Source organism: Nocardiopsis tropica (genome assembly GCF_042660575.1).
Classification (GTDB): domain Bacteria; phylum Actinomycetota; class Actinomycetes; order Streptosporangiales; family Streptosporangiaceae; genus Nocardiopsis; species Nocardiopsis tropica.
The window spans coordinates 1-56,596 of record NZ_JBHSUF010000002.1; the positions used below are offsets into that span (position 1 = coordinate 1).

The window sequence follows — 56,596 nt, forward strand, 5'->3', positions numbered from 1 at the left end:
CCATGCACGACTGGAGGGCCAACTGGCAGCACAGGGCGCGCACACCGGAGGAGGAGGACCGCCTGCGGCAGGAGTGGAGGGCCCGGTGGTCGCTGCCTGCCACGACCAGACCGGGCGGGAGCGGACCCTCCCAGCACGGCACCGAACCGTTCGGCGGCCGTGCGGGGCAGGGTTCCCCCGACCGGGCACAGACCTCCAGCGCCTCCGAGAGCCGGCCCGTCCCCCCGACGGAGACCGCACGGGAGGAACCGCGCTCTCCCGTCCCGACCGGGACGGATCCGGGAGCCGACGGCCGATCGCAGGACCGGGCGACCGCGCAACCGGCCCGGTCGGAACCCGGGGGGACCCCCGCCGCCCCGTCCCGGCCCCACGCCGGGAACCTGGGTGGCGAGGGCTTCCCCGCCCTGTCCCGGGAGCAGACGGTCGTCCCCCAGCAGGAGGGGGCCGCGCCCCCGGCCGAACAGGCGCCCCTGATCTCCGGCCCGGCGGCCGACCTGTTCGCGTTCTTCGCCCAGGAGCTGAACGGCCCCGCGGGCAAGGGGGACGGCGACTCCGCGCAGGGCACCACGCGCACACCCTCCGACGAGGAGACGACCGCGGAGCCCGCCCCTGTCATCGACGACGACCGGGTCCCGGAGGTGGTGGAACCCGAGACGCCCCCTGCGGAGCCCGAGTCCGTCCCGACCCGGCAACAGCGCGAGAACGAGGACCAGGGTGCGTCCGAGAACAAGGACGGCAACGAGAACAGCGAGGAGGACGCCGAGGACGCCCCTGGGGACAGGAGCGGACCCGGGGACGACGGCAGGGACGGAGGCCGGGACGAGGACGGGCCGGGCAGCAGCGGTGACCTCTCCAGCGGCGACCGGGGCGGCGACGGCCGCAGTGACGGCGACCGGTCCGGCAGCAACGGCGACCGGTCCGACGACAGGGGCGACTCCGGCGCCGGGCACGACCTTGAAGACGAGGGCGGAAGTTCGAACGGGGACGGCGGCCGCTCCACGCGCGCAGACGGCAGGGGCAGCCGAGACACCCGTGACGGCCGGGACCCGGGCCGGCGAGACGCGGACACCGACCCGGCTCCGGACCTGGACTCGAACCCGGACTCGGACGACAGACACGACGGCATGTCCCTGTACGGCCATCCCGACACGCCGGCATAGGACCGGACCTTCGTCAACGGCGCCGAGGACGGCCCCACCCCGGCCTGGTCGCCCGCCACCGGCGAGCAGCGTCCCGCCCCCGGCTCTGAGAAGCGCACGACGGGATTTCCCCCGGAGCACGCCCTGCCCCCGGGCCCGCTCCGGTCGGCGGCTCTTGGAGCGGCCCGCCGGGGGGAAGGACCTACAGCGTCCCCGACCCCCCGGACGGTCCCCGTGCGTGCTCGCCCCCTCCCCACCTGGCTCATCGGAGCCCTCGACCTCCTCGTCGCCGCGGCGATTCCCTTCCTCGTCCTGGCCGTGCTCTGCGCGAGCGCGTGGCTGGACGCCCACGGCCGGGGCTGGCCGGGCGACCTCCTGAGCCTCGTACTCGGTCTCGCGGGGTTCTGCGGCGGGTTCTTCTCGCTGATGCTCTACATGCGCTTCGACTGGATGCCGGAGTTCTTCTTCGCGGGCGCGGTCAGCTTCCTGCTGCTCGGGAGCGCCTCCGCGATCGCGGACCGGATCACCGAGGAGGCCCTGCTCGACCGGGGGATCGAGGTCACCTGCGCACTGCTCGCCGTGGAGTCCCGCACGATCACGACCACCACCCACCACGCGGACGGCACCACCTCGACCAGCACCCGCACCGTGTACGACCACACCCTGGACTGCCCGCCGGGCGGACCCGCGGAGATGACCCTGGGGCACAGCGCGGGACCGGAGGGGGAGTCGGCGGAGATCACCTACGACCCGCGCGGCCGCCTCGACCCCCTGCCCTCGGACTCCCTCCAGGCCGGACCCCCGTCCCCGCTGCCCTGGTGGCTCCTGTCGGCCGCCGCGGCCCTGCGGGTCGGCCACGTGGCGGTCTTCCTCGCCGTGTACCGCCGGTACTGACCGGGCCCGCCCGGGGGCGGGGCCGCGGGAGCCGGAGCGGATCCGCGCGCGCACACGCGGGAGGCGCCCCCGTCCGCCCGGGACGGACGGGGACGCCCGTGGGTGGAAGCCGCCGCACCGCTCCCCGGTGGCCTCGACACGGGGGAGGGGCGGCGGCTTCCGTGGGACGGGGACCGGACGTCCTGCCGACCCCCGCCCCGGTCTGCGGGGCCGGTGCGCCCTACCGGGGCACCCTCCTCACGAACGCGGTCAGGATCTGCTTGGCCGCGGCGCCGGTGATCGAGTTCCCGGAGGTCGCGTTGGACCCCTCGCTCCTCCTGCAGCCGAGGACCGCGTCGGCGGTCCTGGTGCCGTAGACGCCGTCGATAGTGCCGGGAGGGAACCCGGCGAAGGTGAGCAGTTCCTGGAGGTACTTCACGCGCTCACCGGTGTCGTTCAGCTTGAGTCCGACCATGTCGCTCTCCGTCTGTGCGTGCGGGCCCGTGGAGCCCCGCGGTGTGTTGTCGTCGACGCCGTCCGCGGTCCGGTCGCGGCCGGCGCCCGCGGGCAGGAGGCGGGGGACCTGCCGGGGCGGTGCCGTGGCCGGTTCCGGGGGCACACGGTCCCTGAACCGTTCGGGGTGCCGTCGGGCTGCGCGGGCGGACCGTGGCCCGGTTCGGGTCGGAGCGGCCGTGTCCGACTCGTCACACGGCGCCTCCGACCGCGCGCGAGTCCGTGGGCCATGGGGGCCTCCAAGGGAGGGAGAGGGGTGAGGGCCACCTCGCGTCGGGGCCGGTGACCTGGTGTGTTACTACCCCGCGCGGCGAAACGGCGCACAAGCGGGCCACCCGGTGGGGCGCACCGGGTGGCCCGGTGCCGGCCGAGGGAGCGCGCCCCCGGACCGTTCTCCCGGGGACCTCCTCCCGGCTGGCCGGGTCTGCCCGGGGTCGGCGCCCCGCCACCGGTCCGCAACCCCGCGGGAAAGAACACGACAAGGAACGTCCAGGAATGCACACTCACGGCCTTCCCGTGCGTACCGGCACGAGTGCGGGGTACGCGCGTCCCAACGCATGACCAGCCGATCCGAGGAGGTTGTGGTGATGCACCCGCAGGATGGGTCCGGCGGACCCGACAGCGGTGGCGGCCAGAAGGCCGACACGGCTCGCGCGGCGGCGGGCGAGGTCGCGTCCACCGCGAAGGAGCAGGCGCGTTCCCTCGCCGGAGAGGCCCGCGCGGAGACGGGGCACGTCGTCGGCGACGTGCAGGACCGCCTCCGGGAGGAGGCCGACAACCAGACACGGAAGGCCTCGGGCAATCTGCGGCAGTGGTCGCAGGAGCTGGGGTCCATGGCCGAGCACGGGGACGACGGGTCGCCCGTGGGGGACGTGGTCCGACAGGTCGCCGACGGCGGCCGCGGCGCCGCGGACTTCCTGGACGAGCGGGGCGTCGACGGCCTGCTGGACGAGGCCCGTGACTTCGCCCGGCGAAGGCCGGTGGCGTTCCTCGTGGGGGCCGCCGTGGCCGGGTTCGCGCTCGGTCGCGTCCTCAAGGTGTCCTCCTCGGTCTCCGGCCAGGGGGGACCCGGCGGAGGCGACGCCTCCGGTCGGGGGACGCCCGCGGTCGAAGGGCGCGGGGGGACCTCACTGCCGCGGCAGGGGGACCCGGTGGCGGGCGAGGCGGTCCCGCCGGCCGCGGCCTCGGAGGGGCCGGGCCGGGACCGGGGAAGCGGGGGAGGCTGACATGGCGACGGTTCCCAGGCCCTCACCGAGCACACGGGACCGGATCCGGCCGGAGCCGGTCCAGGACGACAGGTCCCTGTCCGAACTCGTCGGCGAGGTGACCACCGACCTCCAGACGCTGTTCCGCCAGGAGCTCGCCCTGGCCAAGGCCGAACTCCGCGAGGAGGCCGCCAAGGCGGGCAAGGCCGCCGGGCTCTTGAGCGGGGCGGGCTTCGCGGGCTACATGACGGTGGTGCTGCTCAGCCTCGCGGCCGTGTTCGGCCTCGCCGAACTCATCGGCCTGGGCTGGTCGGCCCTGGTGGTGGCGGTGCTGTGGGCGATCGCGGGCGCGGTCATGTTCTTCATGGGGCGCAGCCGGATGCGCGAGGTCTCGCCCCGGCCCGACCGCACCATCGAGACGTTGAAGGAGGATGCCCGATGGGCGAAACATCCGACCGGATAAGGCAGGACATCGAACGGACGCGCGCGGAGCTGACCGAGGACACGGACCGTCTGGTGAGCCGCGCCAACCCCAAGAACGCGATCGACCGGCGCACCCACCGGATGCGCCGCAGGGCCCACGACATGAAGGAGCGCGTCATGGGGTCGATGCCGTCCCCGGGATCCGGCGGGGACTCCGCCGGGGGCTCGATCCGGCAGAACGCCGACCAGATGGCCGGCGCGGTCAGGTCGGCTCCCCAACAGGCCCTCCAGCAGACCCAGGGCAACCCGCTCGCCGCGGGCCTCATCGCCTTCGGCGCCGGACTGCTGGCCGCCTCCCTCCTCTCCGAGAGCAGGGCGGAGCGGCAGGCGGCCCAGCAGGTCCAGGACCGTGCGGGCGGGATGATCGAGCCGGTCCAACAGGCCGTCTCCGAGTCCGTGGACCGGGTCAGGGAACAGGCCACCGAGTCGGCCCGCGGCGCCGGGGAGCACCTGAAGGAGAGCGCCTCGGAGAAGGCGCACGCCACCGGTGAGCAGGCCCAGCACGAGGCCAAGAGCGCCTCGGAGGAGATCCGCGGTTCCTAGACCGCGGGCCGTGTCCTCGCCGCGCTCCCACCCGGCCGGCCTCGGTGGCGGGCCGGGAGGGCACGGCCTCGGCTCCGGCGGACCCGCCGGAGCGGGAGAGGAAGGAAGTGGCCGATGGCCCGTCAGCGCGACGAGAAACCCGGCGGCGGACACCCTTCGGCGGGAGAGGCCTCGGCGCCGACCCGCATGTCGAAGTCCTCGTGGTGGGGCTCCCTGCGAAGGACGTTCCGCGAGTTCAGCGCGGACAACGTGACCGACCTGGCCGCCGGGCTGACCTACTACGCGATCCTGTCGCTCTTCCCGGCACTGCTGGTGCTGGTGTCCCTGCTCGGCCTCGCGGGGCCGGGAGCCACGCGGACGCTGACCGAGAACGCCTCGGCCGTCCTGCCCCAGGACGTCTCCGGCCTGGTGACGACCGCCATCGAGAACCTCCAGGGCAGCGCCGGCGTCGCCGGGCTGGTCGGCGTCATCAGCCTGGCGGTCGCCCTGTGGTCGGCCTCGGGCTACATCGCCGCCTTCATGCGGGCGTCCAACATCGTCTACGACGTCCCGGAGGGGCGGCCCGTCTGGAAGACGCTGCCCATCCGCGTCGGCGTCACCCTGCTGCTCGTGGTCCTGATGACCCTCACCGTGCTGGCCGTCGCGGCCTCGGGCGGGATCGCCGAGCGCATCGGACAGCTGCTCGGCCTGGGCCCCACGGCGGTGACGGTCTGGGGCATCGCGAAGTGGCCGGTGCTGCTGGTCGTCGTGGCCTTCATGATCGCCCTGCTGTACTGGGCCTCGCCCAACGCCAGGCGCGGCTTCCGCTGGGTCAGCCCGGGGAGCCTGCTCGCGGTGGTGATCTGGCTCCTCGCCTCGCTGGCGTTCGCCTTCTACGTCGCCAACTTCGCCTCCTACAGCAAGACCTACGGGAGCATGGCGGCCGTGGTGATCTTCCTCGTGTGGCTCTGGATCAGCAACATCGCGATCCTGCTGGGCGAGGAGTTCAACGCCGAGATCGAGCGCGGCCGGGCGGAGGAGGCGGGGCAGCCCCCGGGCGAGGAGCCCTACGTGGAGATGCGCGACCGGCCCAAGGCCAAGGGCGGCAAGCGGTCCGGGCACCGCGCGTGAGCTCGGCGGGCGCGCGTGTGCGGCCCCGGCCCGGGGGCGGCCCGTCCGCCCGCCTTCCCCGGCCGGAGCCGCAGGTCCGGCTCTTCCGGGTGTCGGGGTGGCTCCTCCCCGGCTTCCGTCCGCCCTCATTCGGATGTTATTATCATCTGGATGTTGTGAGTATGGGAATTTCGGGGTGCCGGAGCTCCGCCCGACCCCGACGCGGCGCCCCGCGCCCCGGGGGACGCGCGGGGACCGCCGTACCCCGGACGCGAAACGGTGGGGAGCACGGTCCGACGATGGCGACTCGGCACTTGTACGTGGTGCGGCACGGCGAGGCGGACCCCTTCGGGGAGCTGACCGACGCCGGGCGGCGGCAGTCGGAACTGCTCGGGGAGCGCCTGGCCCCCCTGCCGGTCGACGCCGTGTGGCACTCGCCCCTCGCCCGCGCGGAGCGCTCCGCCCGGATCATCGGCGGGCGCCTGGGCGGGGCCGCCGTGCGGGAGGCGGACGAACTGGTCGACCACGTCCCGTACGTGCCGGACGAGCCGCCCCCCGGGTGGGCCGGGTTCTTCGACGGGTACGACGCCGCGGAGGCCGCCTCGGGCAGGGAGCTCGCGGACGCCCTCGTCCGCAGGTTCGCCCGTCCCGCCGACACCGTGACCCACGAGGTCCTGGTCACCCACGCCTACCCGGCGGCCTGGCTGGTGCGGCACGCCCTCGACGCGCCGCCCGCGCGCTGGATCGGGCTGAACTGCGCGAACACGGCGCTCACCGTGATCGAGTACCGCGACGGCGCGGGATCCACGGTGCTGACGTACAACGACATGGGCCACCTCCCGCCCGAACTGCGCTGGACGGGGTTCGGGCCCGGCGTACGGCCCTGAGGGCCCGCCGCGGACGGGCGGGACCGGGACCGAGGCGGATCCCGGCGCCGGCGGCCGACCGGCTACGACGAAAGGGGCCGCTCCCGGCCACGGGGGTCCGGCCCGTCGTGGCCCAGTGCCGTCCGGATCCGGCCGAGCCACTCCTCGCCCAGCCTGCGCCCGTCCGGGAACCGGTCCTCCCGGTCCCAGCGCCACGCCGTGACCATCGCCAGCACGAGGATCCGGCACCGGCGCAACAGCTCGTGGTCGACGCCGGGGTAGTGCTCGCCGACCTCTTCGGGCGCATGGGCGAGGTCGAAGACGACGGGTCCGCGGCAGCACGTCTCCAGGTCGACGAACACCGGCCCGCTCCGCGTGGCGAGCACGTTGCCCGGGTGCGGCTCCCCGTGCAGCAGCTGCGCGGCGCCGCCGCGCTCGCCCACCACCCGCCCCAGGCCCCGCAGCGTGTCGCCGAGCAGGTCCCGGTCGGCGTCGGCCAGCGCCGGGGTGCGGTCGCGGTCGGCCACGAGCCGCCGGGCCTCTTCGACCCGGTCCGTGAAGTGCGGAGCCGGGACGTCGAGCCCGCGCATGCCGGCGTGCAGCCGCCCGAGCGCGGCGGCATAGTCGGCCGGCGGGACCTCGCGGGGCGCCACGGGCTCGTAGTAGGTCCAGAGCGTGACCACGAAGCCGTCGCGCTCGTACACACGCGGCTCCACCCGGGGGTCGAGCGCTGCCACGGGGCACCCGGAGCCGACGAGGCGCAGGGAGAGGTCGACCTCGAACTGCGCGACGTGGTCCGCCGCAGGCGCCACCCGGGCCAGGACGTCGCAGGGCAGCAGCCGCAGGGTGAGCTTGTTCGAGTCGTGGAGGACGATCGCGTCGTCCGTGGCCAGGCCGAGTGACGAGGCGACCGACACGGCCGCGGCCATCGCGTGCGAGATCTTCGACGCCTGCATCCCCGCCGGGCCCCTCTCCCTCGAGCGGCGCCGCACCTCTTCGCGCGGTGCGACCAGCGCACCCTACCAAGTTCCCGGCCGGGGGGCGGGGCGGTGCGGCGGCCCCGGCGGACCGCCCCGTGGGCCTCCCGGCCGCCGGCCCCGCCGCCGGACGGCGCGGACGGCCTCAGCCGCGGCGCCGGCCGCGCCCGAGCACGGCACGGGCGGCTTCGAGGCGGTCGGCCTCCTCGCGTCCGGAGCGGTCCCCCGACACGTCGTCGGCCCACGCGAGCAGCCGGTGGAGGTGCTCGTCGGCGGCAGTGGCGACGACGCGGGGACGCCCGAGGGCGACCTCGCCGCCCGTGCCGTCGACGGTGACGAGGCCGCCCTCGCCCAGCGTGCGTCCGCCGACCTCTATCCGGTCGGCTCCCACGGACAGGCCGGCGACCCCCACGACGGCGGGCTTGCCCATGGCGCGCGCGACGACCGCGGCGTGGCTGGCCGGACCCCCGCGGGCGGTGACGACCCCCGCGGCGGCGGCCAGGCCGCGCATGTCGTGCGGGGAGGTCTCCGGACGCACGAGGACCACCGGTCCGTCCGCGGCCATGCGCACCGCCGCCTCGGAGGTGGTGGCCACCCCGCCGACGGCGATCCCGGGACACGCGCCCAGCCCCCGGGCCAGCACGTCGGCCTCCCCGGCCGGGTCCAGCCGGGGCGTGCGCACGTGCCGCAGGTCGTGCGGCGAGACCCTGAGCAGCGCCTCGCGGCGTCCGATCACGCCCTCGTCCGCGAGTTCGGTGGCCACGCGCACGGCCGCGGCCCCGACGAACCGGCCCGGCCGGACCTGCAGCAGCCACAGTTCGCCGGACTGGAAGGTGAACTCGACGTAGCACGCGTCCCGGTAGTGCTCCTCGATCCGGCCCAGGGCGTCGAGCAGGCCCGCCCACACGGCCGGCTCCCGGTCGGCGAGTTCGCGCAGGGGCCGGGTCGCCGCCCTGCCGGAGACGACGTCATCGCCCTGGCGGCCGAACAGGACCTCGCCGAAGGGGGCGTTCCCACCGGTGTCGGGGTCGCGGCTGAACGCGACCCCGCTGCCGCTGCGCCCGTCGCGGTTGCCGAACACCATCGCCTGCACGACCACGGCGGTGCCCAGGTCGTGCGGGATGTCGTGCAGGTCGCGGTAGGTGCGTGCGCGCGGGGACTCCCAGGAGGAGAACACGGCCCCCACCGCCAGCTCCAGCTGCGCGGCCGCCTCGTCGGGGACCGGTCGGCCCAGGCGCCGCCCGATACGCTCCTGGAGCTCCGCGATCGCACCGGCGGTGTCGGCCTCCCCGTCGTCGGTGTCCCCCTGCGCGGGGGCTCCGCCGGGGGCGGTGCCGGCGCCGTCCGCGTCCGTGAGCGCGGAGGCGAGGGTGGACAGGAACCGCAGCCGCGAGCCCAGCGCGAACCGGGGGTCGCCCGTCTCGGCGGCCAGCCCGGCGGCGGCCCCGTCCGTGAGGCCGAGGTTGAGGACCGTGTCCATCATGCCGGGCATCGACACGCCGGCCCCGGAGCGCACGGACACCGCCAACGGCAGCCGCTGCCCGCCGAAGCGGCGCCCCGTGGCGGCTTCGAGGCCGCCCACGGCGGCCGCGAGCTCCCCGTCCAGGCCCTCGGGGAGGCGCCCGTCGCGCAGAAAGGCGCGGCATGCCTGCGTGGTGACGACGAACGCCGGGGGCACCCGCAGGCCGAGGCGGTGCAGGAGCACCAGGCCGTGCGCCTTGGCGCCCAGCGTCCGCGCCGTCCCCCGGGTCCCCGCAGAGAGGGGGCGCACCCACCTCATCGGGGGATCCCCAGGGTGGCGAGCAGGTCCTCGTGGAGCTCGGCCCACACGGTGTGGTAGGACGCGGTGGTGTCGGTCACGTGCTCCAGGGCTCCGGCCCGGGCGCGTTCGAGGGCCCCGGCGAGGCGGGTCCGGTAGCGGCCGAACCGGGGCAGCGCGGCGGCCAGGTCGGCGCAGACGGCGGCGGCCCGCCGGTCCAACCCGGCGAACGCGGCCAGGACGCGGGCGTCGTAGGACGGGTCGCCGTGGTCGTTGACGGTCATGACGCCGTCGACGGACCGCAGCTGCCAGGCCGTGCAGAGGTCGAGCAGTTCGGGGTTGAGCACGAGGAAGTCCTCGTAGGCCGCCGTCACGGCGGTGCGGGCGCCGGCCGCCTCCAGCTCCCCGGTGATCCGCTCGGCGTCCGCCGCGCGGCCGGCCTCCGTCAGGCTCCACCCGCCGAAGTCGCCGGCCGTGCGGGTCACCAGGCCGGCGACCGCCAGGTCGATCAGCTCGGACTCGGCCTCGGATGCGGCCAGGCCCGTGGTCGCGGCCACGCGGGAGGGTCCGGAGTGGCCGCCGCAGCGCAGGGCGTGCAGCACCAGCAGGTCGGCGCCGGTCATCGCGGGGCCGCTCATGTGCGGGCCCCCCGGGGCCGTGCGCCGCCGCTCCTCCGGCCGTGTCCCGCGGGCCGCGCCTTCGCCGCGCTCGTGCGGGAGGGCCCCCGCCGCCGTGCCCGATCCTGTCGGACCATCACCACCCCTTCCTCCGTGCCAACACCATCAGGATACTCACATAATCTGGATGCTGAGAACATCTCGATGTGGAGGGGTCGGGCCGCGAACCCCGGGCCGGGGCGCACTGACCCTCGCCCCGGCCCGCCCGGGGCATCCGCGGGTCCCGCGGTGAAACCCCCGACGCGACTCTCACCCGAATCACACCCGGGCCTCGAAACCGCAGCCCGGCCGGGGCAGCGGCCCGCGCTCTCAGGGTTCTCTCAGGGAACTCTCCGCGACTTCGCACACTCCTCGGGTTGTGTCCTCTTCCGTCGTCACACCGAGACGGAAGGAGCCGACATGACACGGACCCATGCCCCGCACACCGCCCGGGACGCCCCGGACCCGGCAGGCGGGGACGCGGGCGACCGGCTGAGGGCTCCGAGCAGGCTGCACGCCTTCAACCGGTACGAACTGAAGTACCTGCTGCCCGTGTCCCGGGCCGCAGACGTCCGCGCCGAACTCACGGCGCGCATGCTGCCCGACCGCAACGCCGGCGCCGACGGCTACGGCGTCTGGAGCCTGTACTACGACACCCGCGGCCTGCGCTTCTACCACGAGAAGATCGAAGGGCTCCGGTTCCGCCGCAAGCTCCGCATCCGCCGCTACGGCGAGGTCGGACCCGCCGGGAACGACACGCCGGTCTCGGTCGAGATCAAGCAGCGCGTGAACCGCGTGACCCAGAAGCGCCGCGTCCTCCTGCCCTACCGCCTGGCCCGGGACCTGTGCGACCGCAGGATCCGCGTGGAGCACCCCGGGGCGGACCAGGCGTTCGTCGACGAGGTCCTGGACCTGGTCCACCGCCTGGACCTGCGCCCCACCGCCATGACCGGATACCGGCGCGAGCCCTACGTGGGAGCCGGCGCCGACCTGGGGCTCCGCGTCACCCTCGACCACCGGGTCCGCGGACGCGACCGCGACTTCGACCTGCGGGCCGAGGCGGAGAGCCGCTACATCATCAGCCCGGACCACGTGGTGATGGAGGTCAAGGCCGACGACCGCGCCCCCTACTGGGTGACCGACATGGCGGCGCGGTTCGGCCTCCAGGTGCGGCGCATCTCCAAGTACTGCCAGAGCGTGGAGGTCTTCGGCATGGCTCCGCGCTCGGTCTTCCACGTGCCCGAGGAGGACGTGGCGGCCGAGTCCCGGCCCCCGGCACCGGCGGCAGGGGAGCCGTCCCCGGGTCAGCCCTCCGGGCCTTCGCGCCCCTCGCACGGTCCCGTCCGCACCCAGCACTGAGAGCACACACCATGGAACTCGACCTCGGCTTCACCGACCTGTCCGGCACCTTCAGCGTGATGGACGTCGTCCTCGCCCTGTCGCTGGCACTCGCCACCAGCCTCGTGGTCGCCTGGACCTACCGGGCCACGCACCGCAACATCTCCTACAGCCAGAGCTACGTGCACACCCTCATCATCCTCGGCATGCTCGTCGCCCTGATCATGCTGGTGGTGGGGTCCAACATCGCCCGAGCCTTCGCCCTGGTCGGCGCCCTGTCGGTGGTCCGCTTTCGCAACGCCGTCAAGGAGACCCGCGACGTCGGGTTCATCTTCCTGGTCATGGGCGTGGGCATGGCCTGCGGCACGCGCTTCTACACCCTCGCGGTGCTGGCGACCCTGATCATCTGCGCGGTCATCCTGCTCCTGCACCGCTTCAACCTGTTCGCGCTCAACGTGCAGCGCCAGGTCGTCAAGGTGCAGGTACCCGCGGACGGCGACGACTACGGGCCGGTGATCGACGACGTGCTCATCCGCTCCACCGACGAGTACGAGCTGATCAGCACCGAGACCGTGCGCGGCGGCTCCCTCCTGGAGACGGCCTACACGGCCCGCCTGAAGAAGGGCGTCAAGCCGGGCGACGTGGTCGCCCGCCTGCGCGAGGTCAACGCCGGGCAGAAGGCGACCGTCCTGACCGGCTACGACCAGACGGACATGTGACATGCGCGGCCTGAACGACGAGGGCGGGGAGAACCCGCCGCAGGAGGCGCGCCGGGGGAGGGCCGGACGCCTGCGGCACCGCGTCCCCGTCCGGTTGCGCCACCACTGGAGGGCGGCGGCCGTGGTCTGCGCGGCGCTGCTGTCCGTGGTCCTGGTCCTCGGCGAGGCCCGGATCCGGCCCTACACCACCTCCGAACCGGTCTCCGAGGACACCGTGACCGAGAACGTCGAGGGCGCCGGAGACCTCTTCGACGACGGCGCCCACACGATCGAGCTGGACTTCGACGAGGCCGAGTACGCCGACATGATGAGCGTCTTCCGGGAGGAGGGGGAGAAGCAGTTCATCAGGGCCGACATCGTCATCGACGGCACCGCGGTCGACGACGTCGGACTCCGGCTCAAGGGCAACTCCACCCTGATGGGCCTGCGCGGCGGCGGGGAAGCCGGGGACGGCGCCCCCGCGGAGGGCGCCGCCGACGGGGGGACGGAGGCCGAGCAGGAGGCCGCCGCCGCCCGGGAGACGGGGCCCGGCGGGGGAGGAGGGGCCGGCGGCGCCGCGGTCGCGCTCTCCGAGGACGAGCCGGAGAAGCTGCCCTGGCTCATCAGCTTCGACGAGTTCGCCTCCGGCCGGGCCTACCAGGGCAGCACCGAGGTCACCCTGCGCCCGGCGACCTCCACCTCGGACACGGCGCTGAACGAGGCGCTCGCCCTGGACCTGACCGCCGCCGACGGGCAGACCACGCAGGACCACACGTTCACCTCCGTCTCCGTCAACGGCGGGGAGGCGGTGCCCCGGCTCCTGCTGGACTCGCCCGACGCGGCCTGGGCCGGCGAACTCGGCGACGGGGTGCTGTACAAGGGGCGCGCGGGCGGGTCCTTCGACTACCTGGGGGGCGACCCCACCGACTACGAGGAGGCCTTCAAGCAGGTCAACGCGGAAGGGGCCTACGACCTGCAGCCGGTCATGGACCTCCTGGAGTTCGTCGGCGGGGCCGACGACGGGGAGTTCGCCCGGGAACTGGAGGAGCACCTGGACACGGAGGCCTTCGCCCGCTACCTGGCGCTGCAGGCCCTGATGTCCAACGGCGACGGGATGGACGGCCCGGGGAACAACTACTACCTCTGGTACGACACGCGGGACGCGCGCTTCACCGTGCTCTCGTGGGACCTGAACCTCTCCTTCGGCGGGATGGGAGGCGCGCCCGGGGGGACGGCGCCGGAGGGCGAGACCCCGCCCGAGGGCACGGAGGCACCGGAGGGCGCCGGGGAGCTGGAGGGCGGGGTCGCGCCCGAGGGGGCGGAGGCGCCCGGGGGCGGAGCCCCGCCCGGGGGCGCTCAGGCGCCCGAGGGCATGGAGGCGCCCGGGGCCGGCGGCATGCCCGGTGGAGCCGGGGCGGGCGGCAGCGGGACGCTCAAGGACCGCTTCCTGGAGAACGAGGGCTTCCGGCAGATGTACGAGGAGGCCTACTCCGAGCTCCACGCCTCCCTCGTGGAGGACGGCACCGCCTCCGAGCTGATGGAGTCCGCCGTCACGCGGGCCGGGGCGGCAGGGGACACCAGAGCCGCCGGGGCGGGCGAGGCCCTGGCCGAGCGGATCTCCGCCATCGCGGACACCCCCGGTGAGGGCGACGGGACGCGGGACGGGGGAGGGCCGCCCGCCGGTTGAGCCGGCCCCCGGAGCCCTCCGGCCGGGCGCACGCCGCCCGGCCGGAGGGCTCCTTCCGTGCGCGCACGGCGCGTTCGCGGGTCCCCGACCGCCCGGGTCTCCGCCCCGCGCGCCCTCCACCGCTGCGGACAGCGGTCCGGGCCGTACTCAGCCCAGGGGGAGGACCACGGAGAAGGCCGAACCCCGGCCCGGGGAGGACTCCGCCGTCAGGTAGCCGCCGTGGGCCGCGACGAAGGCCGCGCTGATCGCCAGGCCCAGCCCCGTGCCCGCCCCCGCCCGCGCCCGGTCCCCCCGGTGGAAGCGGTCGAACACGTGCGGCAGCTCCTCGGCGGGGATCCCCGGCCCCCGGTCCTCGACCGTGATGACGGCGACCTCTGCGACCCCCGGCAGCAGTGTCCCCGCGTGCGCGGGTCCTGGCGGCGGCGGGTACGGGGTCCGTGTCACCGACACCCGGACCGGAGTGCCCGCCGGCGTGTGGGTGAGCGCGTTGCCCACCAGGTTCTCCAGGACCTGCCGGATGCGCTTGCCGTCGCCCACCGCGTGCACGGGGGCGGCCACCAGCTCCACCGGGGTGCCCGGCGCCCGCGCCCGGGCGCCGAGCACGACCTGCTCGGCCATGTTCTCCAACTCCATGTCGGAGTGCTCCAGGGCCGGCGCCTCGTCGAAGCGGGACAGCGTCAGCAGGTCGTCCACCAGGCCGCCCATCCGCTGCGCCTCGTCCTCGATGCGCGACATCCAGCGGTCGGTGCGTTCGTCCTCGCCGATCAGCCCGCGCTCCCTGCTCTGGCGGTACAGCTCGGCGAACCCGCGGATGGAGGACAGGGGCGTCCGCAGCTCGTGGGAGGCGTCGGCCACGAAGCGCCGGGTCGTCCCGGCCGCGCGGTCCCGCTCCCGCAGGGCCCGTGACAGGTCCGCGAGCATGGTGTTCAGGGCGGTGGCCAGGCGCCCCGTCTCCGTCGCCGGATCCTGCCGGGGGATACGGCGGTCGAGGTCGCCCTCCATGATCGCCCGGGCCGTCGACTCGATCTCGCGCAGCGGACGCAGCTGGAGGCGCACGGTCGCCGCCACCGCGAGCGCCAGCGCGCACAGGACGGCCGCTCCCAGCGCGGACTCGATCAGGACCAGGCGGCGCAGCGTGCCGTCGATCCCCGACATGGACTGCGCGACGAGGAAGACACCGCCGTCGTCCCCGGCGGAGGTGAGCACGCGCCAGTCGCTCCCACCGGCGGTGTCGGGCAGGACGAACGCCTCCCCCTCCCGGGCCCGCAGCTCCGCCACCCCCACCGCGGAGGCGTCCGGCAGGCTGTCGTCGGCGTCGCTCTGGCCCACACGCTCCAACACCTCCCCGTCGGGGCCGATCGCCAGGGTCCTCAGGTCCGTGGGGAACGGCGGGGCCTGCGGGCCCCCGGGCGGGGGAGAACCCTCCCCGGGACCGCCACCCGCGAGGGAGTGGAGCCGGTGGTCGACCTCCTCGGTCAGCGACCGCTGGAGCAGGAGCGTCCCCGCCGCACCGAACACCACCAGGCACACGGTGCTCAGGCACAGCACCGCCAGGGTGAGCCTGCCGCCCAGCGTCCTGGGCCACGGGCGCAGACCGCTCATCCGCCCGCCCCGGCGGGCAGGCGCAGGCTGTACCCGATGCCCCGCACCGTGTGGATGAGCGGATCGCGGTCGGCATCGACCTTGCGCCGCAGGTAGCTGATGTAGGCCTCCACCACGCGGCTGTCGCTGTTCTCGCCGCCCCAGACCCGGTCCAGGATCTGCGGTTTGGTGACGACCTTGCCGGAATTGACCATCAGGTAGCGCAGGAGCGAGAACTCGGTGGGCGAGAGCCGGATCGGCGCCCCCGCGCGGCGCACCAGGTGCGCCTCCTCGTCCAGCTCCAGGTCCGCGTAGCGCAGGATGCCCGGGTCCTCGTCCTCCCTGGCCCCGGTCCGGCGCAGGATCGCGTTCAGCCGCAGGACGACCTCCTCCAGGCTGAACGGCTTGGTCACGTAGTCGTCGGCCCCCACGCGCAGGCCCGCGATCCTGTCCTGGACCGTGTCCCGCGCGGTGAGGAAGAGGACGGGAAGCCCGGGAACGACCCCCCGCAGGTCGCCGACCAGCTCCAGGCCGCTGCGCCCGGGCAGCGTCACGTCCAGCACGGCGATGTCGGGGGTGAACCCGTCCAGCGCGGCCAGCGCGGACCCGGCGTCGGCCGCGCCGCGGGCGGTGAAACCGCTGAGCTCCAGCGACGCCGTGAGGAGTTCGAGGATGTTGGGGTCGTCCTCCACGATGAGGGCCTTGGCCGGCGCTTCGCCGCCGGTGCCGGTGCCGCCGGAGAGTCCTTCACGCATACGGTGATCCTGCCCGATGAGACGGTGATGACGCCGGAGGCTACGGGACGCGGGCAAGGATTCGGTGAGAAACGGGACCCCGTCCGGCGGGGACCCCGGCGCCCCGGCGGCGCACATCGCCCGTAACGCACGCGCCGGCCCCGGCGCCCGCCCCCGACGCGCGGGCACGGGAGGAGCCGCCCGGTCCCCGCCCCGCTTCACGCGGACACCCTCCGGCGCGGACCGCCCGGGGGGCGTCGTGGAGGACGCGCACGGCCCCGCCGCGTTAGTCTCCGGGCATGGCCGACATTCCTGCGCGTCTGACCGTGGTAACACTCGGCGCCCGCGACATGCCCGGGCTCCGCCGGTTCTACCGGGCCCTGGGATGGGAGGAGGTGGAGTCCAGCGGCGACGGCTGGTCGGGCTTCCTCCTGGGCGGGGTGCTGCTGTCCCTGTACCCACTGGAGGACCTGGCCGCCGAGGCGGCGGCCGGGGCCCCCGCCCCGGCCGGGTGGTCCGGGTTCACCCTCGCCTGCAACGTGGACGGCCCCGAGCAGGTGGACGAGTCGTTCGCGGCTGCGGTCCGGGCCGGCGCCGCGGTCGTGGCCGAACCGGTGGAGCGCCCCTGGGGAGGGCGGTCCGCCTACGTCGCGGACCCCGAGGGCAACCGCTGGGAGATCGCCTGGGCGCCGGGCGCGGGGTTCGACGACCGGGGGGCGCTGACCTCCTTCGGAGCCTGACACCGGCCCGGGCGTCCGTCCCGGGCGGTGGGGCCCGTGGGTGCGGCCCGGCCCCTGGCATGTTCCGGGAGGCCGCGTACGTCCGCCGGCGGACGCGACCGGGGGCGGCCGCCCCCGGGAGACGTCAAATGCGCCTGTGGCGGGGGTTTTGAGGGGGTAAGGGCGCGGTCATGGTACGGTTATGAAAATCATTTCCATACAGTCTGTGTCACAGGACCGGAGGACCGTGACGTGACCGGAGCAAGGGAGCTACGGCGCAGGACGCCGGGACCCGCGGGCGCGCCCCCCGCCGCGAGAAGCCCCCGGGCGGTCGGCTGAGATGCCCAGGGTGTCCCAGTACGACGACGTCGTCCTCGGTGCGCTGGACCGGAGCACGCACTTCCGCAGCTGCCAGGAGATCCACGCCGCCCTCGGCGGGAGGCGTTCGAGCGGCCCCGGGCCGCCCAGCCTGTCCACCGTCTACCGCACCCTCCACCGGCTGGCCCAGGAGGGCGTCCTCGACACCCTCCACTCACCCGGGGGAGAGCGCCTCTACCGCCTGTGCAGGACCTCCTTTCGCCACCACCACCTGCTGTGCCGCGTCTGCGGCCGGGTGGAGGACGTCGCGCAGGCGGACGAACTGGCGGCGGTCGCCGACCGCGTGCGGCGCGACAGCGGGTTCGCGTCCCTGGACTACTCCTTCGAGCTCTCGGGCGTGTGCCCGCGCTGCGCCTAGCACCGCAGCGACAGGTCGCGCTGTCATGAACTCGCGTACTGCGTCCGTTCCGCGGGCCAGGACACGCCCCGTGCGAAGAACCCGTGCGGGCGGCCGGGGCGCGGTGGGCGGCCGGGAAGTGCTTCCGGACCGCGCACGGTGGGGTCCTCAGGGCGCCGGTCCGGGCCCACGGCGGCGCACCGCCGTGGGCGGACACGGACTCAGTCCCCGGGGGTCGGCGCGGGCGGTCCCGGACACGTCTGCGTGGTGGCCTGCCCGGTGGTGAAGAAGTCGACGGCCGCCGCGGCGCAGTCCAGGTCGGAGAGGGTTCCGTGCCCGTCGTCCTCCACACTCATGACCTCTCCGCCGACGGCCCGCCCCATGTCCAGGGCCCAGACGTGCGGGGTGACCATCTCGTCGACGTGGCCCACCAGCTGCAGGGGGCTGTCCCCGCGGCGCAGATCCGGTTTCACACCCTCCTCGGGCCACCCGACACAGGAGTGCTCGTAGAAGCCCAGGGTGCCCATGACGGGGTACCGCTCGGCCCGTTCCAACCGGTTCTGCCACACCTGGTCGAAGTCACGCGGGCTGTCGGAGTCGTTGCACAGCAGCGACACCTGCGCGAAGGCGTCGAAACCGCTGGGTTCGGCGTCCCAACCGGCGCCGGGGACGGGCCCGTTGCGAACCCCCCACTCGGGCACGCCTCCGTCGAGGAGCGTGGCGAGGGAGCGGGCGTTGGCGGGCCATTCACGTTCGGGGGTGGCCAGCAGGGCGGTCACGGTGCCGCCGTCGGCGACCGTCCCGTCGGGGCCGGTGCGGGGCTCTTCGGTCAGTTCTTCCCGTAGTCCGTACACCTCGTCCCGGATGCGGTCGGCCTCCGTGCCGAGGCCGTAGTGGCCGTCGTGCTCGGCCACCCAGTCGGTGAAGCGGTGGAACGCGGCCTGGGCCGCCATGGCCTGCCCCTCGTCCAACACGGTGACACTGGCCTCGGGCGACATCACCGAGTCCAGGAGCATGGCCTCGACCCGGTCGTCGTACATCGACCTGTAGGCGGCGCCGAGCAGGGTTCCCCAGGACACCCCGTAGTAACCGATCGTCTCCGCTCCCAGTGCCTCACGGATCAGATCCATGTCCCGGGCCACGTTCTCCGCGGTCAGCGAGGCCACCAGGTCGGGGTCGTGGGCATGACATTCGCGGTTGATCCGGCTCTGCTCCTCGGCGACGCGCCGTGCACTCTCCTCGTCACTCAGGCCGGGGTCGGGGTCGGCTCCCCCCATATCGCACTCCACGGCGTTGCTGTAGCCCACGCCGCGCGGATCGAAGCCCACGAGGTCGTGGCCCAGCGCCAGGTCCGCGGCCTCGCTGTCGAGGATGCGCCCGGGCATGGTCACGCCCTGATGCCCCGGGCCGCCGGGGTTGAACAGGATGGGATAGGCGTTCTCCCCGGTGGCGGGCACACGGGTCACCGCTATGTCGATCGTGCGCCCGTCGGGATCCCCGTGGTCCAGGGGCACCGGAACGGTGGCGCACAGGGTGCGGTCGTCGCTCTCGTCCCACCCCCGGGCGACCTCGGAGCACAGCCGCCACTCCGGTCCCGGGCCGGGGGCGGCCGAGGCGGGGGCGGCCGAGGCGGGGGCGGCCGAGGCGGTGAGCAACAGTCCGGAGGCTGCGGCCAGCGCGGCGCTTCGGGCAAGGGGCACGGGGGTTCTCCACTCACATGGCTCTGTACGGGGCCCGCCGTCCGCGGTCGAACGGCGGGAGTCCTCCGCAGGCTACTGTCGGCCGCTCCGTGTGCGCCTCCCCCCGTCGGAGGAGCCGACGGGCCTTCGAACCGACTTTCGTCGGGGGCGCCCCGGTCGGACACGCGCCGCCCGGCCGCCCGGACCCCGGTCAGGCCGGTCTCCCGCGCCGGGGCCACCACGGCCGCGACGCCCACACGCCCAGGGCGGCTCCGGCCAGGATCATCCCCGCCGTGAACAGCCACTCGCGCGACCCCTCGGGGCCGTACACGCGGGTGTCCGAGCCGACGTCGAAGGAGGGGGTGGCGGCGCCGGCGACACAGGAGGCCCGGTCGGCGCCGTGCAGGTAGACGTCCTCGCGCGCCGCCCCGCCGTCGCCGGGCAGGTGTGTGCCGTAGCAGGTGCAGGACTCGTGGCCGAGGTGGCTCACGCACTCCACCCGGGACGCGGTGAACGTGCCCGGCTCGCCGTCTGCCGAGGCAGCCCGCGCGACCCGCTCCACGCTGGTGGCCCCCAGCCAGACCAGGAGCACCGCGAGGAGGAGGATCACCACATCGAAGGGGCCCGGCCCCCTCCCGACCCGCCGCGTCACCGGACCGGGTCCCCCTCCCGCGCCGCGGCGCAGCCGCACGACATCGCCGCCGCCTCGTCCGGGCGCGGATGCGTGTGCAGGTACATCGCCACGACCATCGGCGCGAACACCAGGGCGTTGTACAGCAGGTGGAGCTCCACCCGGGGCACCACGAACTGGATGAGGCTCATCGGCGCGGCCCCTCCGCCCAGGTGCGACCCCGACAGGGCCTGGAGCAGCAGGAGCAGGTGTTCCAGGTGGTGCCACACCTGGATCCAGAGGGAGGCGAGCCACCAGGAGCGGGAGCGCCCGGAGAACCCCGGCAGGAGCAGGAACAGCCCGACCAGCATGATCAGGGCGTAGCCGTAGTGCATCCACTCGGAGGTGACCAGCCACGGAAAGGGGATGCCCAGCACGCCCCGCGCCTCCGGCACGGGCCAGTCCAGGACGTAGATCTGCGCGGCCTGGACCAGGTGTTCGGCCCAGTGGGCGACCACGACCGCCATGAACACCCACAGTGCCGTCCTGTGGCGGTCGCTGTTCACGGTGGCCAGCAGGCCGCCGCGGTGGCGCGTGGTCGGGTCCGGTCGGGCTGCCATGGGGACTCCTCGGGTGCGTGGTCGGACGGGGTGCGGGGCGGTCGCGGACGGTATGCCCGCGGGGCCGGGGGCGGGGTGCACCGCCCCCGGCGGGTGTCAGGCTCCCGGGGCCTCCGGCGGGGCGGTTCCCCGCGGGACCCGGTCGCGAGCGAAGGACAGCACGGCCGCGGTGAACGCGCGGGTGTCGCACAGGTCGGCCAGGACGGCGTCCGCCCCCGCGCGGGCCAGGGCGCCGGCGTCGGCCCGGCCGGTCGCCACGCCGAGCACGCGCGCGTGGCCGGCCGCCGCCACCGCGGCGTCGGCCGGGGAGTCCCCGACCAGGAGGGTCTCCCCGGCAGGGAACTCCCGCCCGGCGCGGAGCCCGGCCGCGTGCCGCGCCCGGAGGACCACCCCGGCCTTGGTCGCGGCGGTGTCGCCGTAGCCTCCGCACCCCCACTCCACGTGCCGGTCGAGGCCGAAGGCTGCCAGTTTGGCGCGGGCGACGGAGCGCAGGTTGCCGGTGGCGACCCCGACCCGGACCCCGGGCAGGGCCGCCGCCGCGGCCATGGCCTCCCGGGCCCCGGGCAGGACGCGCCCCTGGGCGCGAAGGCCCCCGGGGTCGCCCGCCACCAGGTCCCCGAACAGCTCCAGCGCGCGCCCGACCAGGGGGCCTCCGGGGTCGGCCCCGTTGAGCCGCAGGGTCTCGGCCATCGTGTGCGGTTCGGTTCTGCCCGCTCCCGACGGCGGCAGGACGGGGTCGGCCGTCCCCAGCAGCCGGGTCGCGACGGCCAGGTACGCGCGCCGGTCGAACCGGGTGGTCGTGACGAGCGTGTGGTCGATGTCCCAGAGGAGGAGCAGAGGCAAGGAAGGACCTCCAGTCGTCGTGCGGGCCGGTTCCCGGCCGGCGGGCGCCGCCTCAGACGAAGCCCTTCGTCTCGTCGGCGGGCGCCCACCCCGAGGCGAGGGCCTCCAGGGCCCCGTCGAACGCCGCGAGCAGTTCGTCGACGTCGCCGTCCCCGAAGACCAGCGGGGGGATGACCATGAGGGCAGGGACGGCGTTGAGCACCGACACCAGCACGCCCCGCTCCTCCAGCGCCAGGCGCGCCTTGTTGACGAACCACGGGTCCTGGGCCGCGGCGCCGGCGAACTCCACCACGTACATCAGCCCGGTGCCCCGGACGGCGGACACCGCCGGGCGGCGGCGTGCCAGGTCCAGCAGTCCGGTGCGGAGCCGGTCGCCCTGGGCGGCCACGTTCGCGAACACCTTGCCGTCCTCCAGCGCCCGCAGGACGGCCAGGGCCGCGCTCAGCGCGACGGGGTGCCCGTCGTGGGTGGAGCCCGTGGCGAAGAACCTCTCCACCGGGGCGGCGAGCAGGGCGCGGTGGACCCGCTCCCCCAGGCAGACGGCGGAGAGCCCGGCGTATCCGCTGGTGAGGCCCTTGCCGAGGAGGAGGATGTCCGGGTCCAGACCCAGTTGGGCGCTGCGGGTGTAGTCGCCGGTCCGCCCCATGCCGGTGGTCACCTCGTCGACCACCAGGTGGATCCCGTGGGCGCGGCAGAAGGCCGACAGCTCCGCGGCCTGGCCGCGGGTCAGGACGTGGCCCCCCTCGCCGATGACGGGTTCCACGATGATCGCGCTCACGCGGTCGGGGCCGTGGTCCTCCAGGAGCTCCAGCGCGCGCGCCATGTCCGCCGGCGCGGCGTCCTCGCCGTGGGGCGCCCGCGTGTGGATGACGTCGGGGAGCAGGGGGCCGGCGTGGTGGTGGAGGTAGGACAGCCCGGTGACGGCGCTGGCGCCCGGTCCGAAGCCGTGGAAGCCCCCCCACAGGCCCACCACCGCCGTGCGGTGCGGCTCGCCCTCCAGCAGGCGCAGGTGGCGGGAGAGCAGGACCGCGGTCTCCACGGCCTGGGCGCCGTTGCTCTGGAAGCGGACGTGGTCGATTCCCTCCGGAAGGACCCGGACGAGGGCCTCGGCGCACTCCACGGCGATCTGCGCCGGGCGGCCGTATCCCCACATGTTGCCGTAGGGGAGGCGGCCGACCTGTTCGCGCACGGCCTCGACCAGGCCGGGGTGCCCGTAGCCGAGGGTCACGTTCCAGAACCCGGACCTGGCGTCGAGGTACCAGCGGCCCGCGGCGTCGCGCACCCGTACCCCGTCGCCCTCCACGATCATCTCGTCGGGCTCCAGGTAGGACAGGAACGCCTCCATGGAGGTGCTGTTCCACAGCGGGAACGCGTCAGGGGAGGTCAACGTGGTCCTCGATTCGCTCGTAGACGGACACGTTGTGCACGCTCTGGGAGGTGAAGGCCGCGCCGTCCCAGCCGCTCCACCGGTGGCGCAGGCGCAGGCCGGCGATCTGTGCCATGAGGTCGAGCTCGGCCGGCCAGGCGTAGCGGACCGGGACCGGGAGCAGGCGCACGCTCCCGTTCTCGAAGGAGATCTGCTGCATGAACATGCGCTGCCCGGCGCGGTCGTGCTCCACGACCCACAGGCCGACCCGCTCGGCGCCGACGTGTTCGACGAACACGCCCTGCTGCTCGTCCTCGTCCATCCGGGGGACGCGGGCAGGCACCTCCACCACGAAGACGCCGCCCGGGCGCAGGTGGCGCGCGACGTTGGTGAAGCAGCGCACCTGCTCGGCCTGGGACTCCAGGAGGAACAGGGTGTTGTCGACGCACGTCACCAGGGAGAACTCGCCGTCCACGGGGACGTCGGCCAGGTCGCCCTCGACGACGGCGACCCGCTCGGCGCCCGGCTTGCCGGCCAGGCGGTCGATCATCTCCCGCGAGGACTCCACCCCCGTGACCGCCAGCCCCGACGCGGCGAGGGGCACCGCCACCCGGCCCGTTCCGACGCCCAGTTCGAGGACGGGGCCGCCGTCGGCGAGTTTGCTCAGGGCGGACAGGCAGTCGGAGTCGCTTTCCTCGCCATACCAGGTGTCGAATACGTCGGCTATTCCATCGCCGTAATCGGCCTTTTCGTTCCGGCCGGTCCGCTTATCGCTCATACCGTGACACTAGGGTGGCGGGACGCCCTCCTCCATAGGGAATAGGTACCACAACCGCCCCGTATCCGGGACCGGCCCCGGAGCCCTCCGCGACCGGTCCCCGAACGCCGACGGGGGCGGTCCGGGCTCGGACCGCCCCCGCCGGGGACCTGTGACCGCCGGGTCAGCCCAGCATCTGCACCAGGCTCAGGCGGTGGTCCTCGGGGCTCTTGAAGTCGAACCAGGCCAGGGCGTCCGGGATCTCCTGGCGCTCGCCGCACTCGACGTTCACCGAGGCCAGGCGCTTCTTCTCGGCGTCCAGGTCCTCGACCCCGAACAGGACCTTGGCCCCGGCCGCCTCGGCCTCCTCGTCGCCCGTGGTCAGGAGCAGGCTCACGCCCTCGCGCAGGTCGAACTCCACGTCGGTGGGGGAGGGCTCCCCGGAGGGGCCGTGGCCCAGCACCTTCGTGTACCACGCGGTCGCCGCCTCCAGGTCCTTGACCGGGAGGTTGATGATGACGAGGGTCGGGCTGAATTCTTCGCTCATGTTCTCCTCTTTCCCTGTTTCTCCCGTGCGCGCGGCATCGGGGCCGAACGCCGGGCCGGCACCGGCCAGACATTATCCAATCCGGCCCTGGAAAGTCCATTCGGCACTTCTGGTACCTAGGTGGTACCCATGATCTCTTGTGCCGCGCGGACTCCGCTTGATATTGCTCCGTTCATGCCGCTGTCGTGTGGACTGGTATGCTCTCCGGCGAAATGGCAGTCGCCTTCCGGAAGTGCTTCGATACCGGCCAGGGAGGCGAACTGGCCCGGTCGGTAGAACGCGTACGAACCGAGCGACCACGGATGCGCCGACCAGTCCCAGGTAACGGCGCGTCCGGTCCATGACGAGGCCACGCCCGGAACCAGCGAATCGAACTCGGCCAGGAACCGGTCCGCGATCGCCGCGGGGTCGGCGGCGGGGACCCGCCCGGTGCGCAGGTTGACCAGCACGGCCGGCCCCCCGTCCCCCGGAAGGCCCAGGGTCTCGTCCCAGCACGACTGGAAGCCGCCGTCGGAGACGGCCGCCCCGTTGCAGCCGACCGAGGTCCACGGCCTCCCCATGAACTCCAGGTGCGTGCGCACCGCCGAGCCCATCCCCAGCTCCCGGACGGCGCGCATGCGGTCCGGTCCGAACTCCGCCCCGGACAGGTCCACGCGCGCCGCGAGGACGGAGAAGGGGACGGTCAGGACGGTGCGGTCCGGCCGGACCTCGAAGACCCCCCCGTCCCGGTCCAGGACCAGGACGGTGCGGCCGGCCCCGTCCCTGCGCAGGGCGACCAGTTCGTGGCCGAGCCTGACCCGGCCGGACAGCCGGTCCGCGAGCAGCTCGGCCACGCGCCCGGTCCCGCCCCGCACGGCGTACCGGGCGTCGGCCGGACCGAAGAGCCCGAACTCGCCGGGAGGGTTGGCGCCGAGCAGGGTGACCAGGTGGAGCGCGCTCAGCTCGGCGGCGTCGGCCCCCAGCTCCCAGGCGTAGGCGGTCCCGAGGAGGCGGGCCAGGCGGGTGCCGGGGACCGTGCGTCCGAGGTAGTCCTCCACGGACATGGCGTCCAGTTCCAGGGCACGGGGGGTCATGCGGCCGCGGCCCGGCGCGGGGCCCGCCGCCTGCCGGTCGGCGCGCACGACCGGGTCCAGCTCGCGGTACTCCGCGTCGGCCTCCTCCAACGGGTAGGGCGCCCCGCCGATCCACAGCAGGGGCCCGGCCCCCGCGTCCCCCGAGGCGTGCAGGTCGACCGTGTCCAGGCCGAGGCGGTCCAGGAGCCGCAGCAGCCGGGTGTCCCCCGAGTCGATCAGCTGGGCGCCGCGCTCGACGGTGCGGCCCCCGAAGGCGTCGACCGTCCAGCAGCGGCCGCCGACCCGGTCGGAGGCCTCGTACACCGTCACCTCGTGCCCGGCCCGTGTCAGCTCGTCGGCGCAGGCGAGTCCCGCCAGCCCCGCTCCCACAATGGCGATCATCCGTTTTTTATAGCTGTTCTTCGGTATGCGTTGTGCGACCAGATTTTGCGGACGGTACCTTTCTGGTACCGGTTGTATTCGATTCGGTACCTCCTTCCTATTGGGACGAATTGCGAAGGACCGTAGATTCGTCGGGTGCGATACAACCAGGGGCGGTGGTCATGTACCTAGGCCGGGCGAGAACGAACTTCCGATCCGTGCTGCAATTCCCCCTCGAGGAGACGACATTCGCCTCCCGCGGGTTCGACCGGGGGGAGGCGGGGACGGTGGCCCGCCTGGAGGCCGCCGGCGCGGCGTTCCACCGGGGCTACGGCACGGCGCTCGACGACCCTGCCCGGGCCCCGGAGACCTTCCCCGAGCAGCACGGCCCCGACGCGGGCTTCGTCTACGAGGGGGCGGCCATGGCCCTGTGCCTGACCGACGCGCTCAGCCTCCCGCGCCGCACCGACTTCTCCCGCATGCTCCACGGGCGCGCCCGCCGCAGCCCCTACACGGCGCACGTCGGCGCGGGCTGGGCCCTGGCCCGCCTGCCGCGCGTGCTCTGGAGGCCGGTCCTGCGCCAGCTCGACCCCCTCCTGGGCTGGCTCGCCTGGGACGGATACGGCTTCCACCAGGTGTTCTTCGGCGGCGCCGACCGGCGGCTGAGCGCGCCGCTGCCCGGATACGTCCGCCACGCCACCGCGCAGGGGGCGGGCCGCGCCCTGTGGTTCGCGCGCTGCGCCGAACCGGAGCGGATCGCCCGCTCCGTCGGCCGGGCCCCACACGGGTTCCACGGCGACCTGTGGAGCGGTGTCGCCCTGGCGGCCGCCTTCACCGGGGCCGCACCGGACCGGGTCCGCCGGCTCCTCGACGCCGCCGGGGTCCACGCACCCGCCCTGGCCCAGGGAGCCGCGTTCGCGGCCAAGGCCCTGGTGACCCTCGGACCGGTCGCGCCGGACTCCGAGTCGGCGGTGCGGACCCTGGCGGGCCTCGGCTCCCGGGACGCGGCGGAGGTGACCGACGAGGAACGGGCCGCACTCCCGCCGTGGGGCCGTGACGCGCCCCGGACCGGGACGCCCGCCTACGCGGTGTGGCGGTCGCGGGTGGCCGCCCGGCTGACGGAGGGGGTCCCCAGTGCCCTCTGAGCGGACGCGGTCCCCCCGCCGGTCCCTGCGCGCACACGCGGCCAAGGGCGTCGCCCTGCTCCTGGTCGCCGCCGCCTTCCTCGTCGCACGGGTGCCCGAACCCGGCGCGGACGAGGTGGACGCCCTGGCCTCCGCCTTCTCCTTCACCCCCCTGGAACTCGAACCGCCCCCCGGGCTCCCCATGAGGGAGGACCGCGACCTGCACCCCGACTACGAGGGCATCCAGGCGTGGATGTCCAGCGTGGGCGCGGGCGTGGCCGTCACCGACCTGGACGGCGACGGGCTCATGAACGACCTGTGCTACGTGGACCCCCGCGTGGACCGGGCCTTGGTCGCCCCCGCCCCCACCGGCCCCTCCCGCTACGCACCCTTCGCCCTCGACACGGGCGACCTGCCCTACGACGACACCATGGCCCCGATGGGCTGCCAGCCCGTCGACGCCGACGCCGACGGCCGCATGGACCTGCTCGTCTACTACTGGGGCCGCAGCCCCTCGCTGCACATGGCGGGCGGGGACGCCCCCTCCGCGGACGCCTACGAGGCCGTCGAACTCCTGGACGGCGGCTACGAGACCTGGCACTCCAACGCGGCCCTCACCGCCGACGTGGACGGCGACGGCACGCTCGACCTCGTCATCGGCAACTACTTCCCCGACGACGCGGCGGTCCTGGACACCTCCGGCGGGGGGCGGCCCACCATGCAGCACTCCATGTCCCGGGCCGCCAACGCGGGGGAGAACCGCCTGCTGCTCGGCTCCACCGACCCCGACGGCCCCCTCTTCACCGAAGCCGGCGGGGTCCTGGAGGGCAGGGCGTCCACGGGCTGGACCCTCGCCCTGGGCGCGGCCGACCTCGACGGGGACATGCTCCCCGAGCTGTACGTCTCCAACGACTTCGGCCCCGACGTCCTGCTGCGCAACGACTCCGTGCCGGGCGACCCCTCGTTCACGGCGCTCGGAGGGACCTGGACGCCGACCACCGCCGGTTCCAAGGTCCTGGGGGAGGACTCCTTCAAGGGCATGGGCATCGACTTCGGCGACCTCGACGGCGACGGGCGCCTCGACATGGCCGTCAGCAACATCACCGAGGAGTTCGCCCTCTTCGAGAGCAACTTCATCTGGATGAACACCGACGACGACGGCCTGATCGCCGAGGGCAGGGCGCCCTTCCGCGACCGCAGCGAGCAGCTCGGCCTCGCCCGCTCCGGATGGGGGTGGGACATCCGCTTCACCGACCTCGACAACGACGGCCACAAGGAGGTCGTCCAGGCGACCGGCTTCGTCGCCGGGGAGGTCAACCGGTGGCCGGAGATCCAGGAGGTCGCCCTCGTCAACGACGAACTCCTCGCCGACCCCCGGGTCTGGCCCGACCTCGGCCCCGAGACCGACCTGTCCGGCGACGGGGGCCTGAGCTTCTTCGCCCGGGAAGGGGGGCAGGGCCGCTTCGCCGAGATCGGCGACCACGTGGGCGTCGGCCGGAGCACGGTCAGCCGCGGCGTGGCCATGGCCGACACCGACGGCGACGGGCTCCTGGACATCGCGGTCGCCAACCAGTGGGACACCTCGGTGCTCTACCGCAACGACTCGCCCGACCCCGGCGCCTCCGTCTCGCTCAACCTCGTGCGGCCCGCCGAGCACGGCACCACGCCCGCCGTCGGCACCGCCGTCCGCGTGACCGCGCCCGACGGAAGGGTCCACGTCGCCCAGGTCGATGGCGGCAACGGGCACTCCGGCAAGCACGCGCCCGAACTCGTCATCGGCCTCGGCGAAGCCGCGGACGAGGACCCCGTCCCGGTCGAACTGACCTGGCGCGACGACCGGGGGCGCGTCCACACTGCCGAGGTCGTCCTGACCCCCGGCCGCCACACCGTCGTCCTGACCGACGGCGCCGAGGCCTCCGAGACCGGCAGCGGGAGCGGATCATGACCGAACTCCGAGTACGAGCGACCGACCACGAGGACGGCGGCCCCGCCCCCTCGCCGCCGCCCGCACGCGACGTGCGCCTCACCGCTCTGCGCCGCTTCGCCGTCGCCATCACGGTCCTCAACATCCTCGGCTACGCCTACCTGGGCTTCGAGCCGATGGTCGCCGTCCCCCTCGCGGCCCTGGCCACCGCCTACACGATGGAACTGGGACTGGAGTACCTGGACGCGCGGCTCAACGGCCGCCGCCCCAAGTTCCTCGGGGGCGCGCGGACCCTCGTCGACTTCCTGCTGCCCGCCCACATCACCGCCCTCGCCGTCGGGATGCTCCTCTACTCGGGGGAGCGGGTGTGGCCGGTCGTCTTCGGCGTCGTCGTCGCCCTGGCCTCCAAGACCGTGCTCAGGGTCGACACGGGCAAGGGGGTCCGGCACTTCCTCAACCCCTCCAACTTCGGCATTGCCGCGACCCTGGTCACCTTCACCTGGGTCGGCATCGCCCCGCCGTACCACTTCACGGAGAACGTGTCCGGGGCCTGGGACTGGATCCTGCCGGCCATCATCCTCACCACCGGCAGCCTGCTCAACTTCAAACTCACCAAGCGCGGATGGCTGGTCGTCGCGTGGCTGGGCGGCTTCGCCCTCCAGGGCATCGTGCGGACCGTGTTCCTCGACGCCTCCCTCGCCGCCGTCCTGGGACCCGTCACCGGACTGGCCTTCGTGCTCTTCACCTTCTACATGGTCACCGACCCCGCCACCACGCCCTCCAGCCCCCGGAACCAGGTGTTCTTCGGGCTCTCGGTCGCGGGGCTCTACGGGGTGCTCACCGCGGCACACGTCGTCTTCGGGCTGTTCTTCGCCCTCGTGGCCGTGTGCGCGGTCCGTGGCCTGTACCTGTACGGACTCTCGAAGTGGGGGAAGGACCGATGAACGGCGTCGCGATCGTGGGCATGGCGTGCACCTACGGAGGGGCCTCCACCCCCGCCGAACTGTGGGACAACGCGCTCTCCGGGCGGCGCGCCTTCCGGCGCATCCCGGCCGAGCGGCTGGACCTCGCCGACTACCTCGGGGAGTCGGGGACCGACCCCGACCGGATCTCGGTCACCCACGCCGCCGTCCTGGAGGGCTACGAGTTCGACCGCGCCGCCTTCGGGGTGGCCGGTCCCACCTACCGCGCCACCGATCTCACCCACTGGCTGGCCCTGGACACCGCGTCCCGGGCGCTCTCCGACGCCGGCCTGGACGCGACCGCGGGCGCGGCGGACACGTCGGTCTTCGTGGGCAACACCCTGACCGGCGAGTTCACCCGGTCGCACGTGCTCCGGACCCGCTGGCCCTACGTCCGCCGCGTGGTCGCCGGCCTGCTGGCCGAGCGCGGGGAGACCGACCCCTGCCTCCTGGACGACCTGCGCGACCGCTTCCTGGAGCCCTTCCCCGAGCCGGACGGCGACACGCTCGCCGGCAGCCTGTCCAACACCATCGCGGGGCGCATCTGCTCGCACTTCGGCTTCGGCGGCGGCGGTTACACCGTGGACGGGGCCTGCGCCTCCTCCCTCCTGGCGGTCATCCACGGGTGCCGGGAGATCACCGAGGGCCGGGCCCGTACCGTCGTCGCCGGCGGGGTGGACCTGAGCATCGACCCCTTCGAGCTCGTGGGCTTCTCCCGGGCGGGCGCCCTGGCCCGCGACCGCATGCGCGTCTTCGACCGCGGCTCCTCGGGGTTCCTGCCGGGCGAGGGCTGCGGCATGGTGGTCCTGACCCGGCTGGAGGACGCCCAGGCCCTGGGGCTGCGCCCCTACGCGGTCCTGCGGGGCTGGGGGGTGTCCTCGGACGGCACCGGCGGCATCACCAGGCCCGAGAGCGAGGGGCAGCGCCTCGCCCTGGACCGCGCCTACCGCGAGGCCGGCTTCCACGCGCGGACCGTGTCCTACTTCGAGGCGCACGGCACCGGCACCGTCATCGGGGACCGGGCCGAGCTGAAGGCCCTCTCGGGCCTGGTCGGGGAACCCGGCGACGGGCCGCTGCCCGCCGTGGGCTCGGTCAAGGCGCTCATCGGCCACACGAAGGCCGCCGCGGGCGCGGCCGGCCTCATCAAGGCCGTCATGGCGGTCCACACCCAGGTCGTCCCGCCCACCACCGGGTGCGAGGACCCCGTCGAGGAGCTCTCCGGGGACCGCGCCCGCCTGCGCACGGTCCGCGAACCCGAGACCTGGCCGCAGGGCCGGCCCCTGCGGGCCGGGGTCAGCTCCATGGGCTTCGGCGGCATCAACGCCCACGTCGTGGTCGAGGGGCTGGCCGCCCACCGGCGCACCGGCCTGGACGCGCGCACCGCCACCCTGGGACGCACCCCCCAGGAGAGCGAGCTCCTCGTGTTCTCCGCGGACTCCGCCGAGGAGCTCCGGGAGAGGATCCAGGACGCCGCCCGCACGGCCGACACGCTGTCCTACGCCCAGTACACCGACCTGGCGGCCGAACTCTCCCGCACCCGCGGCGGCGGAGCGCACCGGGCCGCGGTCACCGCCGCGCCGGACGCCGGGCTCCCCGGCCTCCTGCGGCGGGCCGCGGACGCGGTCGCCGCCGGCCGCCGCACCCTCGGCCCCGACGTCTTCACCGCACCGCCCGGAGGGGACGGGGCGCGGATCGGCCTGCTGATGTCGGGACAGGCGGCCTCGGCCGGCCGCACCGGCGGCGCGCTGGCGCGGCGGCTGCCCGCCGTCGCCGACCTCTACGAGGGGGCGGACCTGCCCGAGGGCGATCCGGCCGCCGACACCTCCGTCGCCCAGCCCCGCATCGTCGCCGCGTCCCTGGCCTCGATCGCGGCGCTGGAGGCCCTGGGCATCCGCGCCGACCTGGCGGTCGGCCACAGCCTGGGCGAACTCACTGCCCTGGCGTGGGCGGGCGCCCTCTCCGAGGCCGACCTGGCGGCCGTCGTGCGCGAACGGGGCCGGGCGATGGCCGCCCTGCCCGGGGACCACGGGGCCATGGCCGCCCTGGCGATGCCCGAGGAACGGGTGCGGCCGCTCCTGCCCGACGGCGTCGGTGTCGCCTGCCTCAACGCCCCCGGGGCCACGGTGGTCTCCGGCGGCACCGCAGCGGTCGACCGGGTGGTCCGCGAACTGGACGGCCTGCGCCTGCCGGTCGCCCACGCCTTCCACTCGCCGCTCGTGGCCGGGGCCGTCGCCGACCTGCGCAAGGCACTGGACGCCGCCGAGGTGACGGCCCCGCGCCGACCCGTCTACTCCACCGTCACCGGGGAACTCCTCGCCCCCGGGACCGACCTTCGCGAACACCTGGTCCGCCAGACCACCGCCCCCGTCCTCTTCGACCGGGCCATGGAGGCCGCCGCCGGGACCGACCTGTGGATCGAGGCCGGACCCGACACCGTCCTCACCCACCTGGCCCGGGGGAGGGGCGTCCCGGCCTTCGCCGTCGAGGCCGGCTCCGACGGGATCGGCGGGCTGCTGCGCTGCGCCGCCGCGGCCTGGGCCCTGGGACGGGACGTACGCGTCGAGGCACTGTACGAGCACCGCTTCCTGCGCCCGATCGACCCCGGCCGGCCCCAGCGCTTCCTCGCCAACCCCTGCGAACGGGCCGCGCCCGCCGCGGCGCCCGAGCCCGAGCGCCGGCCCGCCCCCGTCCCCGCCCCCGGCGCCACCGTCGAGGAGGCCGCCGGGGCGGCCCCGGCCGACGTCATCCGGGCCGTGGTCGCCGAACGCGCCGAACTCCCCCTCGCCTCGGTCACCGTGGACACCCGGCTGCGCGCCGACCTGCACCTGAACTCCATCACCGTCGCCCAGCTCATCGCCGAGGCGGCCAGGAGGCTCTCGCTGCCCGTCCCCGCGCACCTCACCGAGCACTCCGGGGCCACCATCGCGCAGATCGCCGAACTCCTGGCGGAGGGCCCGGCCACCGGGACGGACGCCGCGAAGGCCGACACCGTCGCGGGCGTCGCCCCCTGGGTGCGCGTGTTCACCGTCGACCACGTCGAGGTGCGCCCCCTCCGCCCGGGGACCGGGGGACCGCGCACGGCGCCGGCCGACGGCGGGGCGGGGGGCGCCCACGTCGTCGCCCGCGACGACGACGCCCTGGGCGCCGCACTGGCCCTGCGCAACCTGGGGGAGGGCACCCTCGTACTGCGCCCGGCCCGCGACGACGACCCCCTCGCCTGCCTCGACCTGGTCGCCGAGGCGGCCAAGGCCCTCACCGGGGCCCGGCGCCTCCTCGTCGTCCAGGACGACGACGGCCCCGCGCACGCCACGGCTGCGGGGTTCGCCCGCAGCGCCCACCTCGAACTCGGCGTGCCCGCCGCCGTGGTCACCGTTCCCGCGCGGTCCCCGGGGGCCGCCGACCTGGTGGAGGCCGAGGCCGCTTCCCTGGCCGAGCACGGCGGCTACGCCGAGTGCCGCCACCACCCGGACGGGACGCGCACCGAGCCGCGACTGCGCCACCGCCCCCTGTCGGAGCCCCCCGCCGGACACCGCTTCCCCGGCCCCGGCGACGTCCTCCTCGTCACCGGCGGGGGCAAGGGCATCGGAGCCGAGTGCGCGCGCACCCTCGCCGTGCGCACCGGGGCGCGGATCGCCGTCCTGGGGCGCTCCGACCCCGCGGACGACCCCGAACTGGCGCGCAACCTCGCCCGGTTCGAGGAGGACGGCGTGGACCACACCTACCAGCGGGCCGACGTGCGCGACCCCGACTCGGTGAGGCGGGCGGTGCACGCCGCCGTCGACGCGCTCGGCCCGGTCACCGGCGTCCTGCACGGCGCGGGGGCCAACGAGCCCGCGGCCCTGGCCGACCTGGACCCGGGTGCACTCGAACACGCCGTCGCCCCCAAGGTCTCCGGCCTGCTCAACCTCCTCGACGCCCTCGACCCGGGCCCCCTGCGCCTCTTCGTCTCCTTCGGCTCCCTCATCGCCCGCACCGGCCTGCCCGGCGAGGCCCACTACGCCCTGGCCAACGAATGGCTCGGCGCTCTCACCGAGGAGGTCGCCTCCCGCGTGGAGGGCTGCCGCGCCCTCGCCGTGGACTGGTCGGTGTGGTCGGGAGCCGGGATGGGCGAACGCCTGGGGACCCTGGACGCGCTGGCCCGGCGCGGCATCGACCCCATCCCGCTCGACACCGGACTCGACCTGCTCCACCGGCTCATCGCCTCGCCGGACGTCTCGGGCGGCGTCGTCGTGACCGGACGCTACGGCGACGCGCCCACCCTGCGGGCGGAGGAGGCGGAACTGCCCATGCTCCGCTTCCTCGAACGCCCCCGCAGGGTCGTCCCGGGGGTCGAGGCCGTCGCCGACACCGTCCTGCGCGCCGACACCGACCCCTACCTGGAACACCACGAGTTCGAGGGGGACAGGCTCCTGCCCGCGGTGCTGGGCATGGAGGCCATGGCGCAGGCGGCCTCCGTCCTGACCGGCACGCGCGAGCACCCCGTCCTGGAGGACCTGAGGCTCACCGCGCCGGTGGTCGTCGGACGGGGGGAGGAGGTCACCCTCCGGGCGGCCGCGCTCGCCCTGCCCGACGGCACCGTCCGCACGGTCCTGCGCAGCTCCGCCACCGGCTTCGCCGTGGACCACTTCACCGCGGTCCTGCCGCCCCCGGGCACGCCGGACACGGGCCGCCGGGTCGTGCTCCCCGTGGTCCCGGACGCCCCGGTGCCGGTCCGTCCCGACGAGCACCTGTACGGGCGCCTCCTCTTCCAGGACGGCCCCCTGCGCCGCGTCGGCGCCTACCGGCGGCTCACCGGCTACGACTGCGTCGCGGACCTGGAGGAGGGCCCCGGCGGCGCCTGGTTCGCCCACCACCTTCCCGGCCGCCTGCTCCTGGGCGACCCGGGGCGCCGCGACGCGGCCCTGCACGCGCTCCAGGCGTGCCTGCCCGGCACCCGCCTGCTCCCGGTGGGCGCCGAGCGCGTCACGATCCTGGACACCGCGTCCGCCCCGGCGCTGCTCCACGCCAGGGAGCGCCACGCGGAGGGCGGCCGGCACGTCTTCGACCTGGAGCTGGCCGGTGCCGACGGCGCCGTGCTCGAACGCTGGGAGGGGCTGGCCCTCAACGTCATGGGCCCCGGGCCGCTCCCGGTCGGCGTCGAACTCCTCGGCCCGCACCTGGACCGCCGGGCGGCCGAGGTTACCGGGGTCGCGGGGGTGCGGGTGGCCGTCGAGCGGGGGGACACCCAGGTGCGCAGGCGCGCCCGTGCCGTCCACCGCCTCCTCGGCACCGGCGTCACGGTCCGCGGACGGCCCGACGGCCGCCCCGAGCTGTCCACCGGCGACCAGGTGTCGGTCACCCACTGTGGTGCGGTCACCATGGTCGCCACCGCCCCCGTTCCCGTGGGGGTGGACCTGGTGTGGATGCCCGACACGGTCGAGGCGCGCGTGCGCTGGGACGACGTCCTCGGCCCCGAGGCGCTCGCCCTGCGCGACGCCCTCGCCGACCGCGACCCCGGGCGCGGGCGCGACGAGCACGCGGCCGTGGTCTGGGCCGCTTCGGAGGCCCTGCGCAAGTGCGCCGGCCGCCCCGGCGGCCCCATGACCCTGAGGAGCCTGGACGGGCCGTGGATCCTCCTGGACGGCGGCGGGGTCACCGTCGCCGTTCACCACGACGGCGACGACGTCGCCGCCGTCGCGGTCCGGGGAGGCGACGGTGCCTGAGAGCTTCGAGTACCGGCACGTCGTCACCCTCGACGAGACCAACCAGCTGGGCAACGTGTACTTCGCCCACTTCCTGCGCTGGCAGGGGCACTGCCGGGAGCTCTTCCTGCGCAGGACCGCCCCCGAGGTCGTCTCCTCGCTGGACCACGAGCACGCCCTCGTCACCGTCCGGGCCGAGTGCTCCTACCTGGACGAGCTCTACGCCTTCGACGAGGTCAGCGTGCGGATGCGGGTCGGCGAGGTCGTCCAGAACCGCATGACCCTCTCCTTCGAGTACTGGCGGGCCTCCGGTCGACAGGACCTGGTCGCCCGCGGAGAGCAGCAGCTCGCCTGGTTGAAGAGGTCCGGGGACGGCTTCGAGCCCGTCCCCGTCCCGGAGGTGCTGCTCCGTGCAATCGACGCCTACCTGGCCGAACCGGTCCGGACGGGGTGGCGCGCATGATCCAGACCGGAGTTGATGCTGATTCGTCACCGACGAGGAGCGTGAGATGACCACCACCGACACGTTGAAGGACCGCTTGCGGGCCGCCGATCCGGCGCTCGCGGCCGAACTGCTGCACTCCAAGACCAGCCACCTGGTCGACGTCATGATCCCCCGCCGCGAGCTCAGCGACGGCAGCCTGGGGTTCAAGGCGAGGGTCCGGACCACCATCACCCTCAAGTTCGGGGGGGACGCCTCCGCGGACACCCCCGAGGAGGTCATCACCCTGGTGGCCGAGGAGTCCGAGATCAGGCTGCACGACCCCGTGCTGACCCTGGACGGCGCCCTGCGGCTGGACCTGGAGACCATCACCTATGACGCCGTCGGCACCAGCGAGGTGCTGTGGCCGGGCGAGCGGGTCCGGCTGCGCGTGGGCCGCGGGCTCGACCCGATGATGCGCCCCACCTTCGGGCGCCTGGAGATCGACCCCCTGGTCAACTTCGGCACCGACCCGGTGCGCAGCGTCCAGGAGGTGTACGTCGAGGCGGACACCCCCCTGGGCACCCTGCACAACCGCCTGCCGGCTGTCATGCACTGCGACCTGACCTCCATCCCGCCGATCGGCCAGCCCTACGTCCAGCAGGGCCAGGTCGCGCTGTACGACGCCGACGGACAGGTCGTCTGCATGAAGACCACGACCGAGAGCGAGCTCACCGCACTGGTGGACTAGGGCCCTTCCCCTGAACCGGCCCCGGCCCCGCCCGGCGGCCCGCACCGGGCGACCGCCCGGACGCGCGGGCGCCGCCGGGCGGGCGTCCGGCCCGCCGGGCCCTTCCCACACCGGACCCGTCCCCGACCGCGGGGAGGGCCCGGCACACCGGTCCCTGTACCGGGGCCGGGGGTCCCGCACAGGACCCCCGGCCCGTCGTCCCCACGGAGAGGCGCCATGCGGATCCTGTTCACCACCCTGCCGGTCGAGACCCACCTGCGACCGCTCGTCGCGGTCGCGGAGACCGCCCTGGCCCGGGGGCACGACGTGGCCGTCTGCGCCCCCGAGTCCTTCCGGGACGAGGTCGACCACTACGGCCTGCCCTTCCTCCCCGCCGGGAAGGACTGGATCACCGGCATGCTCGCCCCCCTCTTCGACTCCGAACGCATCCCCCCGGAACAGGTCGACGCCCTGATGCGCCGGCTCGTCTCCGAGGGGCTGCCCGGCGACGGCGCCCTCGCCACGGCCCGCGACGTGCTCGGCCACATCCGCGAGGGCGGCGCCGACGCGGTGGTGCGCGAGGCCTACGACATGGGCGGCTACCTCGCGGCCGAGGCCGCCGGGATCGCCCACGCCTCCGTCGGCGTGGTCGGCCGGGTCACCGAGTTCCTGGCCCCTGACCTCCTCGCACAGCCCCTGGACGAGCACCGCGCGCAGCTCGGACTGCCGCCCGACCCCCGGGCGGAGCGCCTCTACGCCCACCTGCACGCCCACCTCATGCCGCCCGGCTACGACCCGGCCGAGACGGCCATCCCCACGCTGCGCTGCTACCGGCACCGCACGGTGGACCGCCCCGGTGACCGGCTGCCGCCCCTGCTCGGCGGGCTCGACCACTCCCTCCCGCTGGTCTACGCCAGCCTCGGCACCGTGGCACCCCTGTTCAGGGCCGCGGACACACGGCTGCGGTCCATCGTCGACGGACTCGGCGAGGTCGCCTGCGAGGCCGTCGTCGCCGTCGGCCGCGGCCGGGCGCAGGACCTCGGCCGCTCGGCCCCGCCCAACGTCCGCGTCGTGGACTTCGTCGCCCAGCCCCTTCTCCTGGACACGGCCGACCTGCTGGTCACCCACGCCGGATTCACCAGCGTCAGGGAGGCGCTGCGCGCGGGCCTGCCCATGGTCGCGATCCCCTGGATCGCCGAGAACCACCTGGTCGCCACCAGGTGCGAGGAGCTCGGACTGGCCCGGCGCCTGGACTGGGAGCACCTCGACGCCGGGCGCGTGGCGGACGCCTGCCGCGAGGTGCTGGGCGACCCCTCCTTCCGGGCGCGGGCCAGGGGGGTGCAGCGCGACATGCTCGCCCTGCCCTCCCTGGACACGCTCGTCACCGACATCGAGGAACTGGCCGCCGGGGCGGCGCGGTGACCGCCTTCCACGTCGTCGGCGGGACCTACACCGACGACGTCTACTGGGTCGGCTCCGAACTCGACTTCGACGTCAGCCTCACCGCCTCCGGCCACGAGCGCACCCCCGGCGGCCCGGGGGCCTGCCTCGCCCTCGCGCTGCGCCGCCTCGGCGCCGACGTGGAGCTCACCACCGCCCTCGGGGACCAGGAGGACAGCACCCGGGCGCTGTCGCTGCTGGAGTCGGAGGGCGTCCGCGTCGGCCCTCTCCGGGGCACCGGACCGCTGGACCACACGGTCACCCTGGTCACGCCCAGCCTGGAGTCCGTCACCGTCACCCGCAGGGAGCAGCCTCCCCTGGAAGCGGTGCACGACCCGGCCGCCGCACCGCGGCCGGACACCGTCCTCGTCGTCTGCTCACCGAGCCGGCTCTCCACCCTCGCCGCCCGGGCACGCGGGCGCCGCCTCGTGCTCGTCCCCCACCTCACCCAGTGCCGCGAACTCGCGGCCATGCCCTCCGGCCGGCGCGCCGACCTCCTCGGGGCGGTCGACCTCCTGGTCGCCAACCGGCGCGAGTTCGACCTCCTCGCACCGCTGCCCGAGATCTCCCTCGTCGGCGCCGTCGCGGTCACCAGCGGTGCGGGCGGGAGCGTCCTGCGCACCGGGGACCGGCGCCTGCGACAGCCCGCCCTGTCCCGCGGCGGGACGCCCCGCAACCCCAACGGCGCGGGGGAGGCGTTCACCGCCGCGCTGCTGGTGGCCAGGGCCTCCGGCGCCGACTGGGAACCCTCGCTCAGGGCCGCGGCGATCCACGCCGGACGCCACGTCTGCCGCCGGGCCTCGCTCTCCTTCCCCCGCAGCAGCCCCCGTGAACTGGTCGCGTCCGGACTGACCCCCACAGAGACGGAGCCCGCGTATGGTTGACCGCCCCCACGTACTGGTCGTGGACGAGTTCCTCGCCAGAGGACTCAGCCTGGCCGAGGAGCTCTCCCGGGCCGGGCTCGACAGCTCGGCGGCTGCCGACCCCCCGCAGAGCTGCGACGGCGTCGACGTCGTCCTGGTCGAGGCAGCCCACCCCCGCCGCGTCGAGGTCATCCGCCGGTTCGCGGGCGGGGACGGCCCCGCCGCCCTGGTGATCGGCTCCGGCGTCTGCCATGAGGCCGTCCTGCACTGCCTGGAGGCGGGCGCGGTCGGCTTCGTGTCGGCGCAGGAGAGCACCGAGAGCCTGGTCGGCGCCCTGCGCGACGTCGTGCGCAGGGGAGCCCTGGGGGGCAGGCGCCTCACACGGCGCCAGACCCAGGTGCTGGCCCTCGTCGCGGTCGGCCTCCCCAACAGGGAGATCGCCACCCGGCTGGGGATACGCCACCACACCGTCAAGAACCACGTGCAGAGCATCCTGGGCAAGCTCGGCGTCGGCAGCCGCACAGCCGCCGTGGTGGCCCTGACCGGGGGCGGACGGGGGAGCGTGGGCCATGGGCACGCCTAGACCGGACAAGGCCGAGGACCTCGACGGCCTGCGGCGGCTGGGGGAGCGGGCGCGCTCCTCCGGACTGCGCACCGCCCTGTGCCACGGCTGCTTCGACCTGCTCCACGTCGGCCACGTCCACCACTTCCACGAGGCCGCGGCCCTGGCCGACCTGCTGGTCGTCAGCGTCAGCGCAGACGCCGCGTGCGTGAAGGGACCGGGGCGCCCCCTGTACGGTGTCGCCGACCGGACCGGCCTGATCGCGGCGCTGGAGGCCGTCGACCACGTCCACGCCGCCGAGGACAGCAGCCCGATGCGCGTCATCGAGGCACTGCGCCCCGACGTGTACGTCAAGGGACCGGACTACGCGCGCAACCCCTGTGTGCGCCTGCGAGCCGAATCGGCACTGGTCGAACGGCTGGGGGGCCGCACGGTCTTCACCGACGAGGCCGTCACCGCGTCCTCGACCGCACTCCTGAGGAGGCTCCATGCCTAGCGCCCCGCACCCGGTCGCCGGACGACGCGTGCTGGTCACGGGCGGCGCCGGATTCATCGGCAGCCACGTCGTGCGACGCCTGGCGGAGGCGGGCGCGGAGGTGACGGTGCTCGACTCCCTGGACGCCTACGCCTTCGACCAGGCGGAGAGGTTCGGCGTCGGCGCGCTGGCGAAGGTCGTCAGGGGGGACGTCACCGACGCCGCGACCACGGGACCGCTGGTCGCGCGCAGCGACGCGGTGGTCCACGCCGCGGCCCTGGCCGACGTCGCCGCGTGCACGGCGGAGCCCGACCGCGACTTCGCCAGCATGAGGGCCACCCAGGTGGTCCTGGAGGCGGCCCGGCGGCACGGCACGGGGCGTGTCGTCCTGACCTCCTCCGCCCAGGTGTACGGCGACGTCCCGGCGCGGGGCGACCGGTTCCACGAGGACGACCCCCTGGGGGAGCCCGGCATGCTCTACGCCAACTCCAAGAGCTGGTCGGAGCGCCAGGCGCGGCTCTACGGGACCCGGTTCGGGGTGCCGGTCACCGTCCTGCGCTACTTCAGCGTCTACGGGCCGCACCAGGTGCCCAAGGCGGGCAGCCACAGCTGGTGCGCGGCGATCTTCTGCGTGCGGGCGCTGCGCGGTCTGCCCCTGGTGGTCCACGGGGACGGCGCGCAGGTGCGCGACATGGTCTCGGTGACCGACGTGGCCGCCGCGACGGCGGAGGCGGTGACCGCGCCCCGAGCGGCCGGGTGCACCGTCAACGTCGGAACCGGGCGGGCCACCCCGATCGCGGAGCTCGCCCGGACCGTGGCGGACCTGGTGCCGGGGGTCCGGGTGACCCGCGGCCCCCGCCCGGCCGGGGACCCGGACGGCGGAGCGGCCGACACCGCCCGCCTGCGCGACCTCCTGGGGTTCGAGGCGCGCACGACGCTGGCCGACGGCCTGCGGCACTACCTCGACTGGACACGGGCCAACCCGGACCTGTTCGGGGAGCGCCCGTGAGCGGGGCCGGCCTCCGGCCGCGCCGGCACGGCGACGACGCGGCCCCGCACGAGCACTCGATTCCCCCGTCCTACTTCGACGGCCGCTACACCGAGTCCCCCGACCCGTGGAACCTGTCGGTGCGCTGGTACGAGCGCAGGAAGTACGACCTGACCCTCGCCAGCCTGCCTCGGAGGCGCTACGCCTCCGGATACGAGCCCGCCTGCTCGATCGGGGTGCTGACACGGGGGCTGGCCGGACGCTGCGACCGTCTGCTGGCCGTGGACAGCGCGCCCGCGGCGGTCGAGGCCGCCACGGCCGCGCTGGCCGACTCCCCGCACGTGAGCGTGCGCCGGTCGGTGCTCCCCCGGGACCTGCCCGACGCCTCCTTCGACCTCGTGGTCCTCTCCGAGTTCCTGTACTACTTCACCCCCGACGACCTCGAGCTCCTCGCGAAGGGCCTCCGGGACCGCCTGCGGCTCGGCGGCCACGTCGTCTGCGTGCACCGGCGGAGCACGGCGCCGGGGCAGGGGTGGGACGGCTACAACGCGCACCGGGCGGTGGAGGGGCGCATGGGGCTGGACACGGTCATGAGCCTCGACGACCCAGGTTTCGAGATCGTCGTCCTTGAGCGTCGGAAGGGGTGACCGCCGACCAGCCGACGAGCTCGTGGGCCCGCGCGGCGGCCTCTCCCCGCCGCTTCGCCCCGAGCTTGCGCAGGATGTTGTGCACGTGGTTCTTGACGGTGCGCAGTTCGATGAAGAGCTCGCGTGAGATCTGCTGGTTCGACGCCCCCAGGGAGATCAGGGACAGGACCTCCTGCTCCCTCCGGGTCAGGTGGACGGCGGGTTTCTGCTCCGGCGCCTGGGAAGCCATGAGGCCGATGTGCCGCCACAGCTGGAAGGCGATGTCCGGTGAGCAGTGCATCTCCCTGCGGACGGCGGCCCTCGTGCTCCTGACGACGTCGTCGATGTCGCCGCTGAGCGGTACGTAGCCCGCCGCACCGGACTCGGCGAGCCCGATGACCTGTTTCTCGGTCTCCTCGACCCCCAGGGCGATGACGGCCAGGGGGACCTTGGACAGGGAGGAGATCACCTGCTCGACGTTGGGGGCGCTCGCGTTGATCAGGGCGGCGTCGTATCTGAGCGCCTCCGCATGCGTGTGGTCATTGATTTCTCTTAATGAGCACAACGTGACTTCGTTGATGTCCACATGTCCCCGAAGACGTCGGGCTAGGGGCTCCGCGTAGAGTCGGGCATTGTCGATCAGTAACAGGTGCATGCGGCGTCTGCTTTCCAACGTGGCGGGTACCAGGCGGTGACCGTATCCTCGAACCGGAGTGGGTAACAGAGTAGGAAGTCCGGCATTCACTTGTCCATTGACAGTTTTCGTGTCCGTGTAAAGGCGCTGTCTGCCGGAAGAAGGCGCGACCCCCGGCCAAAAGAGCTCGGCCGGGGGTCAAGGGGCAGGTCAGGGGGTTATGGCAGGGTGTAGGTCAAGGTCACGTGGGCTTCCGGGGTGCCGTCGGTGAGGATCTGCCCGCAGCCGCTGAGTCCTGCCAGGTCGCCGCTCGCGGACCCGTCCACGACGCACCACTCGGCGCTGATGGCGCCCCCCGCGTCGGCGGTGCCCCACGCGTCCATCGCGAAGGTGCCCTCGACGCCGTTCAGGGAGCCGACGAACCTCCCCGCGCCCTCGCTGGTCGCGCCGCCGGAGGCGTCCACGAGGTCCAGATAGACGTGGTACCCCTTGCCGTCGAGGTCGCCGACGAAGTCGGTCTGGAAGACGGTGTTGAGGATCTGGGTCCCGCTGGGGTCGCCGGGGGGCCCGATCTCCTCGACGGTCTGGTCGAGGAGGTGGACGACGGCGGTGGCGGTGCGCTCCTGGGAGGGGCTGGGGCTGGGTTCGGGGGTGGGGCCGGTGCTGGGCTGGGCGCTCGGGTCCGGGGTCGCGCCGGGGCCGGGGCCGGGGCCCTGCGTCGGGGAGGCGGTGCCGCCGTCGGGCGGGGGCGGGCCGTCTCCCGGGTCGGCCCACACGGGTGAGCAGGCCGACAGGAGCGTCGCCGCGGCTCCGGCGGCCAACAGGGGGGTTGCTCTCGCGAAATCTCTGCCGCAGATTCTCATGCCTACTCCTCTGCACCGGGGGTGGATCGTCATTCACCCTGGAAATGAACATAGGGAACATTTCGGACGGTCGCATGAGTCGTTGGATACGGCAGGGGCCTAGATCTCGGTTCCTCACCTTCTGTTTCCGATCCATTACTTTAAATAGTGGCCGCCTTTTTTCTCCGGTGCTTTTCCTTGGAAATCCCCAGGGAAGGGAGAGGGAATCCCCTGTGGGGAGGGAATGGAATTACGGTTCGCGGTCCACCGGTTGCGGAGGAAGCGTTTTCCGGAGCCCGGAGCCCGGAGCCCGGAGCCCGGAGCCCGGAGCCCGGAGCCCGGAGCCCGGAGCCCGGAGCCCGGAGCCCGGAGCCCGGTGCGGGGGCGGGGGTGGGGGCGGCGGTCCTGTGGCGGCGCACGGGCCCCGGCCGCGCGGGGCGGCCGGGGCCCCGGCGTCAGGAGGGGTTGCGGGCCAGGACGAGGTCGGTCAGCTCCTGGCTGGGGAAGTCCATGACGACGACGCCCGTCCGGGGCGCCCGCGAGGAGCGCAGGTGGTCCACGGCGTAGGCGTTGACGCCCCGCTGTCCCAGGGCGCCCCACGCGACGTCGCGCGGGTTGGCCCACGGGGCGCCGCTGCCGCTCAGGTGGTTGACGTACAGCAGGTCCGCGGGGCCGTCGGCCGCCGCGTCGAAGTGCGCCCGGGCGCTGTCCCACTTCGCGGGGATGTCGAAGAGCGTGGGCACGCGGTAGTCGTCCTGGACGCTGAGCGCGGGCCCGTTCCAGTGGACGCCGTAGGCGCGGGAGGCGGCGAAGTCCTGCACGATGACGATCCGGCCCCGGACCTCGCCCAGGTCGGGCACCCGGTTCCCGTCCCCGTCCGGAACCCACAGGTGCTCCGCCAGCACATCGCGGGTGTCCGGGTTCTGCTCGATGTAGTGGTCCAGCGTCTCCTCGTAGCTGCGGGTGTTCTCCTCCTCGGTGTGCTCCTTCTTGAGCCGCATGAGCACGGTCTCGCCCGGGTTCCGTTCGAGGAAGGCGCCCACGTCGGTGACCACGTCGGTGAAGTTGAGGTGCAGGTACTCGGCCCCGTGGTGGATGGGGAACGCGTCGCGGTAGTGGCGCGTGCGCACGTCGAGGAAGCGCACGCCGGAGTCGAGCTGCTGGGCGATGGTCAGGTCCTGGGTGCGGGACCACACGGATCCGCGCCAGGCGCCGCTGTCGTGCGTGCCGGGCACCGACAGCGCTGACAGGCTCGCGCCGTCGGGCAGCGCCGCCATCCAGGAGGAGTGCTCGACCAGAGGGGCCGGGGCCGCGGAGGCGGGGGCAGCCGGGGCCAGCAGGGCGGGGAGGACGAGGAGGGCGGACAGGGCCGCGGCCAGCAGGGACGCGGGCCCGGTCGGAGAGGCGGGGCCGGGGGAGGGGAGCATGGGGGCTTCCTTCGGTCACGGGGCGGGCGCGCCACCGGGGCACGTCCGGAACGCCGTCCACACTGCCACGGCGCGACCGTCCTGACACCCCCTGTGCGCGGCCGTCGTCCGCTCCCGCCGCAGGCGACGGCCGCCCCGGACCCCAGTGAGAATCTACATCGTAAAGGTGAGACTGAGGATGGTCCGCCCACCCCACGAGTTATGGCAAACAGGGTCCGAGAAGGCACCGGATTCCGTAGGCTGGCCCCTGCGTGTCCGCGCGCACGCCGGTGCGGGGCAGCGTGGACGGATGCCCCGCACCGGCCTCTCCCGTCTCCCACCCGGCCACCGCGTGAGGACGCCGCAGCCTGCGGCCCCGACCGGCCGGGAGGGGCGCCTGCGAAGCCTCATCCCCACCGGCGGGTACGGGGCAGGAGGGCCTGCGGCGCGATCTCCAGCATCCAGTGCTGCCGTTCCGACCAGCCCAGGAAGCGCCGGGCACCGTCACTTCCACCCTCCACCAGGGGCCCGCCGTCGACGACCCGGCGCAGGCCGGCCACCACCGGAGCCATCCGCTCACGGGTGTGGCGGGGGCGCGCGAGAAGGGACTCCTCCATCCGCGCCACCGCCCCGCGCTGCTCCGGGGCCGGGCACAGGGACAGGAAGAACACCGCCTGGCGCCAGGAGAACGCCGCGCTCCGGACGTGCCCGCGGGGAGTGCCGACGCGCGGCAGGCGCTCGACCGCCGCGACGGCCAGGGCGTGGGCGCGCCATGCCAGGTCCGCCCACCCCGCCGCCGGTGCGGCCCCGGCCCCCACCAGCGTGGCGAGGTTGTGGGTCGTGAGGATCTGCGCCTGTTCGATCACCGTGCCGCTGGAGGCGACCCCGGACCTCCGCAGCCCCGCGCGCTCCGCGCACAGCAGGGCGAAGGGGGAGGTCCGGTCGGCGGACCCGGCGGGCGGCGCCTCCTCCAGGGCGAGCACCTCCGCGCAGTCGATTCCGTAGTAGCGGGCGTAGGCGGTGCCCTCCACCAGCGAGGCGGCGGCCTTGGCGGCACGGAGGAACTTCGGCGCGAACTCGCCCGTGAAGATGTCGGCGGCCAGCTCCTCCAGCCACGGCAGGTCCAGCCCCGCGGACCGGGACACGGCGTTGAACTCGCGCACCAGCGGGTTGGGCAGGACCGTGCCGGGGAAATGGGTCAGCGCCGACGCGCCGAGCTCGGGGACCAGCCGCGAGACGGCCTCCCGGCGGGTCCCCGTGTCGGAGAGGTGGGGCCGCAGCGCCCGCACCCACGGCAGCCGGTCCGCCCGGACCTGGCTCTCCAGGTTCAGCAGCATCAGGGAGCGCCGGCGGCTGAACGCCCGGTGGTGGGCGGCGACCAGCCGGGAGAGCGCGGGGTCGGGCGCGGCGGCGGCCTCCGCGGACGCGGTGAGGGCCGGGACCAGCTCCGCCATCACCTCGGCGGAGGGGACCACCCCCAGTGCGACCAGGTCGTCCAGGGGTGCGGCGGCGGCCCGCAGGGCGATGCGGCGCAGGGGGCCGGGAACGGGCCAGCCCACGGGGACACGGAGACCGTCGGCCTCCTCGCGCGTGGCGGGGGCGAGCGCCTCCTCGATCCGGGGCACACCGGAGTTCTGCGGCAGCCCGGCCAGGCGGGCGGACACGAGTCCGGCGAGCACGTCGTGGGTGGGCCGTGCGGCGTGCGCGGCCTGCGCGGTGCGCAGGGCGGTGTGCGCGGGGGAGCCGGGCAGGCCGCGCTTGCGCACCATGGAGTCCACGGCGTGCTGGAGCAGGCCGCGGCTGCGGGCGGTGGGCCCGTCCGACTCCACGGCCTCGCGCAGCGCGGTCAGCATGACCGCCAGGTTCTCCTTGGGCCTGCGGTGCTTGGTGCACAGTGTGTGCTCCGCCGCCAGCCGTGCGTACTCGGCGAGCAGGTCCGCGCCCCGGGCCCGCCAGCCCTCGGGGCGGCGGCCGTCCACGCGGTCCCCCGCGCGGGTCTGCCACCAGTGGGCGAGGACGCGGTCGGCGAACGGGTTCCACACCGCCAGGGCCTCCTGCTGGACCAGGGGGCGGTTCTCGGCGGGGGACCTGCGCCGCGTGCGCCGGTCCAGGTCCGCGCGCACCTCCCCGGCGGAGGCCCGGTGGACCACGCGGCCGGGCAGTTCGTGGAACGGAGCAGGCCGGGGCGTGAAGCACAGGGTGTCGGCGAAGGGCTCGACCGCGGCGAGCAGCCGCAGCGCGCCGGCGGTGTCCCCGGCGCGCACCAGCCACGCCACGCCGAGCAGGGCGGCCTGTTCGGGCACGTCGATCTCGTAGGCGCCGCTGTCCAGCAGGCCGGACAGTTCGGCCAGGCCGTCCTGGGTGAGGTGGTGGGCGTACAGGGCCGAGCGCGTGGCGGGCAGGCCGTGCCGCCGGGCCAGGGCCTCCTCGTGCGGCCGGAGGAGGCCGCCCGCCGCCGCCCTCCCGGTGGCGAAGCCGCCGGGGGCGATCTCCAGGGTGACCCAGGGGGGCAGGTGGCGGACCGGGGCGCCGGAGCCGATGTCGAGGGTGCCGTCGGCCATGCCCGCGACGACGAGCCGCCAGGCGTCGGCGCGCCTCTCGGCGGCCTCGCGGACACGGGGGTCCTCGTGGGTGAGCGCGGCCGTGAACGCCTCGGCGAGGCGGCCGACGGCGTAACCGGGGTCGGCCTGTGCGGGTGCGGTGTTCTCGTCCATGCCGACATGGCGGGTCCTGCCCCCGCGTCCTCCCGGACCGGAGCCGGGTGCTCTGCTGCTGAGCTACACGTCGTGGTGGCCCGGTGTCCCGGACCGCCCGGTCCCCGCAACCCTCGGGGGTCGGGCCCGGGTCGCCGGCACGGCGGGTTCCGCCCCCGCGTCCTCCCGGTCCCGAGCCGGGTGCTCTGCTGCTGAGCTACGTGCCGTGGCCGCGGCCACGGCCCCGCCGGCGCCCTTCCGGGTGGTCCGGGGGCCACGGCGTCGGGCCGTACTGCGTCGCGCGCCTCACCGTAGCCGTCCCGGGCTCCGGGGGGAAAGGGGTTTTCGCGGGCGGGGCTCCGGGCCCGTCGGCGCCCTCCCGGGCACCCGGGCCGCGGGGAGCTCTCGCCCCGGGGGGTGCGCTCGGGGCGGGGGCCGAACCGGTGGGGGCCGCCGGGCGCGGCCGGGTTCAGGCCGTGGGGTCGAGGCCGTGGGAACCGGCGAAGCGGGTCGCCAGGGAGAAGACCGCGCAGGGGGCGGGGAGCGGCCCCCGGCGCAGGAGGGTGTCCAGGCAGGGGCACCACGGGGCGCGTCCCTGGGACAGGCACGCCAGGACGCCGAGCAGGCGCAGGGACAGGGCGATGTCCTCCAGGTGCGGGCCGGGGTGCTCGACGCGGGCCCGGTTGAAGGAGCGGGTGCTGACCTGGCTCTCCTTGGCGTGGGCCAGGGTGCGCGCGATCCGGTGCTCGTGTGTGCAGGGCAGGTCGGCGAAGCCGTGCTCCGCGACGCGGTGCAGGGCGCCGACCGCGACGGCGCGCGGGGACTCGCAGGCGCGGGCGAGGGCTTCGAGGGCGGGGCAGTCGGCGCGCGAGCGCGAGGAGGCGACCCTGTTCCACTGGGCGGCGGGGACCAGGGAGGCGAAGCAGTCCAGGGCGGCGCGGGTGCGCGGGGTCAGCCAGCGCCGGGCCTGCTCGGCGCCGGCGGCGGAGTGGGCGGGGGCGGGCCAGGGGGAGGCCAGCAGCGGCAGGAGGGGGACGCCCCGGGGGCGGGGCGTGCGCAGCACGGTGGGAGGCGCGGGCCAGGGCGGCGCGGCCCTGCGGCGGGAGAGGGCGTGGGGGGTGTGGTCCCGGCAGGGCGGGACCAGGCGTCGGCGGCGGCAGCGTCCGTGGTCCAGGGTGGGGCCGCCGCAGGGGAGCGCGCGGCCGGTTGTCCTCGCCATGACCACGAGGTTCCAGGATCGGGCCGTTCGCGGCCATGCCCCGGGGGGTGAGGTTGTCCGGTCCGCGTGGTAAGGGCGAGGGGTGCGGGGGAGTCCGCCGCGGTCGGCGGGCCCCGTCGCCGACCGGGGGAGCGGTCCTGCCGCGGGCGGCGGCGTCCGGCACGGGAGTGTCGGCGGCCGGGACCCGGTGACCGCCGTGCGGCGGCCGGCCGGGGAGCCGGGTGGGCGGGTGCGCCCGAGGGGCGGCACCCGCCGCCGGTCAGCGGGTCTTGATGAACGCGGGGATGATGCCGGCGATGAGCATCATCGACAGGCTCACGACCATGAGCACAAAGGCGATGGTTCCGACCATGGTGTTTCCTCACGTTTGTTGTTCCCGGACACCGCGCGCGGTGTCCGCCGCGCGGTCGACGCCCGGTGGGCCGGGCGCGCCGCGTGCCTCTTCGGTGGCTCACCCTATCTCGACCCGGCGCCGGTTCCCCGGCGGGTGCCCGTACTGGTCGGCGGGGTCGCGGGGAGTGGCGGCGGGGTCCTCAGCGGGCGTCCCAGGACCTCCGGTAGGCGTCGACCAGCCAGCGGTCGGCCCAGGCGCGGTCGGGCTCCTCGGGTAGGTCGGCGTGGTCGCACAGCCACACCAGCCGCTCCTCCAGCTCCGTGGCGCGCTCGAGGGCCTCGGTGCGGCTGTGTTGGCCGCGGCGCAGCTCCAGCAGCCAGGTGCGGTCGGGGCCGGGCATCGGCAGGGTCAGCCGCCCGGTCTCCATGAGTTCGACGCCCTGGATGCCGAGCCGGACCATGTGGTAGGCGTACTTGGTGTCGAAGCCGTAGGCGTCGACCAGCTCCGGCCTGTTGGTGTGCTTGCCGCCGCGCAGGCCCTCCATGCGTTCGCGCTGGGCGCGCAGGTAGCCGAGGAAGCGGTGGCCCGCCCGGCGCGACAGGACGCGGTCGGCGCAGGCGCGCAGTTCGCGGCCGGTGTCCGTGACGGCGACGATCTCGCCGTCGGGGACGAACAGGGGCAGCAGGACGGTCGGGTTGCCGTCCAGGGCCAGGCGCATCCACTTGCGCAGCGAGTAGACGGTCAGGTCGAGGTCGCCCGGGCCGGAGCGGGAGTGCTCGGGCCGGGTGCGGAAGACGTACTGCTCGAAGGCGCGCAGTCCGATCACGTACTCGGGCGGTTCGAGGCAGATGCCCATCTCGTCGCGGTCGTTCTGTCCGTCGAGGGCGACCCCGTGGACGCCGGATCCCACCTGGCAGCGCAGGACGGTGCCCTTCTCGGCGATGCGTGCGTACTCGGGGGCGGAGTGCTTCACCTGCGGCTCCTGGTCGTCGCTGTGCGGAAGGGGGGTGTGGGCAACCTATCCGCCGGAGTGCGGGCGGTTCGACTCCTTTTCGGCGGTCGGGGGTGGGGGAGGCCTGTGGGGCGGGGGATTCGGGCGGTTCGGTAGTTGCCCGCCGGTCCCCGGGACCGTTTACTTGTCCGCGTAGCGCCCCTTTTCGGGCGCTTCCGAGCGACATGCACAGAAAGAGGCCTTCCGTGCCCCCCGTGACTTCCGAGGGTCCCGCCCCCAGGATCGACACCTCCGTCCCCCACAACGCCCGTATCTGGAACTACTGGCTGGGAGGCAAGGACAACTACCCGGTGGACCGGGAGATGGGCGAGCAGATCCGTTCGTTCTTCCCGGAGATCGTGGACAACGCGGTCGCGGACCGCGCCTTCCTCGTCCGCACGGTCACCCACCTCGCGAAGGAGGAGGGGATCCGGCAGTTCCTGGACATCGGCACCGGCCTGCCGACCCACAACAACACCCACGAGGTCGCCCAGTCCGTGGCCGCGGACGCGCGGGTCGTCTACGTGGACAACGACCCGCTCGTGCTCACGCACGCGCGGGCGCTGCTGACGGGGTCGGCCCAGGGGGCGACCGACTACGTGGACGCCGACCTGCGCGACCCCGACGCGATCCTGAGCGCGGCCTCCGCGACCCTGGACCTGTCGGAGCCCGTGGCCCTGATGCTGCTGGGCGTGGTGAACTTCGTCGCCGACGACGGCGAGGTCCGCTCGGTCCTGGACCGGCTCCTCGACGCGCTCGCGCCGGGGAGCTTCCTGGTCGTGTCCCACCCCACGGACGACATCGACCACGAGCGCGCCCACCAGGTGGCGGCCGCGTGGAACGAGCGCGGCACCCCCAAGATCACCATCCGCTCGGCCGCGGGCATCGCGGCGCTCTTCGACGGCCTGGAGCTGCTGGAGCCGGGCGTGGTCTCCTGCTCCCTGTGGCGCCCGGGCCCCACCGAGGTGGGCGAGGTCCGACCGGTGGCCGAGTACGGCGGGGTGGCCCGCAAGGGGTAGGGGCGCGGCCCGGGGCGGGGGCCTCCCGCGGGCCGGGGCCCGGACGCCGCCGCGGACGGCCCGCCGGCGGGCCGTCCGCGCCGCGCGCGCCCGCCCCGCGGCCCTCCGGGCGTATCGATTGCGCCACGGAACCCCCGGGGGAAGCGTCGCCCCTTTTGTACCGTGCGTCACACCCCCTACATTCTTGCCACTGGACGGGCGGACTCCGTCCCCGCACGAAGGAGGGGCCGGTGGCGGCCACCGAACAACGCAGGGCGACCTGGAAGCAGCTCGGGCCGGGCATCGTCGTCGCGGCCACGGGCGTCGGCGCGGGTGACATGGTCGCCACACTCATCGCGGGCAACCGCTTCGGCTACGCCCTGCTGTGGGCGACGATCGTCGGCTGCCTGGTGAAGATCTCCCTGGCGGAGGCCACCGGGCGCTGGCACCTGGCGACCGGGCGCACCATCTTCGACGGGTGGAGCAGCATGGGGAAGTGGACCACCGTCTACTTCGCCCCCTACATCGTGATCTGGGGCTTCGTCTACGGGGCGAGCGCGATGACCGCGACGGCCCTGCCCCTGGCCACCCTCTTCCCGGTGCTCCCGCTGGAGCTGTGGGCGGTCCTGGCGGGCGTCTCGGGGCTGACGATCGTCTGGTTCAACCGGTACGCCGTCTTCGAGAAGATCATGACGGTCCTGGTCGGCGTCATGTTCGTGACGGTGGTGGGCCTGGCCCTCTACGTCGGGCCGGACATCGGCCAGACCCTGCGCGGGCTCGTGCCCCTGCTCCCGGAGGGGTCGGTGTTCTACACGCTGGGCCTCGTCGGCGGCGTGGGCGGCACCATCACCATGGCGGCCTACGGGTACTGGGTGAACGCGAAGGGCTGGCGCGACTCCGGCTGGATGCGGATGATGCGGCTGGACAACCGCGTCGCCTACGTCACGACCGGTGTCTTCGTCGTCGCGATGCTCGTCGTGGGCGCCGAACTCCTGTACGCCAGCGGCATCGCGCTGGAGCAGGGCGACCAGGGGCTCCTCCAGCTGGGCGACATCCTGCGCGAGCGGTTCGGCGGGTTCGTGGCGACCGTGTTCCTCGTCGGCTTCTTCTCCGCCGCCTACTCCTCCATCATCGGTGTGTGGCACGGGGTGAGCCTGCTCTTCGCGGACTTCGTCAACCACGTGCGGGGGCGCACCGACACCGATCCCGTGGAGAACGAGAAGAGCTGGGCCTTCCGCGGCTACATGCTGTGGCTGACCTTCCCGCCCATGCTCCTGCTGCTGGTGGGCAGGCCCTTCCAGCTGATCATCGCCTACGGCGTGCTGGGCGCGTTCTTCATGCCGTTCCTGGCGTTCACCCTGATGTGGCTGCTCAACTCCTCCCGCACCCCCCGCGAATGGCGCAACGGCTGGATCAGCAACACCGGGCTGGCCCTGGCGGGCTCGCTCTTCGTGGTCCTGTGCTGCTACGAGCTCTACGGGATCGTCGCCGGGGCCTGACCCCCGCCGGGGTCGGCGGAGGCCAGGCCCCGGCTCTCCCCTCCCGCCCGGGCGGACCGGGCGCGCGCCCACCGTGCCGGGGACGCGGAGGAGCGGGCCCGCACGGCCGCCCGGATCCCGTCCGGGCGGCCGTGCCCGCGTCCGCGGGCGGCCTCACCCGGCCCGTGCGATGGCGATGGTCGCCCCCAGGCGGTGGCCCGCCTCGTAGAACATGTACTGCGTGCCCCCGTCGGACCCGTAGGAGGGGGCCGCGCTGCGGCCCGAGTCCGGCGGCCCCGCCAGGGGGCTGTGGACCACGCCCAGGTGGTTGCGCAGGGAGAAGTCCCGCCCGACCTCGGTGAGGCGGATGTCGCCCCGGTCGGTGTGGTAGGCGACGTAGGTGCTCCCGCCCCGCTCGACGACATGGGGCCCGGACAGGTTCGCCACCCCCACGGAGGAGTGGGAGACCAGCGGTCGGGGGTCGAAGTCGAAGGTGATGCCGTCGGCCGACCACCCCCACCCGATGGAGCGGTTGCCGCCCGTGCTGTTGCGCATGAACACCATCACGTAGCGCGCGCCCCGGTCGGGCAGGGGGTGCTCGAAGACCCGGGCGTAGGAGGCCTCCGTGGTGCCCGGCACCATCGCCGTGGTCAGCACGGTGCCCTGGTAGTCGAAGTCGATCCCGTTCCGCGAGCGCGCCAGGCGAGTGGTGGTGTTCTCGCCGTGGAAGTACAGCCACATCTCCCGGTGCTCGGCGTTCCACATCACGTGCGGCGAGGAGACGTGGCTGACCGAGTAGTGCGGGGACCAGGTGCGGGACACGATCGGGTTGCCCGGGTGCTCGGTGAAGGGGCCCTCCGGGCTGTCGGCGTACGCCAGGCAGATGCCGCCGGGCGCGTCGTGGGGGGCGTAGTAGAGCAGGAAGCGGCCGGGGGCGCCGGAGAGCCTCCCGGCGGTGCCGCGCAGGCACGGGAAGATCAGCTCCCCCGTCGGGTTGTAGGCCAGCGACGAGGTGTCCAGGGCCTCGCGCAGGAACGTGTACCGGGGCAGGACCGGGGCGGTGCGGGCGGCGCCCGCGGGCGCCGGCCCGAGGAGGCCGGGGGCGAGGAGGGCCCCGGCCGCGGCGGCCCCGGCGCCCAGGAGCGCGGTCCTGCGGCCCACGCCCGGGGCCGGGGTGTCGGGGGAGTGTGCGTCGGACATGACGGTTCCCTTCCGGAGCGTGTCGGGGGGTGCTCCGAGGTCCAGAGTCTCTGCCAGGGACGATGCGTCAGTCAAGGACCTAATACGTATTAGTGAAACTCCATAGCCATCGGTCGGAAATTCGGCCGACACCTCTTGACATACCGCGTGGCGCGGCTCACAGTCATGGACTAATGCGCATTAGGACGCCGTATCAGAGGAGGAACAGGTGACCGACGCAAGCCGGGAGAGGGCCGCCGGGCGCCGCAGGCCCCGCCAGTCCGACATCGCGCGGGTCGCGGGCGTCTCCCAGGCCGCCGTCTCCCTCATCCTGCGGGGGACGCCCTCGGGCATGGCGCTCGCCAGGGAGACCCGGCAGAGGGTCCTCGACGCCGCGGAGGAACTCGGCTACGTGCCCGACCCCGTGGCCACGCGGCTCGCCTCCGCGCGCAACGCGATGCTCGGCCTGTACACCTTCAGCACCACGTTCCCCACCGACGTCGCCCACTCCTACTACCCGGTCCTGGCCGGGGTGGAGGAGGAGGCGGCCGCCCAGGGGCAGGACCTCATCCTGTTCACCGGCTCCGCCCGCGCCGCGGCGCGGGCGCAGGACCCGGCCGCGGTACGGCGCGTCCGCGTCGCCGACGGCTGCCTGTTCTTCGGGCGCCACGTGCCGGAGGAGCCCATCCGGCGCCTGGTCGAGGACGGATTCCCCTTCGTCTACATCGGCCGCCGGGACGAGCCCGGCGTCCCCTACGTCGGCGCCGACTACGTCCCGGCGTCGGCGCAGGTCGTGGCGCGACTCGTCGCGGCGGGCCACCGCAAGATCCGCTACCTGCGCGAACACGACCAGGCGCCGGCCTCGGCCGACCGGGAGGAGGGTGTCCTGAAGGGCGCCCGCGAAGCCGGCCTGGACACCCGGGGCCTGGTCGCGCCGACCGACGGCGCCGACGCGGACGCCCTGCTGGGCGGCTGGCTGGCCGAGGGCGTCACCGCCGTCGTCGTCGAGCAGACCGACACCGGGGCCGCCCTGGCGGGGCTCGGGGCGGCCGTGGGCCGGGCGGGCCTGGACTGCCCCGGGGACCTGTCCCTGGCGGTGCTCGGCGCGGCCACCGGTACCCGGGGCCGCGCCCCGGGCGGGGGCGCCGCGTTCAGCGGGTTCGACGTCCCCATGCGCGAGATGGGCCGCGACGCCGTCCGCCTGCTGCTTGAGCTGATCGCGGGCTCCCCCGGGGCAGCCACCCGGCGCCTGCTGCCCTGCGAACCGGTGGAGGGCGGCACGATCGCCGCCCCCCGCCCGCCGAAGAAGCACACCTGAGAGACATCTCAGGTGGCCTCGCCGGGCCGGGAACCGACAGGGGTCGGCCCGGTGCCCACGCGGCCACCACGAAACAGATCCGTCCTGGACCAGTCCAGCAGTTCTTCAGCAGAGCTGTCTGGAACCGCTTACGAACGAATTAGGCACACGATGACCGAGACCCGTACAGAGATCCTCGTCGTGGGCGGGGGACTGGGCGGCGTGGCCGCCGCGCTGGCCGCCGCCGACTCCGGCCGCCGCGTCGTCCTCACCGAGGAGACCGACTGGATCGGCGGACAGCTCACCTCGCAGGCCGTCCCGCCCGACGAGAACCCCTGGATCGAGCAGTTCGGCGCCACCGCCTCCTACCGCCGCCTGCGCGAGGGCATCCGCGACCACTACCGCCGGGCCTACCCGCTGCGCGCGGAGGCCGCCGCCTCCCGCACCCTCAACCCCGGCGCCGGCCGGGTCAGCAAGCTCTGCCACGAGCCCCGGGTCGCCCTGGCCGTCCTGGAGGAGATGCTCGCCCCCCACCGTGCCGCCGGGCGCGTCACCGTGCTCGAACGGCACCGTCCCGTGGAGGCGCGCACGGACGGGTACCGGGTGGACTCCGTCGTCCTGGAGGACGCGCGGGGCCGGAGGCACACCGTCGCCGCCGACTACGTCCTCGACGCCACGGAGAACGGCGACCTCCTGCCGATGGCGGGGATCGACCACGTCACCGGCGCGGAGGCCAGGTCGGAGCACGGCGAGCCGCACGCACCCGAGACCGCCGACCCCGCCAACCTCCAGGGCATCACGTACTGCTTCGCCGTCTCCCACCACGAGGGCGAGGACCACACGATCGAGCGCCCGCGCATGTACGACTTCTGGCGCTCCTACCGGCCCGACTTCTGGCCGGGCCCCCTGCTGGGCTTCGCCGCGCCCGACCCGCGCACCCTGGAGCCCTCCCGGCGCACGTTCGTCCCCAACCCCGACGTGGACCCCCTCGCCGTGGCCGCCGACCAGAGCGCCGACGCCGGGGACAAGGAGCTGTGGGGCTTCCGCCGCATCCTGGCGCGCGGCATGCACCGCCCCGGCGCGTTCGACTCCGACATCACCCTGGTCAACTGGCCGCTCAACGACTACTGGCTCAAGCCCGCCCTGGAGATCGAGGGCGTCGTGGACGCCGCGACCGTCCGCGAGGCCCACGAGGAGGCCCGCCAGCTGTCCCTGTCGGTCCTGTACTGGCTCCAGACCGAGGCGCCGCGGCCCGACGGCGGAACCGGGTTCCCGGGACTGCGACCGCGCCCCGACGTCACCGGCGCGGAGGGCGGGCTGGCCAAGGCCGCCTACGTCCGCGAGTCCCGCCGCATCAGGGCGGTCACCACCGTCACCGAGCACGACGTGTCCCTCGACCTCGTGGGACCGCACGGCATCGTCCGGCGCCACGACTCCGTGGGCATCGGCAGCTACCGCATCGACCTGCACCCCTCCACCGGCGGCGACACCTACGTCGACATCGCCAGCGTCCCGTTCGAGATCCCCCTGGGCGCGCTCCTGCCCGCCCGGGAGACCAACCTGCTCCCCGCCGCGAAGAACATCGGCACCACCCACATCACCAACGGCTGCTTCCGGCTGCACCCCGTCGAGTGGAACATCGGCGAGGCGGCCGGACGGCTCGCCGCCTTCGCCCTGGAGCAGGGCACCACACCGCACGCCGTCCGCGACAAGGCCGACCTCCTGGAGGCCTTCACCGCCCTCCTGGACCGCACCGGCGTCGAACGCCACTGGCCCGACGTCCGCGGCTACTGACACCCCTCGGCGCCGCCGACCGCACCCCGCCCGGCCGGCGGCGCCCCGTACCTCCCACTCCCCACGCACTCCCCGAAGGGGCGACGATGATCGACCCGACCCCACCTCCCACCCGCGGCCCCGTACGCGTCGGCATCGACGTCGGGGGCACCTTCACCGACGCCGTGGCCGTCAGCGCCACCACGTTCGCCCTCCTCGGCCAGGTCAAGGTGCCGACCAGCCACGACCACGCCGACGGCGTCGCCCACGGCATCATGACCGCGCTGGAGCGCCTGCTCGACGACATCGGCGTCGGCGCCGACGACGTCGGCTTCCTCGCGCACGGCACCACCCAGGCCACCAACGCCCTCCTGGAGGGCGACGTCGCCACCATCGGCATCGTGGGGATCGGCACCGGCTACGACGCCTTCGCCACCGGGCGCCTGCGCTCCCTGGGCAAGCTCAGACTCGACTCCGGGCACCGGCTCCCCGTCCGCTACACCGCGCTCCGGGACCCCGAGGACGC

General features: G+C 74.5%; 49 protein-coding genes, 2 tRNA genes and 1 pseudogene (1 of these 52 cut by a window edge). 29 read left to right on the plus strand and 23 right to left on the minus strand.

What is annotated here, in order from left to right; genetic code table 11:
- Positions 1-1,160, plus strand: a pseudogene (locus ACFQBR_RS02620) (hypothetical protein); the annotation flags it as partial.
- Positions 1,161-1,373: 213 nt separating this feature from the next.
- Positions 1,374-2,033, plus strand: a complete 660-nt coding sequence (locus ACFQBR_RS02625; protein WP_344181560.1) for a hypothetical protein — start codon at positions 1,374-1,376, stop codon at positions 2,031-2,033.
- Positions 2,034-2,253: 220 nt separating this feature from the next.
- On the opposite strand, the gene ACFQBR_RS02630 is transcribed toward ACFQBR_RS02625, so the two are convergent.
- Positions 2,254-2,487, minus strand: coding sequence for a peptidoglycan-binding domain-containing protein (locus ACFQBR_RS02630; RefSeq protein WP_344181558.1), 234 nt, complete (start codon positions 2,485-2,487; stop codon positions 2,254-2,256).
- 625 nt (positions 2,488-3,112) lie between these two features.
- Here ACFQBR_RS02630 and ACFQBR_RS02635 point away from each other — a divergent pair.
- From ACFQBR_RS02635 to ACFQBR_RS02655, 5 genes are all read left to right on the plus strand, one after another.
- Complete coding sequence (locus ACFQBR_RS02635; RefSeq protein WP_344181556.1) at positions 3,113-3,751, plus strand: hypothetical protein; 639 nt, start codon at positions 3,113-3,115, stop codon at positions 3,749-3,751.
- Position 3,752: 1 nt separating this feature from the next.
- Entirely contained in the window at positions 3,753-4,193 is a 441-nt protein-coding gene (locus ACFQBR_RS02640; RefSeq protein WP_344181554.1) for a phage holin family protein, read from the plus strand.
- Complete coding sequence (locus ACFQBR_RS02645) at positions 4,169-4,756, plus strand: DUF3618 domain-containing protein (RefSeq protein WP_344181552.1); 588 nt, start codon at positions 4,169-4,171, stop codon at positions 4,754-4,756. The genes ACFQBR_RS02640 and ACFQBR_RS02645 overlap by 25 nt, the downstream gene beginning before the upstream one ends.
- A gap of 114 nt (positions 4,757-4,870) precedes the next feature.
- Positions 4,871-5,866: a YihY/virulence factor BrkB family protein gene (locus ACFQBR_RS02650; RefSeq protein WP_378551934.1), complete on the plus strand. Its 996-nt coding sequence runs from the start codon at positions 4,871-4,873 to the stop codon at positions 5,864-5,866.
- 278 nt (positions 5,867-6,144) lie between these two features.
- Complete coding sequence (locus ACFQBR_RS02655) at positions 6,145-6,732, plus strand: histidine phosphatase family protein (protein WP_344181550.1); 588 nt, start codon at positions 6,145-6,147, stop codon at positions 6,730-6,732.
- 62 nt (positions 6,733-6,794) lie between these two features.
- On the opposite strand, the gene ACFQBR_RS02660 is transcribed toward ACFQBR_RS02655, so the two are convergent.
- From ACFQBR_RS02660 to ACFQBR_RS02670, 3 genes are all read right to left on the minus strand, one after another.
- Positions 6,795-7,667: a phosphotransferase enzyme family protein gene (locus tag ACFQBR_RS02660; protein WP_344181548.1), complete on the minus strand. Its 873-nt coding sequence runs from the start codon at positions 7,665-7,667 to the stop codon at positions 6,795-6,797.
- A gap of 166 nt (positions 7,668-7,833) precedes the next feature.
- Positions 7,834-9,468, minus strand: coding sequence for a pyruvate, phosphate dikinase (locus ACFQBR_RS02665; RefSeq protein ID WP_378551938.1), 1,635 nt, complete (start codon positions 9,466-9,468; stop codon positions 7,834-7,836).
- The gene (locus ACFQBR_RS02670) at positions 9,465-10,085 is read right to left on the minus strand and encodes a transcriptional regulator (protein ID WP_330161209.1); all 621 of its coding nucleotides are present in this window, start codon (positions 10,083-10,085) and stop codon (positions 9,465-9,467) included. Before ACFQBR_RS02670 ends, ACFQBR_RS02665 begins: the two co-directional genes overlap by 4 nt.
- Positions 10,086-10,523: 438 nt before the next feature.
- On the opposite strand from ACFQBR_RS02670, the gene ACFQBR_RS02675 reads away from it, so the two are divergent.
- The 3 genes from ACFQBR_RS02675 to ACFQBR_RS02685 are packed head-to-tail and all read left to right on the plus strand — an operon-like array spanning position 10,524 to position 13,826.
- Positions 10,524-11,462 carry a polyphosphate polymerase domain-containing protein gene (locus tag ACFQBR_RS02675; RefSeq protein ID WP_344181546.1) on the plus strand — a complete coding sequence of 313 codons (939 nt, stop codon included), beginning with the start codon at positions 10,524-10,526 and terminating at the stop codon, positions 11,460-11,462.
- 11 nt (positions 11,463-11,473) lie between these two features.
- A complete protein-coding gene (locus ACFQBR_RS02680) occupies positions 11,474-12,160 on the plus strand; it encodes a DUF4956 domain-containing protein (RefSeq protein WP_344181545.1) in 687 nt (228 codons plus the stop codon).
- A gap of 1 nt (position 12,161) precedes the next feature.
- On the plus strand, positions 12,162-13,826 hold the full coding sequence (locus tag ACFQBR_RS02685; RefSeq protein WP_344181544.1) for a CotH kinase family protein: 1,665 nt from the start codon (positions 12,162-12,164) through the stop codon (positions 13,824-13,826).
- Positions 13,827-13,973: 147 nt separating this feature from the next.
- On the opposite strand, the gene ACFQBR_RS02690 is transcribed toward ACFQBR_RS02685, so the two are convergent.
- Together ACFQBR_RS02690 and ACFQBR_RS02695 are read right to left on the minus strand one after the other, a co-directional pair.
- Positions 13,974-15,428 (minus strand): sensor histidine kinase, encoded by a 1,455-nt coding sequence (locus tag ACFQBR_RS02690; RefSeq protein WP_344181543.1) that lies wholly within the window; start codon positions 15,426-15,428, stop codon positions 13,974-13,976.
- Positions 15,425-16,162, minus strand: coding sequence for a response regulator transcription factor (locus ACFQBR_RS02695; protein ID WP_344181541.1), 738 nt, complete (start codon positions 16,160-16,162; stop codon positions 15,425-15,427). The genes ACFQBR_RS02690 and ACFQBR_RS02695 overlap by 4 nt, the downstream gene beginning before the upstream one ends.
- Positions 16,163-16,440: 278 nt before the next feature.
- Between ACFQBR_RS02695 and ACFQBR_RS02700 the strand changes: the two genes are divergently transcribed.
- Both ACFQBR_RS02700 and ACFQBR_RS02705 read left to right on the plus strand, forming a co-directional pair.
- Positions 16,441-16,881 carry a VOC family protein gene (locus tag ACFQBR_RS02700; protein WP_344181540.1) on the plus strand — a complete coding sequence of 147 codons (441 nt, stop codon included), beginning with the start codon at positions 16,441-16,443 and terminating at the stop codon, positions 16,879-16,881.
- Between the two features lie 319 nt (positions 16,882-17,200).
- A complete protein-coding gene (locus ACFQBR_RS02705) occupies positions 17,201-17,596 on the plus strand; it encodes a Fur family transcriptional regulator (protein ID WP_344181538.1) in 396 nt (131 codons plus the stop codon).
- A 200-nt stretch (positions 17,597-17,796) separates the two neighbouring features.
- On the opposite strand, the gene ACFQBR_RS02710 is transcribed toward ACFQBR_RS02705, so the two are convergent.
- The 8 genes from ACFQBR_RS02710 to ACFQBR_RS02745 all read right to left on the minus strand — a co-directional run bounded on the left by ACFQBR_RS02710 (position 17,797) and on the right by ACFQBR_RS02745 (position 25,451).
- The gene (locus ACFQBR_RS02710) at positions 17,797-19,275 is read right to left on the minus strand and encodes an alpha/beta fold hydrolase (protein WP_344181536.1); all 1,479 of its coding nucleotides are present in this window, start codon (positions 19,273-19,275) and stop codon (positions 17,797-17,799) included.
- A gap of 190 nt (positions 19,276-19,465) precedes the next feature.
- Positions 19,466-19,864, minus strand: coding sequence for a hypothetical protein (locus ACFQBR_RS02715; protein ID WP_378551944.1), 399 nt, complete (start codon positions 19,862-19,864; stop codon positions 19,466-19,468).
- Positions 19,865-19,902: 38 nt separating this feature from the next.
- Positions 19,903-20,484: a hypothetical protein gene (locus ACFQBR_RS02720; RefSeq protein ID WP_267944670.1), complete on the minus strand. Its 582-nt coding sequence runs from the start codon at positions 20,482-20,484 to the stop codon at positions 19,903-19,905.
- 96 nt (positions 20,485-20,580) lie between these two features.
- A complete protein-coding gene (locus tag ACFQBR_RS02725; protein ID WP_267944669.1) occupies positions 20,581-21,327 on the minus strand; it encodes an HAD family hydrolase in 747 nt (248 codons plus the stop codon).
- Positions 21,328-21,379: 52 nt separating this feature from the next.
- On the minus strand, positions 21,380-22,714 hold the full coding sequence (locus ACFQBR_RS02730; RefSeq protein ID WP_267944668.1) for an aminotransferase family protein: 1,335 nt from the start codon (positions 22,712-22,714) through the stop codon (positions 21,380-21,382).
- Entirely contained in the window at positions 22,701-23,471 is a 771-nt protein-coding gene (locus tag ACFQBR_RS02735) for a class I SAM-dependent DNA methyltransferase (RefSeq protein WP_267944667.1), read from the minus strand. The genes ACFQBR_RS02730 and ACFQBR_RS02735 overlap by 14 nt, the downstream gene beginning before the upstream one ends.
- 163 nt (positions 23,472-23,634) lie before the next feature.
- On the minus strand, positions 23,635-23,997 hold the full coding sequence (locus ACFQBR_RS02740) for a VOC family protein (RefSeq protein ID WP_267944666.1): 363 nt from the start codon (positions 23,995-23,997) through the stop codon (positions 23,635-23,637).
- Between the two features lie 116 nt (positions 23,998-24,113).
- Entirely contained in the window at positions 24,114-25,451 is a 1,338-nt protein-coding gene (locus ACFQBR_RS02745) for a flavin monoamine oxidase family protein (protein ID WP_344181530.1), read from the minus strand.
- Between the two features lie 197 nt (positions 25,452-25,648).
- On the opposite strand from ACFQBR_RS02745, the gene ACFQBR_RS02750 reads away from it, so the two are divergent.
- The 12 genes from ACFQBR_RS02750 to ACFQBR_RS02805 all read left to right on the plus strand — a co-directional run bounded on the left by ACFQBR_RS02750 (position 25,649) and on the right by ACFQBR_RS02805 (position 41,247).
- Complete coding sequence (locus ACFQBR_RS02750) at positions 25,649-26,575, plus strand: DUF1702 family protein (RefSeq protein ID WP_378551949.1); 927 nt, start codon at positions 25,649-25,651, stop codon at positions 26,573-26,575.
- Entirely contained in the window at positions 26,565-28,499 is a 1,935-nt protein-coding gene (locus ACFQBR_RS02755) for an FG-GAP repeat domain-containing protein (protein WP_344181525.1), read from the plus strand. Before ACFQBR_RS02750 ends, ACFQBR_RS02755 begins: the two co-directional genes overlap by 11 nt.
- On the plus strand, positions 28,496-29,422 hold the full coding sequence (locus ACFQBR_RS02760) for an enediyne biosynthesis protein UnbU (RefSeq protein ID WP_344181524.1): 927 nt from the start codon (positions 28,496-28,498) through the stop codon (positions 29,420-29,422). The genes ACFQBR_RS02755 and ACFQBR_RS02760 overlap by 4 nt, the downstream gene beginning before the upstream one ends.
- Complete coding sequence (locus tag ACFQBR_RS02765) at positions 29,419-35,142, plus strand: type I polyketide synthase (protein WP_378551952.1); 5,724 nt, start codon at positions 29,419-29,421, stop codon at positions 35,140-35,142. Before ACFQBR_RS02760 ends, ACFQBR_RS02765 begins: the two co-directional genes overlap by 4 nt.
- Positions 35,135-35,584 carry an acyl-CoA thioesterase gene (locus tag ACFQBR_RS02770; protein WP_267944661.1) on the plus strand — a complete coding sequence of 150 codons (450 nt, stop codon included), beginning with the start codon at positions 35,135-35,137 and terminating at the stop codon, positions 35,582-35,584. The genes ACFQBR_RS02765 and ACFQBR_RS02770 overlap by 8 nt, the downstream gene beginning before the upstream one ends.
- A gap of 46 nt (positions 35,585-35,630) precedes the next feature.
- Positions 35,631-36,293, plus strand: a complete 663-nt coding sequence (locus ACFQBR_RS02775) for a hypothetical protein (protein WP_267944660.1) — start codon at positions 35,631-35,633, stop codon at positions 36,291-36,293.
- A gap of 216 nt (positions 36,294-36,509) precedes the next feature.
- Positions 36,510-37,694 (plus strand): glycosyltransferase, encoded by a 1,185-nt coding sequence (locus ACFQBR_RS02780; RefSeq protein WP_344181520.1) that lies wholly within the window; start codon positions 36,510-36,512, stop codon positions 37,692-37,694.
- On the plus strand, positions 37,691-38,596 hold the full coding sequence (locus ACFQBR_RS02785; protein WP_267944658.1) for a carbohydrate kinase family protein: 906 nt from the start codon (positions 37,691-37,693) through the stop codon (positions 38,594-38,596). The genes ACFQBR_RS02780 and ACFQBR_RS02785 overlap by 4 nt, the downstream gene beginning before the upstream one ends.
- Entirely contained in the window at positions 38,589-39,158 is a 570-nt protein-coding gene (locus ACFQBR_RS02790; RefSeq protein ID WP_330161958.1) for a helix-turn-helix transcriptional regulator, read from the plus strand. The genes ACFQBR_RS02785 and ACFQBR_RS02790 overlap by 8 nt, the downstream gene beginning before the upstream one ends.
- Positions 39,145-39,633 (plus strand): adenylyltransferase/cytidyltransferase family protein, encoded by a 489-nt coding sequence (locus tag ACFQBR_RS02795; protein ID WP_267944656.1) that lies wholly within the window; start codon positions 39,145-39,147, stop codon positions 39,631-39,633. The genes ACFQBR_RS02790 and ACFQBR_RS02795 overlap by 14 nt, the downstream gene beginning before the upstream one ends.
- Positions 39,626-40,621, plus strand: coding sequence for an NAD-dependent epimerase/dehydratase family protein (locus ACFQBR_RS02800; RefSeq protein ID WP_344181517.1), 996 nt, complete (start codon positions 39,626-39,628; stop codon positions 40,619-40,621). The genes ACFQBR_RS02795 and ACFQBR_RS02800 overlap by 8 nt, the downstream gene beginning before the upstream one ends.
- On the plus strand, positions 40,618-41,247 hold the full coding sequence (locus tag ACFQBR_RS02805) for an SAM-dependent methyltransferase (RefSeq protein WP_344181515.1): 630 nt from the start codon (positions 40,618-40,620) through the stop codon (positions 41,245-41,247). Before ACFQBR_RS02800 ends, ACFQBR_RS02805 begins: the two co-directional genes overlap by 4 nt.
- Here the strand turns inward: ACFQBR_RS02805 and ACFQBR_RS02810 are convergent.
- From ACFQBR_RS02810 to ACFQBR_RS02845, 8 genes are all read right to left on the minus strand, one after another.
- Complete coding sequence (locus ACFQBR_RS02810; RefSeq protein ID WP_267944653.1) at positions 41,189-41,812, minus strand: response regulator transcription factor; 624 nt, start codon at positions 41,810-41,812, stop codon at positions 41,189-41,191. The genes ACFQBR_RS02805 and ACFQBR_RS02810 overlap by 59 nt on opposite strands.
- Before the next feature lie 266 nt (positions 41,813-42,078).
- On the minus strand, positions 42,079-42,681 hold the full coding sequence (locus ACFQBR_RS02815) for a DUF3224 domain-containing protein (RefSeq protein WP_352985219.1): 603 nt from the start codon (positions 42,679-42,681) through the stop codon (positions 42,079-42,081).
- A 476-nt stretch (positions 42,682-43,157) separates the two neighbouring features.
- Positions 43,158-44,129 (minus strand): phosphatidylinositol-specific phospholipase C, encoded by a 972-nt coding sequence (locus ACFQBR_RS02820; protein ID WP_344181511.1) that lies wholly within the window; start codon positions 44,127-44,129, stop codon positions 43,158-43,160.
- A gap of 386 nt (positions 44,130-44,515) precedes the next feature.
- Positions 44,516-46,822, minus strand: coding sequence for a transcriptional regulator (locus tag ACFQBR_RS02825; protein ID WP_344181509.1), 2,307 nt, complete (start codon positions 46,820-46,822; stop codon positions 44,516-44,518).
- 1 nt (position 46,823) lies between these two features.
- A tRNA-Arg gene (locus ACFQBR_RS02830) sits at positions 46,824-46,895 on the minus strand.
- Between the two features lie 61 nt (positions 46,896-46,956).
- Positions 46,957-47,028 (minus strand) — tRNA-Pro (locus tag ACFQBR_RS02835).
- Positions 47,029-47,270: 242 nt separating this feature from the next.
- Complete coding sequence (locus ACFQBR_RS02840) at positions 47,271-48,020, minus strand: hypothetical protein (protein WP_378551961.1); 750 nt, start codon at positions 48,018-48,020, stop codon at positions 47,271-47,273.
- A 533-nt stretch (positions 48,021-48,553) separates the two neighbouring features.
- On the minus strand, positions 48,554-49,327 hold the full coding sequence (locus ACFQBR_RS02845) for a nucleotidyltransferase domain-containing protein (protein WP_344181507.1): 774 nt from the start codon (positions 49,325-49,327) through the stop codon (positions 48,554-48,556).
- A gap of 203 nt (positions 49,328-49,530) precedes the next feature.
- Between ACFQBR_RS02845 and ACFQBR_RS02850 the strand changes: the two genes are divergently transcribed.
- The gene (locus ACFQBR_RS02850) at positions 49,531-50,364 is read left to right on the plus strand and encodes an SAM-dependent methyltransferase (protein ID WP_344181505.1); all 834 of its coding nucleotides are present in this window, start codon (positions 49,531-49,533) and stop codon (positions 50,362-50,364) included.
- A 230-nt stretch (positions 50,365-50,594) separates the two neighbouring features.
- Entirely contained in the window at positions 50,595-51,842 is a 1,248-nt protein-coding gene (locus tag ACFQBR_RS02855; RefSeq protein WP_344175944.1) for an Nramp family divalent metal transporter, read from the plus strand.
- 153 nt (positions 51,843-51,995) lie between these two features.
- On the opposite strand, the gene ACFQBR_RS02860 is transcribed toward ACFQBR_RS02855, so the two are convergent.
- A complete protein-coding gene (locus ACFQBR_RS02860; protein ID WP_378551965.1) occupies positions 51,996-53,021 on the minus strand; it encodes a glycoside hydrolase family protein in 1,026 nt (341 codons plus the stop codon).
- Between the two features lie 208 nt (positions 53,022-53,229).
- On the opposite strand from ACFQBR_RS02860, the gene ACFQBR_RS02865 reads away from it, so the two are divergent.
- The 3 genes from ACFQBR_RS02865 to ACFQBR_RS02875 form a co-directional block, all read left to right on the plus strand.
- Positions 53,230-54,318, plus strand: a complete 1,089-nt coding sequence (locus ACFQBR_RS02865; protein ID WP_267944644.1) for a LacI family DNA-binding transcriptional regulator — start codon at positions 53,230-53,232, stop codon at positions 54,316-54,318.
- 150 nt (positions 54,319-54,468) lie between these two features.
- Positions 54,469-56,091, plus strand: coding sequence for an FAD-dependent oxidoreductase (locus tag ACFQBR_RS02870; protein ID WP_267944643.1), 1,623 nt, complete (start codon positions 54,469-54,471; stop codon positions 56,089-56,091).
- 86 nt (positions 56,092-56,177) lie between these two features.
- Positions 56,178-56,596: the beginning of a hydantoinase/oxoprolinase family protein gene (locus tag ACFQBR_RS02875; protein ID WP_344175950.1), read on the plus strand. Its footprint extends 1,765 nt past the window's final position; the window shows 419 of its 2,184 coding nt (coding positions 1-419); the start codon lies at positions 56,178-56,180; its stop codon lies beyond the right edge, outside the window.

Coding starts and splice junctions, on each gene's coding strand:
- ACFQBR_RS02705 (WP_344181538.1), top strand. CDS start 17,201: ATGCCCAGGGTGTCCCAGTACGACGACGTCGTCCTCGGTGCGCTGGAC.
- ACFQBR_RS02670 (WP_330161209.1), bottom strand. CDS start 10,085: ATGAGCGGCCCCGCGATGACCGGCGCCGACCTGCTGGTGCTGCACGCC.
- ACFQBR_RS02740 (WP_267944666.1), bottom strand. CDS start 23,997: ATGAGCGAAGAATTCAGCCCGACCCTCGTCATCATCAACCTCCCGGTC.
- ACFQBR_RS02700 (WP_344181540.1), top strand. CDS start 16,441: ATGGCCGACATTCCTGCGCGTCTGACCGTGGTAACACTCGGCGCCCGC.
- ACFQBR_RS02775 (WP_267944660.1), top strand. CDS start 35,631: ATGACCACCACCGACACGTTGAAGGACCGCTTGCGGGCCGCCGATCCG.
- ACFQBR_RS02800 (WP_344181517.1), top strand. CDS start 39,626: ATGCCTAGCGCCCCGCACCCGGTCGCCGGACGACGCGTGCTGGTCACG.
- ACFQBR_RS02630 (WP_344181558.1), bottom strand. CDS start 2,487: ATGGTCGGACTCAAGCTGAACGACACCGGTGAGCGCGTGAAGTACCTC.
- ACFQBR_RS02765 (WP_378551952.1), top strand. CDS start 29,419: ATGAACGGCGTCGCGATCGTGGGCATGGCGTGCACCTACGGAGGGGCC.
- ACFQBR_RS02685 (WP_344181544.1), top strand. CDS start 12,162: ATGCGCGGCCTGAACGACGAGGGCGGGGAGAACCCGCCGCAGGAGGCG.
- ACFQBR_RS02720 (WP_267944670.1), bottom strand. CDS start 20,484: ATGGCAGCCCGACCGGACCCGACCACGCGCCACCGCGGCGGCCTGCTG.
- ACFQBR_RS02690 (WP_344181543.1), bottom strand. CDS start 15,428: ATGAGCGGTCTGCGCCCGTGGCCCAGGACGCTGGGCGGCAGGCTCACC.
- ACFQBR_RS02790 (WP_330161958.1), top strand. CDS start 38,589: ATGGTTGACCGCCCCCACGTACTGGTCGTGGACGAGTTCCTCGCCAGA.
- ACFQBR_RS02660 (WP_344181548.1), bottom strand. CDS start 7,667: ATGCAGGCGTCGAAGATCTCGCACGCGATGGCCGCGGCCGTGTCGGTC.
- ACFQBR_RS02650 (WP_378551934.1), top strand. CDS start 4,871: ATGGCCCGTCAGCGCGACGAGAAACCCGGCGGCGGACACCCTTCGGCG.
- ACFQBR_RS02840 (WP_378551961.1), bottom strand. CDS start 48,020: ATGGCGAGGACAACCGGCCGCGCGCTCCCCTGCGGCGGCCCCACCCTG.
- ACFQBR_RS02640 (WP_344181554.1), top strand. CDS start 3,753: ATGGCGACGGTTCCCAGGCCCTCACCGAGCACACGGGACCGGATCCGG.
- ACFQBR_RS02820 (WP_344181511.1), bottom strand. CDS start 44,129: ATGCTCCCCTCCCCCGGCCCCGCCTCTCCGACCGGGCCCGCGTCCCTG.
- ACFQBR_RS02645 (WP_344181552.1), top strand. CDS start 4,169: ATGGGCGAAACATCCGACCGGATAAGGCAGGACATCGAACGGACGCGC.
- ACFQBR_RS02695 (WP_344181541.1), bottom strand. CDS start 16,162: ATGCGTGAAGGACTCTCCGGCGGCACCGGCACCGGCGGCGAAGCGCCG.
- ACFQBR_RS02760 (WP_344181524.1), top strand. CDS start 28,496: ATGACCGAACTCCGAGTACGAGCGACCGACCACGAGGACGGCGGCCCC.
- ACFQBR_RS02850 (WP_344181505.1), top strand. CDS start 49,531: ATGCACAGAAAGAGGCCTTCCGTGCCCCCCGTGACTTCCGAGGGTCCC.
- ACFQBR_RS02680 (WP_344181545.1), top strand. CDS start 11,474: ATGGAACTCGACCTCGGCTTCACCGACCTGTCCGGCACCTTCAGCGTG.
- ACFQBR_RS02860 (WP_378551965.1), bottom strand. CDS start 53,021: ATGTCCGACGCACACTCCCCCGACACCCCGGCCCCGGGCGTGGGCCGC.
- ACFQBR_RS02745 (WP_344181530.1), bottom strand. CDS start 25,451: ATGATCGCCATTGTGGGAGCGGGGCTGGCGGGACTCGCCTGCGCCGAC.
- ACFQBR_RS02655 (WP_344181550.1), top strand. CDS start 6,145: ATGGCGACTCGGCACTTGTACGTGGTGCGGCACGGCGAGGCGGACCCC.
- ACFQBR_RS02825 (WP_344181509.1), bottom strand. CDS start 46,822: ATGGACGAGAACACCGCACCCGCACAGGCCGACCCCGGTTACGCCGTC.
- ACFQBR_RS02870 (WP_267944643.1), top strand. CDS start 54,469: ATGACCGAGACCCGTACAGAGATCCTCGTCGTGGGCGGGGGACTGGGC.
- ACFQBR_RS02735 (WP_267944667.1), bottom strand. CDS start 23,471: ATGAGCGATAAGCGGACCGGCCGGAACGAAAAGGCCGATTACGGCGAT.
- ACFQBR_RS02635 (WP_344181556.1), top strand. CDS start 3,113: ATGCACCCGCAGGATGGGTCCGGCGGACCCGACAGCGGTGGCGGCCAG.
- ACFQBR_RS02780 (WP_344181520.1), top strand. CDS start 36,510: ATGCGGATCCTGTTCACCACCCTGCCGGTCGAGACCCACCTGCGACCG.
- ACFQBR_RS02795 (WP_267944656.1), top strand. CDS start 39,145: ATGGGCACGCCTAGACCGGACAAGGCCGAGGACCTCGACGGCCTGCGG.
- ACFQBR_RS02665 (WP_378551938.1), bottom strand. CDS start 9,468: ATGAGGTGGGTGCGCCCCCTCTCTGCGGGGACCCGGGGGACGGCGCGG.
- ACFQBR_RS02675 (WP_344181546.1), top strand. CDS start 10,524: ATGACACGGACCCATGCCCCGCACACCGCCCGGGACGCCCCGGACCCG.